This is a genomic window from Shewanella sp. MF08487, from assembly GCF_050848685.1.
In the GTDB taxonomy this organism is placed as follows: Bacteria; Pseudomonadota; Gammaproteobacteria; order Enterobacterales; family Shewanellaceae; genus Shewanella; species Shewanella glacialipiscicola.
The window spans coordinates 1-57,671 of sequence record NZ_JBOZPB010000003.1 but is presented as its reverse complement, the minus strand read 5'-3'; the positions used below and the strand labels follow the sequence as shown (position 1 = coordinate 57,671).

The window sequence follows — 57,671 nt, the reverse complement described above, 5'->3', positions numbered from 1 at the left end:
GCCATAGCACGGCTATCGGGTTTATCTCCTTGGTGATAGCCCATAGTACCCGCAGAATCTACCTCAATATTTAGCCTGCGCTCCGCAACCTTAACGCGGCACACCGCTTCCGCAGTGGGTGAGCGACAAATATTGCCCGTACACACCATTAATATGCGTTGCACTCTCGCCTCTTTCATTTCATTCAATCCTTCAACAGTCAAAGCTTATCCACCGCCATGATTAAGTGATTAAATATAGTTTGCGCCTTAATTGTCAAATTAAGGCGCTATAGGGGTGAAACCATTGCCAATTAATCAGTAAATATAGAAGGTTTGTTTTAATTTATACATTAACGTTCATCGTGATACGCCAGTATTCGCTAGGTTATCAACATCATGTTCGACTTGTCGCGCAGCCACTTATCACACCTTATGCTTTTACAATACACTCTATATGGCATGATTTATATATATGATAAAGGGCAACACATTGAACTCAAGTGGTATCACTCAGTATCTGCTTAACAATTCATGTGTGGTCTATTTAATAAATCTTCAGCCGTACTTGTAAATACTAGATAAATACCACAAAAACTAATAATTTCACTTGATATGGTTCTTTTATCGGCTAGGTTTATAACTGCATGTACGGTTTAAACGATTATGAACTTACAAACCGCTGCAAATTCACTGGAATAAAAAATAAGCAACAGAGTACAATAAGAGGAAATGTGAAATGGATTTTATTGAAAGGATTGATGTTCTCTCTAAACGTATCCCACAAATTGCTAGTAGCCTTCAAACCGAAGAAGCAACAAAGAATGCCTTAATCATGCCTTTCCTGCATACCGTTTTGGGATATGACGTATTCAATCCCAATGAAGTTGTTCCGGAATTTACTGCCGATACTGCCTGTAAGAAAGGTGAAAAAGTAGATTATGCTTTAATAAAAGATGGCGAAGTACAAATACTGATAGAGTGTAAAAAGTACAACGAAAAACTATCAATAAAACATGCTGCTCAGCTATTTCGTTATTTTTCAGTAACGAGCGCCCGTCTTGCCATTTTGACAAATGGCACTGAGTATCAGTTCTATACCGACCTAGATGCTCCAAATAAAATGGATGAAAAACCATTTCTTACACTGGATCTGGAAAATATTGACGAGCATTTAATTCCTGAAGTAAAGAAACTCACTAAAAGTTCATTCGATGTAGATTCCATCGTAAGTGCAGCAGGTGAACTTAAGTACTTAAGCCAAATAAAACGTATCATAAGCGAGCAGTTTAAAGAACCTGAGGACGAATTCATCCGCTTTTTTGCCTCAAGAGCCTACGATGGTGTTCTCACACCCAAAGTGAAACACCAATTCGCAGAGATTACGCATAAAGCACTAAGACAATTTCTAAGCGACAGTATCAATGAACGATTAAAGTCTGCTATTGGTGGAGATAAGCCAGTTGTTGAAAATAAAAACTCAAGCGAGTCTTTCATAATTTCCGATGACGAAAAAATTAAAGTCATTACAACATATGAAGAAATAGAAGGTTTCAATATTATTAAAGCCATCTTAAGACAAAAATTAGAAGTTAATAGAATTATTGCGAGAGATACACAAAGCTACTTTGGGGTGTTACTAGATGACAACAATCGTAAGCCTTTATGTCGATTGCACTTTAATGCTAAACAAAAATACCTTGGATTAATGGATGCTAATAAAAATGAAACTCGTCATCCCATTAGTTCAGTAGACGATATTTTTAGTTATAGTGAACAACTACTTACTACAGTCACTTTTTACGAGTAATTATTTAAATACTAGCGGAGCAGAATTGCCCCTCTAGTTTTCTTCTTGCGATGAAATGACTTTATTACTCTCCTCCACATCGGTATGTACACGCAGGAAACTGGCAAATCTGGGTAAGCCATTTACGGTAAGACCCAGATATTTATAGGTAATGATTGCGCCAACTTTCGGTGGGTGTTGGCGCTCTGCGAGATTAAAACCTGTGCCAATGTTGAAAATCCGGTCGTCTGGGGTTTGCACTCTTATTGCACCCATTTGCCCTGCAAATTGGCCTTTACCCGGAATGTGGGCAATGACTAAAGCTTCAGCATCATAATAGGGTTTTAACTTCATCAAATTAGGGTTACGGCCAATCATATACATTGCAGAACTGCGATGGAGCATTAATCCTTCAGCGCCTTTAGCGACTAAGGCATCGAGCTGTTGATACAGAGCTTCAAGACTATCCACTTGAAACTGCGCTATGACTTTAAGATAATGCGATTTTCCACTCAGTTCAGTTAACGCAAATTGATAGCGATGCTGAAAGTCGCCATCCGCCTTTGGCACATCAAACACCATAAACCGTACCTTGCGCCAATCTTCTTCTTTAGCAGCGCTTTGTCGAATTAAACTCGACATGGCTTCAAACTGGCCTCGCCCAAGCCATAATTCACCGTCTAAGGGATAATCGGGAAAATTCGCAGTAAACCAAGTGGGCGCAGCAATAACATAACCTTGTCGAGTGAATAATGCTTTTCCGTTCCAGTAGCCTCGGACCCCGTCGAGTTTCTCACTGATCAAAAAATCTTTTATATGAATGTCTTGCAGTGCTTTATCGCCATCAAACACACTTGCCAGTTGTATTGGCGGCGACACTTGTACAGCAGAAAAAACAGGCAAACACTGGAATAAGCTAAATAGCAGAGTAAAAACATACCATCTAAACGATGAGTAATATGTTAAATATTGTAACTTTATCATGTGAGTTATTCCTTTGCTCGCTTCTAGTAATGCTCCAACATCAAGCTTAGGTTGTACTACTAAAATTGCATTAAAATAACCACCAAAATCACTAACCCACTAAGTTAACAAAGAATGTTAACCATCAACTTGCTCAGTTAAGTGTTTATACGCTTGTGATCTCAGGCTATACTGCGGCGCAATTTATTAACTCGGTCAAATGTTACAAACGGATATTATTTGTTTGATTGTTCTTATTTGAACGAGCAAAATCTCAGCGCTTTGGCGCTAATGTTAATTGGAAACACTATGAAACCAGCCAACAATCACGGTATTAAACGCATTGTCAGAGCAACAGGCTTTTCGATGAAAGGCTTAAAAGCGGCTTGGATACATGAAGCCGCCTTTAGACAGGAATTAATCTTAGCAGTCATGATGTTACCTGTGGCGCTGTGGGTCGATATAAGCACGATTGAACGTTTGTTGCTGATTTTTACACTGTTTATCGTGTTGATTGTTGAGCTTTTAAACTCGGCGATTGAAGCTGTGGTCGATCGTGTCGGCAGTGAAATTCACCCACTAAGCGGCCAAGCCAAAGATATTGCCTCGGCAGCCGTTTTTATGAGTCTTGCGCTGTGCGGATTAACTTGGCTGGTCGTATTGGCGCCTCTGGTACTCTAACACCGACGTTTTAGATAGTCGCATGAGCAAATACTGAGCCATCGTCCTTTAAAAAGCCGATGGCTTGTTTTATTTGAGCTAAGCGATCATTTTCTGCCCAATAGGCAACATACACATTACGTGAAATCGCATTCGCGCCACTAACAAGATGTAATTCACCACAGCGCAAAGCATGCTGCACTAAATGTTCAGGCAAAAATGCGCAGCCGCCATTATTCAAGATAAAATCTAAAGCAATACTCGCTGAACTGGTGTGCAGGGTTGGTACTGGCAGTGAAGCATACTCCTGCGCATGGACGATATTAAACGCCGTCCCCCAATCTACTTTCACATATTGCCCCGGCACAACTGCATCGACGCTTTGATCGTTAATACTCGACACTAACAGCAGATTAATTTGCCCCAGTTGCAGTAATTCAAATTGTTCAAGTTTGGGGGGATCGAATGAAATCGCAATATCAAGAGTACGATCCATTAATTGACGCGTCATCGCATTAGTCGGTAATACTTCAGTGCGCAGTGCAACTCCGGGCAAACCCACGTGCAATCCTTGTAAATAACCCTGCAGATAGGCGTCCCAAATATTCGGCCCAGCGCCAATAGCAAGCTGAGTCGATTGTAACTGACTCAATGAAACATCTTGTTTAGCCCGCTCCCACGCCGTCAGTACCGCTTCAGCATGGCCGAGCATACGCTCGCCCGCGGGCGTGGGCTGAATATTGTTGCGTTGGCGTTCAAATAAGGCAACGCCCAAGATACTCTCAAGTTGCTTTACCCGAAAACTCACTGCACTGCGAGTCAGATAAAGGTTTTCTGCCGCTTTACCAAAATGGCGAGTACGGGAGACTTCAAGAAAGGTTTTTAGTAAATCGGTATCCATAAAAATTCTTGACCAACATAGGCAAATTTTTTTGATTTATAAATCAATAATACTAGCCAATACTCCAGTTGCAAATCTTTGTGTATCAAAAACCAGAAGGTAACTGCCATGTCTAAACAGACTTTTCTAAGCGCTAACAAGGGTTCTGAGACGTTTAACGGCTCAGCTACTGTAAGTTTTAACTCTCCAAAACGTTTTTACGATGACGCTAATTTCCCCAAAGGCTTCAAACGCAGCGGTGATTTCACCAATAAAGAAGCTGAACTTCTTGAATTGCATGGGTATGCGATGAAGAATTTAGCCGAAGGTAAAACCTTACCTTGTACCGCCGAAGAAGCCCAATTTGTCGAAGTAACGAAAGGAAATATCGCTCCCAGTAGCTTGTTAGAACAGATCTGGGTAAAGTATCGCAGGCTTGCCATGGGGAAGCCCTTTTATGCCGTGGTTGGTACAGTGCATTTGCCTGCAACCAAGCCCGAAATAGAACTCGAAGCCGAAGCTGTATTTGATATTGAAGATGATGTTCAGGATGAACCTGAACCTGAGGATAAAGAATGATAATTAAGGTTTGCTACTAAATGCGTGGTTGGATTTTATATAAAGAAACTGCGACTCAGCTAAAACCTGAATGGTATGAAATTGATCGTTTACTGGCGGCAGCCAAAGCTGACAACATCGAGTTGACAGTTTACGCACCAGATGAATTTGATTTAACTGTCACCAGAGAAGATAACAAGAGTATTTTATTGAATGGGCAAGCTGTCGAGCTGCCTGATTTTATTATTCCGCGCATGGGCTCAGGCACGACTTACTTTGCTTTAGCCATTATTCGCCACTTAGAGCGATTAGGCGTGTATTGCCTCAATCCCTCTAAAGCTATTGAAATTGTTAAAGACAAACTATTCTCCCAGCAGCTGTTGGCCGAGAAAAATTTACCTACGCCTAAAACAATGCTGGTTAAATTCCCTGTCGACATTAATCTGGTGGAACGTCATCTGGGTTTTCCTGTGGTGATTAAAACACTTTCTGGCTCACAGGGCAGCGGCGTATTTTTATCGCATAAAGCACGAGAATTCGATGATTTGATGCAATTAATTGAAGCGACCAACAAAAACGCTAATATTATTTTGCAAGAGTTTATTGCTAATAGCCATGGCCGCGATCTACGGGTATTTACTATTGGTGGTCGTGTTGCTGGTTGCTACGAAAGGCGCGGTCAAGAAGATAGCTTTAAAGCTAACGTGAGTGCAGGTGGCTCGGCGCGTCCATTTCAGATCACTCCTGAAATTGAATGGTTAGCCACCCAAACAGCTAATATTCTCGATCTTGATGTTGCGGGTATCGATTTATTATTCGATAACGGCCATTATAAAATCTGTGAAGCGAATTCATCCCCAGGATTTGAAGGTTTAGAGTCTTGTTTGAATGTGGACATAGCTGCGCAAATTCTACACTTTATTCGTATCCGCTTAGGTATGTTTAATAAAGATGAGCCAAGTAGTCCTAAAGTAGTGGCTGATGGTGTTGTAGCGCCGACAGTATAAAGTTCGTCGTTATCGACGTCAGCCGCGAAAGAAAAACACTAAAAATAGGATCGTATCTAGCGGGATCACACCGCTAGATATTATAAGTCCAATCACTGCCTGCACTTGTTCATCTTCTATTTCATATCCATAAATGTCACTGACTCAAAGATTGCCGCTATTATGGCAATTATTTTCCGCGGATATGATGCCCTGCCTTAAACCTCAATCAACAGATGCGACTTCTCACTCAATTTTCCTACAAATGAATAAAATTACCCTAGCCTTTGCTTTGAATCACAAATTAGCGCACTTTTTAAAACATTTTATTCACATATGAAAATTTGCTGTTAAACTGCTTTTGTCGATTTTTATCGTACGCTTAGTTGGTAGCACCAAAATCTAATTTTATCGTTAAACATAATAAAAATAATGCTGGAGTCACTTCTTAATATGTCGATCCGCTTGTTACCCCTCATCATAGCATCACTCGTGAGCACTCAAGTGCAAGCCGATGATTTTACTATTGAGTTTGGTGGTTTCTATTCGCAATCAGATACTAATATGGAAGTTACAAACGCTATTTCAGGTAATAATTTCATCTTAGATTATGAGTCTGACTTACAACTAGCCGAAAACGAGTTTTTACCCTTCATTGAGCTAAATTACCGCTTTAACGAACGTCACAATATTTATCTAGACTGGAAACAACTTCACCGCGATGCCGAAACTCAGGCATTATCTAACCCCTTTTTGATCGAAATTAATGACAATATTTACGATGTAAAAGCCGGAGGTAGACTGAGTTCGACCTTAAATATCGATGTGCTGCGATTAGGGTATGGCTATGATGTGTTTCAAAGTAGCAACTATGATGTAGGCCTTTCAGTTGGACTACATACCATGTTTATCAAAATGGGATTTGAAGGGGTCATCGGAGTTTGTGCCTCATCAGAATTAGTGAATAATGTCTGTGGTAGTCAAACAATTCCGCGCATCGTTGACGAAAGTGTCACAGCACCTCTGCCCGACGTAGGTATCTATGGAAATTATGAGTTTATACCCGGTTGGCAATTTACCAGCCATGCACAGTATTTTTATGTGAAACTCAATGATGTAAAAGGTGAACTCGTTGATATTAAACTCGGTGTTGATGCACAAATCACTTCTAATTGGCGTATGAGCGTCGCTTATAATTACTATAAAGTAGACGTGGATATCGCCCAAGACTCACCCACTAAAAATACTCAAATTGCTGATTACAATATCTATTACAGCTTTACTGGCCCTATGTTTTCGGTAAGCTACACCTTTTAGTTCATCAGTATTCTTCTTTGTAACCTTAAGCACATTAAACAACAAACAACATAAAATAATGGCGTCTACTCGACGCCATTATGCTTAAACGCGTTTCAATTATTTACGACCATCTAGCTCACGTTTGGCTTTAAAGTCTGAAGACTCTAGCCAGAGGGGCCAATCAGTGCTATTAGCTAACGTAGTGAGCATACTGGCGATTAAATCAAGATCTTGACTCACGCCTTCTAATGACCAATTAGCATCATAATCATCCGCGGCTTGGTGATATTTATGGGCGATATAATCGGGGTCGGTATCTCCAAGGCTCATAAATAACAATCCTGGTACACCTTGCTGGGCCAGCGCAAAATGGTCTGATCTAAACATCAATCCATTCTGTGGTCTTGGATCCGCTTTTACCGAACGGTCTTGGGCTTTGGCGGCTTTATCTAAGTATTGCTCCAACTCAGATACCCCTTCCCCGTAGCGCAAAATGTAATTCACGCCTTGATTCATATTCATGCCATCGATATTTAAAAAGGCGACAATATTTTTTGTTGGCACACTGGGATGCTGAGCAAAATGCTGCGCACCAATCAGGCCCGTTTCTTCTGCAGTAAAGGCACTGAAGAGCACCGAGCGATCCAGTGGCGCCGTGCTAGCCTGCTGTTTGAAGTAACGCGCTAACGCTAAAACCCCCGCCACACCGCTGGCATTATCGACCGCTCCGTTTAAAATCTCTGACTTACTGTCTTCAATCACAGTGCCAAGGTGATCCCAATGGGCATGCATCATCACCACTTCATTTGGGTGCGTTTTGCCGGGTAGTAAAGCCGCAACGTTATGGGACTCGGCGCGCTCAATCTTATTGTTTAACGTGAGCTGGGCGCTCAACTTAAGTGGGATCGCCTTAAAATTTGGCTTGACAGCTTGCAGTTTCAAGATATCGAAATCCAATCCCGCTTTGGCAAAGATTTTTTGTGCGGTTTCGTGCTGAACCCAGCCCATCACGCCCACTTGACCTTGATTATTATTGGCATCGACCAGAGTAAACTTAGTCCCTGTGTTGGAGTTTTGCACCACACCCCAGCCATAGGCTGCAGGGTCCGTTTCGTGAACAATAAATACAGCCTCTGCGCCTTGACGCGCCGCTTCCTCATATTTATAAGTCCAGCGGCCGTAATAGGTCATGGCATTGCCTTTAAATACCGCAGGATCTTGAGTCGCAAAGCCAGGGTCATTAACGAGTACAATAACGGTTTTGCCTTTTACATCTACCCCTTGGTAATCATTCCAGCCATATTCGGGTGCATTAATACCGTAGCCAACAAACACCATATCGCTATTATTTAAGCTGACTTTTTCGGAGATTCTTTGGGTTCTGGCAGTAAACTCGCTGCCATTGGTAAACTTCAGCCCACCGATATCAAGCTGCATGTTTTGATCAGCGCTAATTTGCGCCAACGGTACGGCCTGCAGATAACTGTCGCCAAATCCGGGTTTGAGACCCATATCTTTAAATGCTTTCACTAAATAGTCTAAAGTTAAGGTCTCACCTTCGGACAAAGGCGCACGTCCACCGAAGGCATCACTGGCTAAGGTTTTAACATCGGTTCGGTATTGCGCGAGATCGAGGCTTTGCACAAATGCGGTTTCAGCTAAGGCGGGTAATGAAATAGTGGCCATCAGACTTGTGGCTAAGATGATATTTTTCACAACTGTCTCCCAAGTTATTATCATTATTTGATTTTAAGGATAGACTTTACCATATCATCTTTAGTTTATGATGGCAGTCTTAACGTAACAGCGCTCACGCCCTCATCGAAGGGATATTCTTGTAGTGAGCCTTAAATAGATAGCAAAATAATAAAATAGCGAAATTACAATATCCGTGTATTTTCATTGAGTAAGGTAACAATATGTCGTTAGAGTTATTACAAATTGCGGCGCTAAATCTCAAAAAAGCAGTGCCTCTGATGCTCAAACATAAAATTCCGACCACACCGGTTAACTATGCACTTTGGTACACTTATGTTGGAGAGCAAAATCCCGAGTTAAATCAACAACTCGACACTGTGATTTCCCAGTACAATACCTGCCCTCCCGTCAGTAGTGAACTCTTATACCGCCAATATGTTGCTGATCCTGTCGAACTTGATGTAAGAGAAATGCGTCAGAGTCTAGATGCTATGGTGACTGAGTTATCCCAATCGCTCAAAGACACTAATCTGGATGCGAATGGCTTCCAATCGCGTATTAATAGTAATTTTGAGAAACTAAACCGTATTGAAGATGAAGGCTACAGTGTCGAACAAGTACTCGATTTAGTTCGCAGTTTAGTGAAAGAGTCTGACAATATTCGTTCGAGCACTGAGTTCTTTACCGGACAATTACAAAAAGCTCAAACCGAAATCGATGCCCTAAAGAAAAAACTCGAACAAACTGAAAAAGATGTACTCTACGATGCCTTAACGGGCTGCTTTAATCGCCGCGCTTTCGACATCGATTTTGCTGGTATGTTGGCCCAAGCTCCATTAGGTACTTGCGTGATTTTAGCCGATATTGACCATTTCAAAGTATTTAACGATACCTATGGCCACCAGCTTGGCGATCAAGTACTGCGGGCTGTGGCTAAACGTTTACAGGAATCCTGTCGCGATGGCGTGAAACTGTATCGCTTTGGCGGTGAAGAATTTGCGATTATCATTCCTAAAAGTCAGTTACGTGTCGCCAGACAACTGGCCGAAGGCATGCGCCGTGGACTTGAAAAGCTCAGTTTGAAAGACAGACGCAAAGATGAACGTATCAATAATATTAGCGCTTCATTTGGCGTTGCCCAATGGCAGGATAAACAAACGGGTATGCAGTTGATTGAAGCCGCGGATAAATTGCTCTATGACGCCAAGCGTTTAGGACGAAATCGAGTATTACCAATCAGTAACTGATTACTACCTTAGCCGAAATCGGGTTCAGATTTAGGCTAAGGTTTATGTTGTCTTTAATATTAATGTGTAAAGCGGGACATACTGACAACATGTTCTTGCAACCTATTGCCTATTGCTGCGGATACATCCGCATTGTGCGTTCGCATCAACTCATCATCGACCGGTATGGCTTGCACTACAAATCGCAAGTCTGCGCCGCCTTGAAGTGCATCAAAGGGGTAACAGGTGATCAAGGTTAAACGATTATCATCGGATGGTGCCATAAATTGGGTTTCAGTTTCATGCACAACTTGAGTGGCAACCACTTCATAAACAATGTTACTTCCCTTTAGCGTTTGTAACGATAAGCGGCGACCGACCGCCATACCATTGAGTATCGCAAAATGTGTATCCCTGTGGCCGGCAATCACAGTGTTACCCGTTTGTCCTGCTGGCGCACTGGATAACACTAGACTTGGGCCAAAGGCTAGATTTCGCCCAGAAGCCCCCGCTAGGACATATAAACTGTCATTCAACTCGGTCTCAATATCACTGTTAGCCGCCACTTGTTCGCGGTAAATCGACAGCTTTGCTACTGGGTAGGTATCCGCCCATGACCAAGGCTTATGAGATTGTCCATCGGCCAGCGTTTTAGTCCATGCCTGTTCAATCAAATACTGGGCAAAGTGTGCTTTAGTCTGCATATAGAGTCCCTTTACTAACAATGTTGCGCCAATTAAACATAATCCCACCACTAAAAATCGCTGTGTTCTCGCTTTGCTCATCACATGTGACTCATAATTCACAGGCCAGTGCCATTAAGGCCGCTTTATCTTCCCGTCGTTGCCGCTGGATTGACCTTGCAAGCATTAAGGCTAATAGCAAGGTAAGTGCACCAAGTAGTATATCCAAACGGCTTGAAGTAGCGGTTTGCGGTAATACACCAAACGGTTGCCACCCTAATGGCAAGTGTTGACGCACCACAGCATCACGGCTGGTCGCAGTTGCATCGATTGGCGTTAAATCCACTGCCACTAAACTTGTGTAGGCGCTGACTAAGTGATAGTTCATCGATAACGCTGTGACTTGCTGTTTGACCTTGTCATCATTGGCGCCATTTTTACTGAGCTCCAATGCAGCGATTTGTTTACGGGCCCAGAACAAATCTAACCCTGCGCTTTGATGGGTAATAAAGCCCGCGGCGTTATCCTGCAATGATAATGACTGTTGCCAATTTTTATGGCCTTGACGTCCTGAAATAACTAACTCCTGCGGCTCACGGGCACCGCGTTTAAGGCTAACGAGCACAGGCTCAACTCGGTACAAATCAGCAATCGGTGACGGCCAATAATCGGGAACACTGCCATCGTCAAACCGTACTTGAATATCGGTTAACACAGGGTATTGAATTTTGCTCAGCAAGGCGCTGATTTTCTCATCGACCTCATCCACGTTACCAATATAAGTAAAAGTGCCACGGCCAAGTTCCGCCGCCCTTTGCATAAAATGTGAATTGGGCGCTGAACCGATGCCAACAGTAAATAAGCGACTCTCACCAATTTGGTAACGAATTAAGTCAAACAAGGCTTGCTCATTACCCACCGAACCATCAGTCATAAAAATCACTTGGCGTAGAGGCTGCGATGATTCTGTCGCTTCATTAGCCATTGATTTGGGTAATGCAGCATCCAGTGCCAACGCCATTTCGGTGCCACCATCGGCTTGTAAACGGCTCACAAACTGACGGGCGCGGGACAAATTAGACGAGGTCGCAGCGAGTGGTGTTGCTGATAACTGAGATAATTCTGAGTTAAATTCAATAATGTTAAAGCGGTCTTCCGGTTTAAGTCCATTTAACGCGTACAACAGTGCATTTTTAGCTTGCACGATAGAATCTCCCGCCATCGAGCCCGAGGTATCAATCACTAGAATTAATTCACGGGGCAAACTCGGCTGAGTACTCTTTTCAACCTTAGGAGGCAACACCATCACTAGACTGTAATTATCATCATTTACGCCGCTGGTTTTACTTGTCTCAAGTGTATCCTGAGACAGATTTTCGCCATCGAGCTTATGGGTTTTACCTTGCTGATTAAACACCCAAGCCATTGGGCTCGTGCCCTGCTGTACTCGCCATTGCAGCACAAAATCACGATTAGCGGGCACACGTTGCGCCAGCGATACATCAACCGCGCCGCTGTTGTCTTGCTTGAGTTTGATGTCATGGTAAGGACTCTCAATGGACGCTTTATCAACGCCCTTTGCGAGTAAGACTTGAATGTCAGCCTTGAGCACAGGATCGCGCCCACTGGCCGCATCTCGCACTGGCACAACAATACGGTCGGCATCAAATACCTGCGAGCTGGTTACTCGGCCTGATTGGCTGCCCTGTGTTGTAGGATCATTTGAATCGCTAGCACTTGCGTCAGAGGTTAAACCCGGAATATAACGAGGCGCGACCACCAGCGGAAAACGTAGGCTAAACACACCATCCTCATATTTAATGGTCTCCTGATAGCTAATCTCCACTATCAGTTCCTCTTGAGGTGCTAGATTTGCCACTTCAGTGGTGAACATATTCGGCCGCTCTTGGCTGACTAAACTGGCTCGTTTACCCTCCGCTTTTGCCTGCTCAAAAATTTGCTTGGCCTCGGCCTTAGGATGAATTTGCCCTTCAATAACTCGTTGGCCTATATGTAATCGCAGCGAATCTACCGCGGCTTCATTCGGCAGCGGAAACAAATATTGTCCATTCAATACAAACTCAGTGTTATTACGAAAAACTTGTTTCACGCTGACGCGGTTACTTAATCCAGAGACTTGCATTACCACTTGGGTATCAAGTGGTAAGGATGGCGCCCAAGCACCGCTCTGATGACGGTAAAGCAACATACCTTGGGTAATATCATCAAAATTAATGGTTTGTGACTGTATAGTTATTTGTTCTAGCTGAGCCGAGGCCATGTTCTGTGGCTCAGGCAGCGTGCCAATACTATTGGATGAAGCCAATGCCACGAAGGGCAAACACCAACATATTGCAGCACTAATCAACAGTATCGCGATAGCTTCACTGACTTCTTTTACCCTTTTCCCTGTGGCCATCACAAAGACTTCCTTCTATTAACAAATATAAACTGACGTTGGCGGTTGTTTAACCTAAGCCATGTAAAATTAACGGCGTAATATGCGCCGCTATTGGGCTGTGCGCTGTGCCATCAAGGTCGTATCGGGCTGCAGCGTTAACGTTACGCGGCGATCGAACACATATGATTCTTGCTGCGCTTGCAATGGCGATAACGCCCCAAAGGCTTGGGTGGTCATACGCTGTGCAGCGACACCTTGCTGAATAAAGTAACCCTGTACTTCCAATAAACGCTGTTCAGAAAGCGCTTGGTTATCACTCACATCACCTCGGCGGTCGGCATAACCCTTAAGTTCCAAGTTAAGCTCAGGCGATAGATTCATTACCTCGGCCACATCTTCTAATTGGGGTAAAAAGTGCGCTTCGACCTCAGAGGATCCCGTACGAAACTGCACATTAAGCCCTAATGCTAATTCACTGAGTAATTGACGCTGCGCTGACAACAGTTCATTGAGCTCTTGCTGCGCCATGGCATATTCGTTTGCCTGTTTTTCAGTTTTCTGCTGCTTTGCACTCAACGCTGATAACTCGGCCTGTTGCAGGCTTATCTGTGTTTGCTGAATTTGCAACGTATCGGTATCGCCAATGGATTTACCAATCAAGGTACCGGCAAGAGCACCAATAATGGCGCCCACTGGCCCCCCAACGAATACACCGACTAATGCCCCACCACCTAGACCGATTAGGGTTTCAGCTTCGTCATCTTCATAGGTGTATTCATCGTCCACGGCCATGTCGTTAGCATTGACGTCGTGATCTAGAGTTTGATCTTGTCCAAGCGCTTGGTTTTTTAATGAGACGCCCGCCGAAACACTGGCCACGGGCGCGCTGAATAGACTTAACACCAATAAATTAACTAGCGTTTTTTTCATCATCCCATTCCCTTTTGATTATTCTCGATGCTGCACTCATCCCTGAAATATCAAATTCAAAACCGCATCAGGTCAAGACAGGTGCAAAACTAATAAGGCTATTAAACACAAGTGGAATGGCATGAGCAGGGATAGAAAATGGCAATACAACTATCAATTGTGGCAACAAAATGGCAATTGTATTTGTGGTCTTTTTTCTCGGGTAAAATCCTGTATAGTCACGAAAACTTAAGTCCCAAAGGCAATAGGAATAGGGCTCTATGAAGCGTATCGCTATAGTGGAAGATGAAGCGGCCATTCGTGAAAATTACAAGGACGTGCTGCAACAACACGGTTATAGCGTGCAAACCTATGCCGACAGACCCTCGGCCATGTTAGCCTTTAACACCCGTTTACCGGATTTAGCCATTATCGATATCGGTTTAGGTAATGAGATTGACGGCGGTTTTATGCTCTGTCAGTCACTACGTGCGATGTCGAGCACTGTGCCCATTATCTTTTTGACCGCCCGTGACAGTGACTTTGATACCGTGTGTGGTCTGCGTTTAGGCGCCGATGATTACTTGAGTAAAGAAGTGAGCTTTCCGCATTTGACCGCGCGTTTAGCGGCTTTATTTCGCAGGTCCGAACTTGCGGCAAGCCAAACACCACAGGAATATCTGCTTGAGCGTGGGTCACTGACGATTGATGCCAACCGCATGCAGGTCTACTGGAACCAATTGCCAATTGAACTCACTGTCACCGAGTTTTGGATGGTGCATGCGTTGGCTAAACATCCTGGCCATGTACGCAGCCGCCATGAATTAATGCAAGAAGCAAAAATCTTTGTCGATGACAGCACTATCACCTCCCATGTGAAACGCATTCGCAAAAAATTTATCGCCAATGCGCCCGAGTTTGATTGTATCGATACTGTCTATGGCATGGGTTATCGCTGGGACAGCTTAGCCTAGACTCGTTTGCCCTAGACTAAGCCATCGGGCATAACACCACATACTATTTAGACCATTGATATAATGGATAAAGATAGACAGATTACCTTTGATTCTATAAATGCTGATACCTAAATGATGATACGTTTCCCCTTTGGCCTTCGCACTAAAGTCATCGGCCTTAGTCTGTTCTTACTCTGCCTACCTTGGTTGGGGTATCAATATGTGTGGGAAATGGAGAAGTATCTACGCTACGGCCAAGAACGCACCTTAGAGGGCACAACTCAAGCGCTGGCTACTGCGCTGCATGAGCGGCCCAAATTATTTGATGGACAGGCGAGCTTTTTAAAACAAGTTGAGAAAAGCCGTGATTTGTATGCCTATCCATTAGCGGGGGCGATTCTACTCGATGGTAAACTTAACGAATGGCAGGAATATCAGCACCGATTTCTACAATACAGTGAGGCACATCAAATCATGCGTGCCAATCCAAACACACCGCTAACCTTAAGTTTTACCCATATGGTCGGCCAGTACGATGGCTATCTATATGCTTTTTTTCAAGTCATTGACCCAAGCGTCGTCTTTCGAGGAAAAAATGCCTTAAGTGTCGATAGAAACGATCACCTCTCGATTGCGACCCTGTCACCGGACAATAAATTCAAACGTTATATTATTGCCACCACGCAACCGGGTTGGATCAGTGCTTTTGAATTACCCGCTAACCCCAAACAAACGGTGCCCGTCACTCCTGAGGTGCGCATTCAAGGACAATGGGCAACTACCGATGTAGGTTATAATGTTGAGCTGCGTATCCCCTTAAGCATGGTCGGCAGTAAGCTCGGATTTGCCATTGCCGATGTGAACGACAGTAAATACCGCGATATGGTTGCGGTTGTCGGTACCTCTGCTTTAGATACGGTCGATAATCTCGGTACTGTATTAGTACCATCACCTGAAATTGAAAGTATAATCAAAGGCATGAGCCACAACAGCTCACGTATTTGGGTAGTCGATAAACACGGCCGCGTATTGGCTAAATCTGGCGACATTCGTGCTAATGACAGTGTGTGGACCCGCACTTTAGAAGATGAAAAAAGCACAACCTTGTGGGAAACCTTCAAACGCGATTACCTGCATCCACTGTATTATAAAATCCTCACAAAACCGCCCAAAGATTTTATCGATTCCTTGCAAGACTCCACCGAACTTGACGGTAGTCATATCCAAAAAGCGCTCGCGGGTCAGCAAGGTTCAACTTGGCGTTTAACCCCAGACAATAAAGCCGTCGTACTCACTGCCGCCAGTCCGATTTGGATTGATAACAATGTGATGGGCGCCGTTGTTGCCGAAGAAACCACCCACGGCATCCGCTCATTACGTAATCGTGCGCTAGAAAAACTGTTTAACGTGATTTTAACCATTATGAGCATGGGCACTTTAGCGCTATTTTTCTTCGCATCGAGTATTTCAAACCGTATCCGCAAACTGCGCGATGAAGCTGAAAATGCCATCGACAGCCAAGGTCGAGTGCGCAATCACCTCAAGCCGTCTAAGGCGCGGGATGAAATTGGCGATCTATCACGCAGCTTTTCCAGCATCGTTGGACGTCTGGGGCAATACACCCACTATTTAGAGAATATGTCATCACGCTTGTCACATGAGCTACGCACACCCGTAGCCGTTGTGCGCTCATCCCTTGAGCATTTAAACCTGCAGACCTTAGATAAAGACACGCAAAAATATGTCGACCGCGCCCAAGAAGGTGTGAGTCGTTTAAGCATGATTTTAAATAATATGAGCGAAGCTACGCGCTTAGAGCAGAGTTTAATTCAGGCTGACATTACTAAATTTCCGCTCTCCCAAGTCGTTAGTGGTTGTATGCAAGGTTATCAAATGACCTATCCAGAACAGCGCTTTAGTGTAAAAGTGCCCGAACAGCCGCTAATGATGCAAGGCGTGCCGGAATACATAGCACAGTTGATGGACAAGCTTATCGCCAACGCGATTGAATTTTGCGATAAGGACAGTGCCATCGAAGTCACTCTCACCCAAGTCGGCAAGCAAGCCACATTGCTGATTAGTAATTTAGGGCCAGAACTCCCACTTAATATGTCGGAGCAGATTTTTGATTCCATGGTTTCGGTACGGATAAATCAAGTCCAAGACAAACCCCATCTTGGTTTAGGGCTGTATATCGCCCGATTAGTTACTGAGTTTCACCAGGGACAAATCCTCGCCCGTAACCGAAGTGAACATAATGGCGTAGATATTCTTGTGACACTGCCTTTAAGCTAAAATGGCAGAGTATGGGGAAGGTTAATATTGGCGCAGATAAACAGCCGTTACGCTTACTCGGCAGCACGAGCGATTTTTATCTTAAAATCGCACATGCCGGAAGCAATCACATGAGTCAAACTCATCACTGCGCCTCCTGTCATTTTAGCGCGCAGATGCTAAGATGACCGCCATAACAACAGATTACACTCTCTGTTCGCTGTTCTTTGAACAGTCGTTTTTCTGTAAATGTAAGTATTTTCTAAGCGTAAGTGTTTTTCAAAACTTGCCTAACTGATTTGTTTAACCTATATGCCAAGGTAATTCTCTAATGACAGATAAACCTCATCAAGCCACCCAAATTGTCAGCTTAGGTCGAGATAAAAAATGGACCAAAGGCGTGATTAATCCGCCCGTCTTTCGCGCTTCGACTATCGTGTTTGAAACGATGGATGACATGCGCCACGCCGCTAAAAACAAAACAAATGGCGAGATGTTTTATGGCCGCCGCGGCACTCCAACCCATTTTTCGTTTCAAGCTGCGATTGCCGAATTAGAAGGCGGCGTAGGCACGGCGCTTTATCCTTCAGGCGCTGCGGCGATAAGTGCAGCGTTGCTATCATTTTTAAAAACGGGCGATCATCTATTAATGGTCGATAGCGTGTATGAGCCAACGCGAGATTTATGTACGCATATTCTCGGCGGTTTTGGTATTGAAACCACCTATTACAATCCGCTGATTGGCGTTGGCATTGGCGACCTTATTCGCCCCAATACTAAGGTGCTATTTTTAGAGTCTCCCGGTTCTATCACCATGGAAGTGCAAGATGTGCCTACCTTGTGCCGCATCGCCCACGAACATGGGCTGATTACTATGCTAGACAACACGTGGGCCTCACCCATCAATAGTAAGCCCTTTGAAATGGGCGTGGATATTTCGATTCAGGCGGCCACCAAATATATCGTCGGTCACTCGGATGTGATGATAGGCACAGCTACCGCCAATGAACAATACTGGCCACAATTACGTGAACACAGCTATTTAATGGGGCAAACCACCTCCCCTGATGATGTGTACCTTGCTGCACGCGGTCTGCGCACCTTAGGTGTGCGTATGGCGCAACATGAAAAAAATGCACTGCAAGTCGCCAACTGGTTGAAAAACCGCCCAGAAGTCGATCATCTGCGTCACCCCGCATTCGAGACATGCCCTGGGCACGAATTCTTTAAACGCGACTTTAGTGCCTCAAACGGCTTGTTCTCTTTTGTATTAAAACAAGGCGATGCCGATGCGGTTACCGCACTGGTTGAAAATATGCATCACTTTAAAATGGGTTTCTCTTGGGGCGGCTACGAGAGTTTAATCCTCGGTATTTTCGGCATTGAAAAAATCCGCTCAGTAACAAAGTGGGATGCAAGTAAACCATTAATCCGTGTGCATATTGGCTTAGAAGATCCAGCAGATTTAATTGCCGATCTCAGTACAGGCTTTGAACGCTTTAACGCGGTACTGGCGGCTAAAGCTAAGTAGCCATATCTCAACGTCGCTGTGATTACCTATTACCTTTTACCTAATAGGTGATTAGCTGAATAGCAAAGCGGTTTAGTGGCAAGTGCTCGCATATAAAAACAAAGGGGCGGAATCAATATTCCGCCCCCTTTGTTTATTTCTGTTTACTACAAATATTTAGGCTAATAAAAAAAGCTAACCTATTCAATGAGCCTCGATTAATTCGCTTTACCCACGTTTAACGCAGGATCGATCCACGCCGCTGAGCCATAGAGCGGTACGGTTGAGAGTGCATGTTTATGGCTGCCATTAGTCTCTTTAGTCGAATAGGACAAATACAACAACGTCTGATTTTGCGCATCGTAAATTCTACGCACTTTTAATGACTTAAATAAAATACTTAAGGATTCAGTAAAAATCACTTCGCCGTGTTTGCCCATGTCTATTTTAGCAAGATCAGTCGCGTTGATTGGCCCTGTTTGGCGGCAACTAATGCTCATGTCGGAGGGATCGGCAAAATCTAAATTAGCCTCAATACGACTAATATGACAAGTTACGCCTGGGATTTTAGGATCTTGTTTCGCATCAATAATTACATCTTTGGTGGTAAAAAGCCCTAGGCTCACCTTACCCACATCGTCACCGCAGCCAGCGAGTAATAAACCCACCGTTACCGCAAACGCACACTTAAGCCGTGTTCTCATACATACATCCTTTTACGTTAGTGCTGCTTATATGTTAGTGCTTAGCAAATAGCTTTTGTGCCCAGCGGGTTAGCCCTGCCGTCACTGAGCCAAAATGATCACCAACCACGACAGGTATATCAGGGTAAATACCGCTGATTTTAGCGTAAATAGCTGGGCTTCGCGCCGTGCCCCCTGTCACGTAAATGACATCGGGTTTACATTCTGGTTCAACATTTACAGTAGCCACATTTTCACTCGACACATTGTTAACAGCCAAGGTTTGTGCCGCTTGTGCAAGTGCTTGGTGCATCAGGGCTTCCACTTTCGTCAGCGAAGACTCAATGGCATTCTCAAACAAGTCACGGCTCACACCCGCATGCAGCGTTGCTTCAATAAAATCGAGATTAATATCAGTATGTTCAGCATCCGACAGCGCAATTTTGGCACGCTCTGCTTGGCGAACTAACTGATAGCTTAACTGCTGCTGTTGCACTTTTAACAGTCGGCTCAGCAGCTGCGGCTGCTCGGCTTCTTTAATCAATTCATCAATCAGTTTACGACTACTTAACGTGTTGAACTCTCGCTGGGCGCTAATATCGTTGACCGCCACAGCATTCCAAAATGCTTTACTGGGCATAGGTTTGCCATTAATCATTAACGAACCTAAACCAAAATGTGGCATAAAAGCATTCATTGCAAGGGCGATATCAAGATCGTTACCGCCGATTCGCTGGCCGCTGTGACCGAGAAAATCTTCACTGCGATCCGCTTTATGTTTGTGAGCTGGCCCCATTTTGACTACTGAGCAGTCGGTCGTACCGCCGCCCACGTCAACAACCAACACGGTTTTGTTGTCGGTCAAGGTCGCTTCATAATCCATTCCTGCCGCTAGCGGCTCGAACAAAAAATCAACGCCGATAAAACCCGCACGTTTCGCCGCTAAGGTGAGAATCGTTTCTGCCTGACGGTTACTCTCTTCGCCGCCTATACCTTGAAAGTTCACTGGGCGACCAATCACTGCATGGGTAATTATCGCCTCAGCGCCTAGTTGAACAAGACCCTTTTCGACCAATACCGATTCGGCGCGCACTTTAATATGCATCATCATCAGGGTAACAATATCTTCAAACAGAGCTACCTGTTCGGGTCTAAGCCCTGTCGCGCCTAAAAAGGATTTTGGCGAACGGACATAGAATCCCTCCTCCGGCATATCTAAATAAGCGCTCACCGCCTGCTCGCCAACAAATACAGCCTGAACATCGGCATCGAGATCTAACTCATGGCGCACCATACGGGCACGACTGATTTGAGCGGCACGTTTGTTGGCGTAATCGGCTTTCAACTCAGTAGGAAGACCGCGATAAACCGCTTCGGCGATGAGTTCTCTGTCCATCGCATATAAGGTCGAAGGTAAATAAGCAGATTGCTCTGATAAGGCCAATAACTGCACAACATCATTTTGCATAATCCCTATGGCGCAGTTAGCACTTCCATAATCAAATCCAACAAACATACCTTTACTCCCGCGATAAAAAAGCCGAGCACAATAGCATAGTTTGCAATAATGCCAAAGAAGTTAACATGGGCGGTTAGCCACTTAACAACATCAAGTTTCACCTAACAAAAAGCTAGGACGTGTTGACGTTTCAGGGTTATTTTGCAGCGAGTTGGCTGGCTTTTATGCAAGGCAAAGCCCGTGCAGTGTAGTTATTCTACATAAACGGGCGATAACGCAGCAGAAACGCCAGCCAAACGCTGCCCGAAGGGTTCGCCTGGCAAGCTCTTGCTCTTTGTCACTCGTCATTTGAGTAGGATAACTATACGTCACTTCTCGTTTCGTGCTCACGAGCTTGCCAGAGCGAACAAAATTCAATCTCGAAACGTCAACACGCCCTATGGACGGCGTTAATACCACAGCAAATTTAATCACCTAAAGCTGATTGCACAAACACGGATGAATGTTATTGTATATTGCGCCATGACGCTTGCTTAAAGGACCTGTGCAGTGCCCCCCAATACCGACAAACTTTCGATTGATAAAGAACTCTCTTGGCTATCTTTTAACGAGCGAGTGTTGCAAGAAGCCTGCGATCATAATGTGCCGTTAGTGGAACGAGTGCGCTTTTTAGGCATATTTTCCAACAATATGGATGAATTTTTCAGGGTGCGTGTGGCTTCGGTTAGGCGCTCAATGCTGCTTTCATCCCTACAGGAAGGTCGTAGTAATAGCCGCCATTTAATGGCTAAGATTCAATCTAAAGTGATGGCGCTGCAAGAAAGGTTTGACGGCATATACACGGACTTAATGCGCGAGCTTGTACGGCGTAATATTCTATTAATCAATGAAAAACAGCTCAGCGAGTTTCACAGCAACTGGCTAAAAAAGCATTTTAGAGACCATTTTAAACGTCATATTGCCCCGCTTATTGTCAATAATAACCGCGATTTAGTTAAACAAATCAACGATGATGCCACCTATCTGTGTGTCTGCTTATTTACTAAAGCGCGCCGCCAATACGCTCTAGTCGAAGTGCCTACTAAAAATGTGCCGCGCTTTATCGAGTTACCGACAGAAAAGAGTAAGACAAAAAAGTATTTAATCTTACTCGACAATATTATTCGCCATTGTGTAGATGAACTCTTCGGCCCCTTCTTTGAGTACGATGCCATTGAAGTGTATTCAATGAAATTAACGCGTGATGCGGATTTTGATATCACCGATGAGCTAGAGCAAACCCAGCTCGAAAAAATGACCCGAGGCCTTAAAAAACGTCTCACCGCCGAGCCTGTACGGTTAGTCTATGACAAAGAAATGCCCGAACATATGTTGGTGATGCTCAAAGACAATTTGAATATCAGCTCGACCGAATGTTTGATCCCCGGTGGGCGTTATCACAGCTTTAAAGACTTTATTGCCTTTCCAAACCCAAGCCGCGATTATCTCGAAAATGAAAAGCTACCCGCACTTAATAGTGCAGGTTTTTGCCGCTGTGCTAACAGTTTCGATGCCATTCGGATGGGCGATATTATGCTTAACTATCCGTATCATAAGTTTTCGCACTTTACCGAAATGGTACGCCAAGCGGCATACGATCCTGCGGTACGTTTTATTCGCATTAGCTTATACCGAGTGGCAAAAAAATCCCATGTGGTGCAATCGCTTGTCGATGCAGTGAGAAACGGTAAGCAGGTTACGGCGGTTATCGAGCTCAGGGCTAGGTTTGATGAGCAATCTAATATCGAGTGGACGCGCATCTTGGCCGAAGCGGGCGTAAAGGTTCACCACGGGATTACCAGTTTGAAGGTGCATTCTAAGTTGTGTTTAATTGGCCGCGAAGAACAAGGAGAAATTAAACTCTATTGTCACGTCGGCTCAGGCAACTTTAACGAAGGCACGGCGCGAGTATATACCGACTTGTCACTGTTCACCGCCAATCAAGAGATTGCCCGTGAAGTGGAGCAAGTGTTTGACTTGATTGAGCATCCGTATCGCCGCGATAACTTCCAGCATTTAATCGTGTCGCCCTACGATGCCAGACAAAAACTGAGTCACTTAATTGATAATGAAATCGTTAATGCTCAAAACCATATCAAAGCAGCGATTACCTTAAAACTAAATAACTTACTCGATGAGTCATTGGTCCAAAAACTCTATGAAGCCTCAGCGGCTGGAGTCAAAATTAAGTTACTCATTCGCGGTATGTGCTCACTTATTCCGCAAATCCCCGGGATTAGCGATAACATTGAAATTTACAGTATTGTAGACCGATTCCTTGAGCATTCCCGGGTGATGCTGTTCCACGCTGGCGGCGAAAATAAACTCTTTCTCTGCTCTGCAGACTGGATGAGCCGCAATATTGATAATCGTGTTGAAGTGAGTGTACCTATTTATGATCTGCATTTAAAACAGATGGTTATGGATATTTTATCACTACAATTCAATGACAACACTAAGGCTCGCATCATCAATAAGGAGCAAAGTAATCCTTATCGTAATCGCGGAAATAAGCGGAAAGTACGCTCTCAAGTTGCCATTTATCAGTATTTGATTAATTATGAAAAGCGCCAGCAACAAGAATTTAATGCCATACAACTGCAAGTCCATGAAGAGGATGATCAGCAAGATGACCCTGCTGCGCCCGATATAAATCAAGCGTTACAGGCCAACGTTGGCTAAATGCTGGCGTTATTTCACTGCCATTGCTTAAGGATAATCTGATTGGGCTCTACTCATTCGCAAACACAGTCACCAGCTAATATGTTGACACAATCAGCCTCGAACCATTTTGTCGCCATTGATATGGGGTCAAACAGTTTTCATCTCATTATTGCCCGCGAGCAAGATGGCAATTTGCAAATTTTGCACAAAGAAAAACAACAGGTTCAGCTCGCAACGGGGCTCGATGCACACAATGTGCTTGACGATGCAGCCATTGAACGTGGCCTTAATTGTCTGCGGGATTTTAACCAAAGATTTTCTAATCTCGACCAAGCCCAAGTACGCTTAGTCGCGACCCACACCCTGAGAATTGCCAAAAATCGCGAACAATTTATCCAAGCGGCGCTCGCTATTATGCCCTATCCGGTAGAAGTGATTTCAGGCCATGAAGAAGCGCGCTTAATTTATAATGGTATCTCCCAAAGCCAAGTGCTTGGAAAAAGCAATTTAGTCATAGACATAGGCGGCGGCTCTACCGAAGTGGTGATCGGCCATAAAAATACCCCAACACAATTGTCGAGCCTGCGCTGCGGCTGCGTGAGTTTTAATGAACGGTTTTTTACCGATGGCCGTATTACCTCAGCTTCGTTTCGTGATGCACAGAGCGCGGCCGATAAACAGTTTGCTTCACTCTCCAAGGAATATTTTACCGGCGGCTGGGAGCTCACCTTAGGCAGCTCAGGTACCGTCAAAGCTATCTGCGAAGCGATTCAAGAAGAACACGGCGATGAAACCATTACACTGTCACGGCTAAAACAACTCAAGGTCAAGTTGATAAAATGTGGCCATATTAACCAGATCAAATTTGCCCATGTTGATGATAAACGCACGCCTTTAGTGCCTGCGGGGCTGGCTATTTTAATCAGCTTTTTTAGACGCTTACCGATACATAAACTGGAATTTAGCACAGGTGCCCTACGTGAAGGCGTACTCTATGAACTGGCAAAGATTGGTCAATATCAGGATATTCGCCACCGCACCGTCGACAGTATTGCCCAGCTTTATCATATCGATATGGCCCACGCCGCTAAGGTACGTGATACCGCTATGGCCTTGTTTGAACAGGTCGCCGACGAATGGCAATTAAGGCCGCACGCGCGCCTACTCGCCTACAGCGCAACCTTACATGAAATTGGACTACACATTAATTCAAAGTCCTTGCACAAACACGGTGGTTATATCATCAGTAACAGTGACTTACCAGGGTTTAGTGAAGCATTACAATTAGATTTAGCACGGCTTATCAGCAACCATAGGAAAAAGCCCCGTGCATTGATGCTCGCTGAGCTTGAGCCCAGCCATAAACTCACATTAAATCGACTACTGTGTTTACTACGACTCGCAGTGTTGCTCAATCTTGGTCGTATCGCCAAAACGCTGACCTTAGATCATATTAAGGTCATCCCTGATGGACTCATGCTAGTGCTACCAAGCCATAAGCGAAAAATCAACTTATTTATGAAAGATTTACAGCGTGAACAAAAACAAATGCTCACCCTTGGAATGAACCTACGTTTAGTGTCGAGCTTAAGTTAGCCTTAGAGGAAATTCTAACTTGCATAACTGATTTAAGCGGCATAACCGCGTGCTAAAGTAATGCGCCACAACAGATTAAAGTTTAAAGGATTTTTAACCCTTCACTAAAGCACAAATTCCTGCTCGCGCGTTTGCCGCTGAGTGGGGATTTCTGCTATCATCCACGGCTGACTAATCATAATTCCACGAATTTAAAGATAATCAGAGTCCAACCCTTTTTATCTCGCGATATCAGCCCCATCGCCTGCAGGTACAAGTATGATTAACCACTTTAGTGTGCTTGGTATAAAACCCAGTGCCAAAGAAGACGACATTAAAAAAGCCTATCGACGGCTGTCAAACAAATATCATCCCGACAAGTTGTTAGGCGCCTCGGAAGAAGAAAAGCAGCAAGCTGCCATACAACTTGAACGCGTTAAAAATGCTTATGATGTGTTGTCCGATCCTAAGCGACGTAATGCGTTTATCAAAGATTTCAATAACGTCATAGTGACCGATCCCGCTAGCGCCATGCGCGAGCTGTGGGATCAATTTTATCCTTGAGCGTTTTCTAGAGTAAGTGCCAAATGGTCAAAAAACTGAATATCTCACGCATTAATGAGCTAAAAAATAATGCCTACGACAATATCGAGTCCTACGACGATCCCGATACACCTAAAGCGCTAGAGCAATTTACTAGCCAAATCAAAAAGGTGTTAGAAGCCGATCCTAAGATGCTCGATACTGTGCCTGAGTACCTGCCCGTCGCGCTTTACGGTCGAATTAAGTTTCCCGCCGAAGCCAAACTCAAGTGGGCACAGTGGATAAACACGGCAACTCAACCCGAGTGGGATGAGTTTAAAGTCTCGATTGGCTTTAACAATGCCGATTTACCTTTAGTGTTAGCCGTGCGTGGTTACTCGGAAACCTTACTGATTGAAAGCTGCGCCGTACTGTATTTACTTGAAAATCAAGGTAAAGCAACACCAGCAGCAAAACATCACGACGATGAAGATGATGACAACGATTATGTTGGCACCTCTGATAACGACGACGATGATGAAGGCGAAGAGGAAGATGGCTACTACGATCACTACGATGATGAGGACCGCTAATGAACACTAGTCTCATTGAGATTACCGTCGCCGAAATTAAAGAGTTGGCGGACGTAGAGCCAAAACAAGCGAGCAAACGCTTTGAAATCATTGCAAATACCATGAGCGACGCGCAATTAGTCGAAGTCATCGAACACATGGATATCGTCACGCTGACGCAAATCAACAGTCACCATGATATCTCTTGCCCTTCGATCATGTCTGAACTCATGACCCCAGAACAAATTCGCGACATCGTCTGTCAGCAACCTTTGTACTGGGAAGAAAAAATCAAAAACAATGCCGAAGAACTGATTCAGCATACCTTTGATTTTTTGACCTATTTAATTCGTATCCAAGATAGCGAAGAAAAGCAAACCGCGATTTTAGAATGCATCGCCGACGATCCTGCGGGCCTCTTCTACCTGTCGATCCCTTTCATCGAAATGATGTTAGGCGAAAAACATGAAGATGAAGACGGCTACACAGATCTCTATGATGACGAAGAAGACACAGAAACCATCGGCTACGACAGCCGCGTCGCCAGTGAAGATGCACACAGCCTCAGCATAGACGACCCACGCAGCCTAATGGCCTTGATCCACGAGCTCGCGCCCGATGTGGAAAAAGCCATTAAGAGTCTGCTACGTAACGAAAGCTCAGGTTGGGAAATGATCATCAGCAAGTTTGTCAACGAGCTGGTTATTCAAGCCAAAGAGAAAAACCAAGTGACGGATGAATACGCTGAAGTCGATGATATGTTTAGCTTTTTGGATTAAGGAATTATTTGATGCAACTGGTACTGCGTGATGTAGATCAAGGACCCTACCTGAGCAAGGTATTGATCCAAGGCCAAGCAGACGAAACGCTGAGCGGTGAACAGCTGTCACAAATCAAATCCAAAGCCATTTTGATGAGCCTCAAACTGGCCGATAAGTTTTACAACAAGTACAAAATGCACCTGCTTGAACAAGCGGCGCACGATGTCATTGGTGTGGTGAGTCTTGGTTTGATGGAATTGTCAAACCAAAACCCGCAGCAGGCGATACGCCTGTTGATCACCGCCGATGGCGTAGTCAAATGCTTTCAAAAAGGCTGGAGTATGCTCAGCACTGTCAGCAAGCATAAACTCGTCAACGGCAAGTCACTGTACGGCGATGTCGACAAGTTCTTACTCGAACAAGTGTCCAGCCCGCCAGATGCAGAAGAATGGTTAGGCTATGAAGCCTATCAAGATGCCCTGCTTGAGCATCAACGCCAACAGTCAATTGCGGCCTTATTGGCACAGTTTTACGCGCAATCGAGCTATGATCCGCTAGATTTTCTCAATCTAGAGAGTGTATTAGCCGAAGCGGTACTGTATCGATTGTTGTTTGATGGCGCCAAAGTCAGACAGGATTTAAAAAAGCGTATCGGTAAAATCACCTTAAAAGAGGAGTGGTTTACCCGTGAGCATATCGAATTGGAAACCCAGAAAGCGTTAGCAGAATTACCCGCAGAACTCGCTGAAACCATCAGTAAAGATCTCGGCAAAAACTTTGTCCCCGCCCTACTGCGTACCCTGCACTTTGCGAAAAGCTACCGCGAACTCTTACTCAGCGACGCTTCACCCGAACGCTTAGAAAGATTCGAACACAAGGAAGGTCTCGTCGGCCTCCTCGGCTGGCCACTCTACATCGTACTTTGATCGGTACTTTAATCAGCAGTCTGTTCAGTAGGTTAACGAGTGCTTGAGTCGCTTAAAATGAGTGCTTTATTGAAAAATAAAGCACTTTTTTATTGCCTTTTGTTTCTATATCCAATCCCAACAATCAATATTTAGGTCTCAGCTTTGAGTGGTTTTAGCGTAGAGCTTGATAACGCTTTGGGAACAGATAGGTGTTGGAAAAATCTTCTGAATGACCTATCACTTTGATGTTGTAAGCTTATCGTTTGCTGATATCCACTCATAAAGGCTTGCCATGTCATTCACTCATCGACACGGTGAATAGAAACCTAGGTTTTTTGAGCTTATGAACGAGAGCCATTGCTCACCTTTCGTGCATTCGCGTAATCTGTAGATTTAAAGACATACGCAACACACTTTGGGACAAAAGCGTGCTGCGTTTTTCGTGGAATCGTCTTCATTTCGGATAAATAAACATAATCCTCAGCGCTGAATCCTGAGCAGTGATGAGCCTATGGGTGTAACGCTTGGCTTGAGGCTTTTCCTTTACACCATTTACCACTGTTATGCTGCTTTTTAAACTCGCACATGCTATCCCATCGACCACTTATGCCACTGTATTGACGACGAAATTCTTTGGCTGACGTGAGCCACGCATCGGGCGCAATGCCTAATTCATTGAGCAGTTTGGGCCGCTGATTATCAATAAAGCCTTTTTTATCAAGGCGAATGGCGCGGCTCGTCCAATCAATCAGCTCGAGATAATCGGCAAAATGAAACGGAATGCTCGCTTGCGCATTCTGGTGTAGTGCACCATCAAACTGGACCAACGATTTGCGGAGAATATGAGCTTGATTGGTTGCTGAGTCAGTTTGTGGCGTTGAGATAGCTAATGGGCGATTGGGTGAATCTAGCGAGTTAATTCGCTCCTGAATCGATGTAAAATCAGAGGATTGCAAAGAATCGGCAATGCCTGCTCTGATTGGATTTAAATCCACATACATCATACAGGCCAGTAGTGCTTGCTCATCTAACAGCGCTTGCGACTTAAAACGCCCCTCCCAAAAGGCGCCCTTGCACTCATCTTCACGATTAGCCTTACGGGCAATTTCTTCGTTTAAACAGCGCATAAACCAGGAGATACTGCTTAATCGCTCATGCCATTCGGTAATTAAGCCATCGAGCAACATGCATTCAGCGTCGATTAATGCATCACCATTCATATACTTAGTAGCAATTGCATGACCTTTAGTAATTTGGCACCAACGACTGATAATGTCTTTTTGCGTTAGCGATTTAGCCTTGTCGACATCAATTTTAAGCACTAAATGATAGTGATTACTCATCACCGCATAGGCACAAATATCGATACAAAATATCGACGACAAGGCTTTGATTTTATCGACAATCCAGCCACGTCGATGCTCGTAACTGCGACCAGTGAGCTTATCTTCACCACATAAAAAAGCCCTTCTGACACAACGATTTATAACATGGTAGAAAGCTGTCGCATTAGCATCAATTAACAGTCTTCTGGCCGAAGTCATAGCAAACTCCACACAGACAAAATCAGGATAATTTAAAGCCTAGTCAAAGAAGCTAAAAAACACAAAAAGATATGGCTGTCCTAATATTTCTCAGGAAGGTCTCGTCGGCCTCCTTGGCTGGCCACTCTACATAGTACTTTGATCGGTACTTTAATCAGTAGTGTGTTCAGTAGGTTAACGAGTGTTTGAATCGCTTTAAAATGAGTGCTTTATTGAAAAATAAAGCACTTTTTTATTGTCTGTTATCCCCATGCCCAATTCAACCTTCAGCATCTCATTCTCAGTTTTGAGTGGTTTTAGCGTAAAGCTTGATAACGCTTTGGGAACAGATAGGTGTTGAAAAGTAGTGTTTGGGGAGCTGTAATTTCAGTTGTTAGCAGTTTAGCGTTTACGGATATCCACTCGCACAGGCTTGCCATGTCATTCACTCATCGACATGGTGAATAGAAACCTAGGGTTTCTGAGCTTATAAACGAGAGCCATGGACGGCGAACTGGCAGTTAAACAAGGATGTTGTTCAAGTCATTCCTTTGGATGCTCGACCGCCCCGCGGACGGTCGTCTCGCCAATCATCATGGCTCACCTTTCGTGCATTCGCGTAATCTGTAGATTTAAAAGACATACGCAACATACATTGGGACAGAAATGTGTTGAAAAGTAGCGTTTTGGGATCAGTAATTTCAGTTGTTAGCAGTTTAGCGTTTACGGGTATCCACTAGCACAGGCTTGCCATGGTATTCGCTCGTCGACTCGCAGCAAGTCCGTCCTTGGATGCTCGACCGCCCCGTCCATGGGGCGGACGGTCGTCTCGCCAATCACCATGGCACACCTTTCGAGCATTCGCGTAATCTGTAGATTTAAAAGCGTTACGCAGCATGCTTTGGGACAAAAGCATGATATAGCAAGTACGTTAATTGGCGTGTTTCGAATTAATATTTGTATGGGTTAAAGCTCCAAAATAAGTTGAACAATAGCAAAGTTCAGCCCACGTTACTTTGTGGGCGATTTTGATTCTCCTTATTTTATTTAAGGATAATCAACCCCACCATGGGGTTGCTTGCAGCCTACAATACGTTTGATTGAAAGAAACCACCCCTTTAGAAATCCATATTTTTTTAAAGCGATAATCGCGTACTCAGAGCATGTGGGCTCAAATAAGCATGATTCTCTTAGCCTTGTTGGCGCTATGACTCTATACATTAGAATCAACTTTATAGAGAGCCAAACCAAAATTATTTTTCCTTCCGGAACGTAATCACATAGTAACTACTATTTTCGGCTTTCTTACCCAAAAGCGAATCCATGCAGCCAGGTTGAACTTGAACCCCTATACTATCTACACGCTGAAATTCCCAGTCATCAGACGCATATTTATTTACAACATTTTCAAGATACGCAGCTGCCTCATTCCCTTTGTGAGCCTTCATCTGAACAGCTATATTTGGTGGGATTTGTACCATTTTGTACTCGAACATCCGTTTAACTCCTTTGTACAATGCTTACTAAGAAATATAACGCTCCGCTAAATTGCGAGCGTTAGCTAGTCAGGTGTAGGCCACGCTTTTAGTGGTTGGAATGAATTTAAGTGGCTTGTTAAATGTTATCAGCAATCGTAACGATCTTTTATATATTGGTGATAGTACTGGCCAACTGAACGTGCATTAGCAAACTCTTTAAATACTTGTTCGGGGACTCTGCAAAACGTATAGACCGGATCACTATCCTCAAAATCAATATACATACGCATTGAAGCTGAGTCATACCCAATACGACGAATTGCCGTAGATCTAACGTTTATCCAATCAGTCATTTTGAACTCCTATTTATTAAGCCAAGTTAGTGTTTTGGAGGGACCATAAATATGCCCATCATCAATCCAATATCCGGTATACATGATTACTCCCTGTACTTTTAACGCTCAACTAACAGGCGCTGCGGTTTTTACAGCATCCATGTTGAGCTGCTTATTAAGAGTTAGTTCGTTGTAGCTTACCAATTTAAAATCTTCAGACTTTGAAATACAGATACTATTATCCTTTGAAGATATGCTAAAAAGTCTACTTCCTAAAACACCGATGTAGCGAAATTTCTCTCCTTCAGTTGATGAGCAATACCCGCTGCTAACCACATAGTAACCTATCGCATTATGATCCATTGCACTTTCGCCATTGGTATACCCTTTTGCGAATGCCACTGTAGGTAAAAAACAAAATATGGAAACTACAAATACCCTTAAATTAACCGGTAAGTTAAGTAAATACTTATTGCTGAAGATTATGTATAAAAACAGGATTAGAGATACTAGTGGATAAAGACCTCTTAATCGCATGTACCCTGTTTCAGTTATCGCTGTATATACAGAGCTACCCAAGCTCAGCAGCATCATTGAAATACAGTAAAACTTAAGAACATAAGTGAACCCCTTAAATATACCGCCAGCTTCCATATACTCATCATGTTGTTTCTTAGACATTGAGTTGACTCCATCCATTGCAGAATAAGCAGCAAGGATACCTATAGCAGGAAGAGCTGGATAAACAGAGGCTTTTACTATCTCGGTTAGAGCAACGTAGGAAAGGATATTGATGTCAAACTTTATCCAAAAACCCCAAAGATAGGAAATGCCTGAGAATAAAACTAGTCCGTATACAACTAATGAGAGGTTAATTTTTGTGCTCATAGATTCCTATTAGTTTGGACTCTTAACGTCTTAGTATTTATGCGCTGCGCTGTTTGCAGGGCATAAATCGCTTGTTCACTAAATCTCAAATATGGCCGCTGCCACATCCGTGTAAATGGGTATAAATGATGCTATAGGAATTTGCTTTTTTGCGGTAGCGGTTTTTTATACAGTTTGATGGGTAATCACTTGATATCGTTTTAGCTTTCTCATTTTTATCGCTTATTTTTTGCTGATGAATCGCTATCTAACGACTCAAAACTCCAAGGAATACACCTCCCCTCGGAGTTGCCGCAGGGCGAATAGAGCTCTTGATTTAATAAAGAGTGCGTGAGTTCGGTCATGGATGACCGACTAGCTTTCGCAGGTGCAGGGACGCATCCTTCGGAAGCGATAGCAAATTTGGCAATGAGCACAAGGGGCTTTCAACTCCGTTGGGGGCGTCTTGGAGCATCCAAGGAGGATAGGACGAGCAGTCCTCCTTGGTCGGGTGTGGGGTGAAGCCCCACGACTTTGATTTTGATTAAAGCATTCAAACTACGAAACACACTTTGGGGCAATATCTTTTTAGCTAAACGAACAGCAGAAGTGTTAGTTAAGATTGGCATTGTTGCAACTGTGACCGTTGGCGGCATGGATGCCGTCGTCGAGCCCTCAGGGACGAGTTTATGGCGAGTCACAGGGGAAACAATGACAATGAATACAGCACAACTGACGACAAAGTTATCTTGCTTTAGGCATTAGCTTTTCAGCTAATCGAACAGCGATAGGGTTAGTGAGGATTGGCATTGTTCCACCAGTGACCTTCTAAAACAGGGATATTTTATTAGAGCCCTGAGGGATGCTTCTTGTTAAATAAAGAGGTGAAGAGTCACTGGGTATACAATGAAATTGATGCGTCAAAACAACTGACGACAACTTTATCTTGCTTTTGGGCAAAAAGAAAAGCCCGCGGCAGCGGGCTTGGCGTCACTTAAAATCAACGGAATATAAAGACTGACTTAACGATAAGTCAGCGTCGTAGTATCCGTTAACTTGTCGTTATCTTTAACGGTCAGTTCAACTGTGTGTTGTCCACGGCGGGCAAGGCGTAATACCAGTTGACCGTTAGCGCGGGTGCCATTGTCGAACGTCCATTTATGTTGCTTGATCACGCCATCGGTATCGTAGCTAGTCGAGATAAACATATCGACGAACAGTAAATTGATACGTTGAATTTGCGCAACAGGTGGTTGTTTTACCTCTCCAACAACCACAGATACCGTTTGCGACGTACTATGGGTTAGGCCGTCGTTATCTGTCACAGTTAGCGTGACCAGATACTCACCGCTTTGACTGTAACTGTGAGTCACTACCTCACCCACTGCCACAGTATTATCACCAAAGCTCCACTCGGCAGACACGATTTGTCCGTCGCTGTCGGTTGAAGTTGATGTCAGTTGCACCGCGGCGCCATTCACTACTTGAGTGAAACTGGCCACTGGCGCGACATTTTCCGCTTCGAGCAAGAGTGAAATCACCACAGGATCGTGATCCGATGAGCGGTAAGCATCACTTGCGAATAAGTCTTGGATTTGAGCAGGCGTCTTAAACTCTTCGTTGTAATCCAATACACGTGGTTCGTCAGTATTGATATGCCACTGCGTCACATCCACCACTTTATCTAACAAGGCAGCGTTTGCTAAAGCATGGTCCAACTGACCCGATTCTGCCGAGAACACATAGGAATAAGGGTTCGGCTTTTCAAGTTTGGCAAACAGCTCACTAAAGCCCGCGTTACCTAACGCCGTTAATGGATCTTCCTTCGCATAGGCGTTCAAATCACCAATCAGCAATACGCCTTGATCTGGATATTGCTCGCTGATCCATTGACCTGCAGCCGTCGCCGCACGGGTACGAGTGATATTACAGTTGCCTTGACCGTCGTTAAGATCAGGTTCGCCCGCACATTCACTGCCCTTAGATTTAAGGTGATTAACCGCAACAACCACGCCCTCTTCACTGCCGTTCACACTAAAGGCTTGCGTCAGCATTGGACGGTTTTTACTGTCGTCAAACAGGGGCTTTTGATCGCTATCCAATGGCGAATTTGCACTGGATAAAATACGCGCAGCGCCCTGCGGCGTAACTTTATCACTGCGATAAATCAAGCCGACTGTGATGGCATCGGTGCCAATCGCATTCATGCCTGTTGGCGCGATATAAGCGTAACGCGCCTCACCCACAGCGGCATTCAAACCTGCGACTAAATCGGCAATGGCTGAATTAGCGCCAAAGCCATCGTTTTCAATTTCCATCAAACCAAATACATCGGCACTAATGCCCACCATGGCACTGACAATCTTCGCCTTTTGACGCTCAAATTCGCTTAACGTATTGGCACCACGCGCGGTTGGGAAACCTGCGCCTTGGCCATCACCGTTGAAGTAGTTAAGCACGTTAAAGCTAGCGACTTTTAGATTACCACCCTCATTCAATGTTGGTGCGATTGGACGTGGGTTTTCCGCTATAAAATTCACCGTCTCGATTGGCATAATGCGATACAGATTAAAGCCATAGTGCATTACACCCGTAAGCGATGTGGCTTTATCGCCTACACGCACTGTGTTTGATGCGCTCAAACCAGGAGCTGGGAACTGCACAGGATCAGGATTCTGCGTCGTTAAACCGTCATCCAATAAAATACTGTCCTGTTGGTTAGCCGCGCTCACCGCCAGCGCATCAGCGCCAGGTAAAGCCACTTGCGTGCCAATAAAGTGGCGCTGACTGCCTAATGAAATCTCGCCATAACGGCCTAGGCTGTAGACTTCATTCACCACTAAATCTTGGCTGAAACGAACCCGCATGCCCTCAAATGGCTCAAAATCATCACTGCTGTTAACCGGTAAGGTCAGCACCGCCGCCGTTGGTAATGCTTGTGCAGTGGCACACAACTTATGATCTGATACAGTCGTTAGTTCAGTTAAGCCTTGATATTCAGTGACTTTGGCTTTTAAACGAATACGATCGCCCGCTACATACGCGGTGGGCGCAGCGCCGGTATACACAAACACCCCTTCCGAGGTTTGTGGATCGTTATCGGCTTCGTTATCAGCCATTTGTACAAAAATGCCCTTAAGACCGGCTTCTTGATTACTGACCACAACCGCTTCAACCACTAAGGTTTGACCATTAACAGGACTGGCAGCGCCTGCGCCTTGAAGCGCATGAATTGTTGTGGCTTCTTCGCCGCACACTAAAGAACTCGGAGGAGGGTCGACGGGATCGGTTGGTGTGCCGGCGCTGAACTTACCAAGATCAGAAATATCATCCTTCGCAAAACCTAGCCAAGTGCTAAAGCTGACCGCATCGTCGCTGATTGGATCGGCAATCAGCTGTGCAGGATTACGGCGCAGGGTATTGTCTTGCGTGGAGAGATCACCACTACCCCACTCGGCACCGGGATCGACACCGACTTGGCCTAAACTATCAATCACTTGATTTTGATAGGTCAGTTCAATCGCATCGTCGCCGTTAAAGAAACTGGCGGTACTTTGTTGATTGGTCAGTGCAAGAATATCGGCCGACGCATCGTTATCGGCAACCACATACGTCGCCCCCGCGGCTAATGAGCCAGTAAGCGCAATGGTCGTACCGACGTTGGTACTGCCATTGAAATAGAAACGCAATTGGTATTGGCTTAAATCAATAACGCCCGCAGTTGGGTTATACAGTTCGATGGCTTTATTGTTGCTGCTGCCTTCGACATATTCTGAAATGATCACATTATCCGCGCCATGGGCAAGCCCACAAACGCTGCTGATGGCTAACGCCAGCACAGTTTTAGTGTTAAACATTGAGACCCCTAAATGTATTGTTTTAATATTTGGTATTTAATTGATGCGCTTAGATGCTTCAAGGTGATGTCACCTCGAAGACTGACGATACTATAGGCGACCAAGGTTACAAATTAGTTGCGCCAAAGTTGCAACTTAAGGTTGATATTATTGGTGCGATTTAGCGATCAGAGCTAGGAAGAAAGCAGTACGGGGAATGCTGGCCGCCCATTAACAATGCGGCCAGAAATAATCAATGTGATGGGGATAAATCGCTCTTAACAGATATAAGTAGAGCCAATGGATGAAAGCCCCGACGCAGGGCTATAAGGGCTCAAGTTTTTCATCGAGTAAACTGACCAGCAGTAACTCACCTTGGGCGTTCACCCTAAACTCGCCGTATTTAGCCGCACTGAAATGATCGGCTTGCCCTTCTTCAAAGAAAAAGCTGTTCGATGCGAGCTTGATTTGATTACCACGAACACGAAATTGCACCCGCAGCTGATCTTTACCGAGTGCTTGGTCGGTATAAAAGTCTACAAAACGCGCCACTTTTTGCTCATCTAGTGCCAGTAACAACTGACCCTGCATTTGTTGCGGCGCTAAGGCGCTGCGCACATCGCGAGCAATGGCATATTCCAGCGCCATGTAATCCCCCTGCATTAACGATCGCGGATCGACTGGCGCTAATGCAAAGCGCACGACTTGGCCGTGATTAAGCAGTTGTTCGAATTTGAAAATGCGCCAATTCACGCCTGCGAGAATCGCAACAGTCGTAAAAAGTACTATGCCCAGCGCCCATTTATGTGAAGCCGACAGTTTTGCCATCACATAGTCTCCTTGGCATTTTCATTGGCAGGAAATAACCGCCACATTAGCACTCTGGCGACCAGTAATAGCCCACCTAAGCCCATCATATAAGCGGATTTGAGCAATAGAGTCGTCTCTAGGGAATAATAGTATCCACTGACAAAGAGTAATGCAGAGATAATCCCCATGCCCTTTAACCAAGATTCATTGCAATAGTGACCGAGCAAGATCAAGAGGATGGCCGTAGATAACCCCTGCATAGGTAAAGATAAGCCACTCATTAATACTAAACCGATAACACAGCTGAGTGCCGACAGGGAGTACAACGATTGCTGACGTTCACGGTAAATATTTAACAGTAAAAAACTGCCTATTAAGAAAATGGTCAATAATTGGAGCACGTTAAACCACAACGTTTGTTGTAAAGGATTGAATAACTCGTCAAAGAGATAATCCATACTAAAAGCCTGCATCAGTTGAACATTTAATAACATCAATACAAAACCATAAAGCAACATGCGACCGCGTTGGTAATGGCGCCCTAAACGATTGAGGTTGAATAACAACAAACTGACGATTAACACCAACACACTCGGGCAGAGATAGAGTAAATGACTCTTTGCCGCTATGCCGACAAGGCAAGCACTGGCAAAAAAGGCAAACACAAACTGAGCTAAACTATGGCTAATCAAGCACCAAAGCAGCAAAAGAATGCTCGCCATACACAGATACCAAGCCAGGCTAAAATCGTACCCCAAAATATTATATAATCCCCAAGCAATGCCTAAGATGCCACTCAAACAGGCCGCAAAAGCAAACTGCTGCACAAAGATTTGCTGCTTGGCCAACAAGTAAAGCCCAAGCCCGATAGCTAAATAAGCAACACCAATAACTAAAGCAATATCCTCTTCATTTTGCTCAAACATCATGTTTAACAGTGAGGCCATAAATCCCAGTAGAAACAAAGCGGCTATCCAAGCAGCAAAGGCTTGCATAACGGCAACGTACCAAGGCATATCTTGCGTGTCAGGTAATTGAGGTGAATTAACTTTGCCTTGGGCATATAAGGTTTGCCACAATGCAGCGAGTTCAGGCTCACTCGAACTATGATTGGGCGCCGCGCGATTATTTAATACGCTATCCAAGCCATTACTATCAAATTGATCATGATTCAATACACTATTGAGCGGCTTGGCTACTGATAGGTCTTTATTTTCGTCCATGGAGCTCTCCAACAGTTCCTTTCTTCGTGCTTAATATCGCTGGCGACGATTTAAAAAGTCGGTTCAATTTTCTTAAGCCCATGCTCAATCCGCTACTCGCTAAAATAATATAAAGACCAATAAATAAAAAACCACCGATAGGATCGTTGTTCTCAAACATGACGTTAATCAGTAATGCCGCGCCTACGGCAATAAAACTAAAACCACCTAAGGCTAAGGGGTATATTCGTGGTAATACATAACGAAACACCAAGAAGCCGAGGCCAAGGTGAGCAATATAGCCGCAGAAAATCCAAGAATTAAACTCGCCACGATTAAGGGCATCATCAAAAATTAACCAACAGATTAATAACGTAAAGCAGCCCATGGCAAACATCGAACTGGCATACTCCACAAGCGGAGCATGCCAACGCCCCACCACTTTTCGGTCTAAAAAGACGAAAGCATAATAAATGGCTAAATTTAAGCAGATAAATATCAGTAAAAGTCTTTGTTCATCCCAGAAATCACCCCAAAAATGAGCAAAGGTATCAAAAAGTAATCCTAAGCTAAGGTTAAATAATGCCACCACGAGTAACCATAAAGCATCAAACCCCGCCACCCATGCAAAAGGTAAAATGAGCAGCGCCCACAGGGCAAATAGCTGCCAAGGATCGGCTCCCGTTTGATAGGTTTGCCCAACCAATGCCAACAAACCGCCTACTAACACGCTGGCTGCGAGTAATACAGCATTGGCCGTCGTGGCACCAAATTCTGTAGGTTGAGTATTCGCTTGGTTCCCAGTATTAGCCTCAGTTTGAGCCTGATGGACTGAGCTACACTGATGTGCGGCGCGATAATAGAGCCTAGCGAATACCGCTATGGTGAGCAATATCGTAACTTCGATGAGACCAAATTTGGCAAAACGTCCGAGGGATTGCCAATTGTAGGCAAAGAAAAAAATCAAACCACAGGCAACACTCAGCGCACCAAACCACAGTAATAAGTGAGCAATTAGACCGCGCCAGCTCGATACATTAGGCCGAGAAGCTAGCTGTCCATAAAGCGTATTTGCCTGCTCGGCAGTGATATGTCCCTGTTCCACCCAGTGACAGACTTGAGATGCTATTTTACTCAATGTGATCTCCCTAATCCATTTTGCGTGAGCTTACTCTATTAAGGTTAATATTCGCATGCTATCTGAACTATATAAGCAAAAATAATGCTGAACCGAGCGAACTTGCCGCTGAGTATGATATTACATTAAAAATAACTTATTCCATCTATTGAGAAAGTGAGTGTTACGTCATCGATATCAATGATCCAAGCACTGCAAACATTGCAGTAAGCAAAAAAAACAATGCTTTTATTATAATTATGCTCCCACTATTAGGTGGGCTTAATATGGCAATATAAAGCAGCCAAATTGCAAAGACACCGTAATTCATCCCAATAAATAACAATAAGTTAAAGGCGTACATCCCAGGGATAATCTTTAGTGCACAGGCCAAAAATACGAATGTAGATGTCACAAAAAAAACCGATAAGCAATGGAATAAGCACCGTAACATTTGCTTACTTTGAAGTGATATATGCGCATTTAACAGTGGTGTTAATAAAATACGTTTAGCATAAATTAAATGGTATACACAGATACCAGCACTCAATACCGTCGCCGCCATTAATATCACTACCATAATGTTCTCATTTTATTGTGATTAACCATCAAACTTAACTTTAAATAAAGGCGATAAAATTAACGCATAAATAAAAACTTAAGCATAAACATAACAATAAGACCTTGAAACCCAGATTTGTATTTCAATTTATAAAAAATAAGCAATTCGGTCATTATTGAATTAACCCTATCTAAATTAAGACTAACAGCACACAGCTAAGAGTTACCTTTAACAATCCCCTTTAATATGCAAAAAGGAGCCTGTTAGCTCCTTTAATTTACCATATTGATAAATATCCTAAAATCGGGATAAGGTAATAAGATTAATCAGTTACCACAGCCACGATCCCGAGTTCAGGTTAAATACACTGGCTACATCGTTGCCATAGTCCAATAATCTAAGCGCTTTTGTGGCTCGGCTAATAGGGTTTTGCATTGTTCTTTATATTGTCCCATTAACGCCCCTAAGCTACTTGAACCGCCTAGACTTTTGATTTGACGCGCTTTAGCATCAGCAACTGCTTGAGTGACTTCAGCCTCTGAATTATATTTTTTAGCGAGGTTTTCAGCTTCAACTTTAGAACTTTTTAAACGTTCACCCACAGCCTGCATTTGTGGGGCATTCATTGCGCCTATCGCTTCGGAGCTAATTTGGTAGTAAGCGGCGCATTCAATCAATTCTTTGCTAAATGCTTTTTCTGCTTCACCGGCCCAAGCGGCTGTACTGGCACCTAATACTAAACCGCCTAATACTAACGTTTTTACTTGAGTTAACATGTTACTTTTCCTTTTGAATCGTTATAAATAAACCTAATCAAGTCCTTGGTGGATCTCAAACTCGTAGGTATAAAAATGTTGATTACGCACAAAGCCTAGACCTTCATACAAGCCCTGCGCACGCTGGTTTTTCTGTTGTGTTTCTAACATCAAATAACTCATATTATGTGCTTTGGCATAACAAACAGCTTGTTGTACTAATGCCCGCCCAATGCCGACACAGCGAGCGTGTTGTGTCACATAAACATCATTAAGAATTAATATCGGCGCCAAACGTAGCGATGAGAAACTGGGATACATTTGAATAAAACCTAATCCTAGCCCTTGATTATCTTTGGCGATAAATATCACCGACGACTCATCTACCAATCTTGAACAAATAAACTGCTCTGCGGCCGCCAAATCATCTCTGCGCTCGTAAAACTGTCGGTACTCATTGAATAACACAGCAACATCATGGGCATGAGTCACATCTGCTCGAGTTATAATGCTTGCCATGGATCTTTCCTTTTTATCGTTAGAGTATTGGCGGTCGTTGTCGCAATCGAAATTGCAGACTGTTTTTCACCGCTGGCCACTCAGCATCAATAATGGAATACACCACAGTATCGCGGATTGTGCCGTCTTTAAGAATTTTGTGATTACGCAATACCCCGTCTTGCTTAGCACCGAGTCTGGCAATAGCTTGTCTGGAGGCTTGGTTATGCCAGTGAGTGCGAAACTCAACGGCAATCGCGTCTAAGGTTTCAAAGGCAAAGGTCAGCAATAGCAATTTAGATTCCGTATTAATACCAGTACGCTGGGCACCTTTGGCATACCAAGTGTAACCAATTTCAAGACGACGATTGTCAGGTTCCCAATGGCAAATTCGCGTGCATCCGACAATTTCACCAGACACTCTATCGCGCACCGCAAACGGAAAACTCTGACCCAGTGCTTTTTCCTCGATGGCTTTAGTTACATAGAGCTTCATCTGTGCAGGCTCTGGCACGCTGGTAAACCATAAACGCCAAAGTTGACCATCTGTAACGGCTAAACTCAATCCCGCCACATGGGACAAAGATAAGGGCTCCAGCACGATATGCTCACCCGTTAAACAACCTAAGTTATCGTCACAGCCCACAGTCTCGCCTCCATTAGATGATAAAAAGTGTGTTATAGCGCACGTTTTTATCTAGCCTAACATTAAACGAGAATAAAAAAACACTCTATTTTCAGCATGATTGGATAAATTTATTCGATTGTCAGTGACATGGATAACCTAAACCTAGCCACAGCATTTAGGTATTCGATTTCTACAGATTAAAAGCCATGCACACTATTACTGACCCGAAACCAACCGGCAATGCTATTACGCTGAGCTAAGGTTTGGGTCACTTCATGGGGGAAACGCTCGCTAAGAAATATCACAAAATGGCCCATTTTAGGCGCGATGCGTTCAATCTCAATGTCAGCTTCATCATAGATAATCAACTCACCGCAATCCGCCATTTTCCAGTCAGGATTTAAGAAAAAAACAGTGGTTAAGATACGATTTTGACTGCCTTTTAGCGCATCGACATGTTTCTTATAAAATGCGCCAGGCTGATACACCGCATAATGACTTTCATAATCGAATAAGCCCATAAACAAGCGACGATTTAGGCCATTTTTGAGTTGCATCATTACATCCAAATACTGGTTATCGGGTTCATTTGACTCCTCTAACCATTGGATCCTATCACGACGAATATCAGGGTTTAATTGTTGCTCTATGCCACGACCAATAGAGGCAGCTTTAAGTTCATGTGCTTGCGTAGATTGGATTTTTTCCAATAACATTTGGCTAATATGGGTGGGTACTAAGTCAGATAAAAAGATATAACCTTTATCGACTAAGGCATCAGCGATCACGTCCAGCATTGCTTCACTTAATTGCGAAACCATTATGCTACATCCAAAAATTGAGGCTACGCTTTTGCTGTACTCAAGGGCTCAAGGAAGGATTAAGTGAGCCTGATTTTCGAGGGGCGTCGAAAGAGATATGATTGCCATATCCCAATAGATAAATTCTGCAAGATTTTAGAGTAAAGGACGCTCGAATACAATAAAATAAAAATACATTAAAACAATAGCTTACCACTAACTAAACAGTTCAGCTGGGGCGTCGTCAGGGCTAAGCTGTAAACACTGTTCAAAGTGTAATCCCAGTTTATTCAACAAGGCTTTTGAAGCACTATTTTGGCTGTTAACAATCGCGACAATACGCTTTATACCTAAGCGTTTTCCTAAATCTAAAGACGCTTTCGCGGCTTCAAATGTATAACCTTGGCCCCAGTATTGCGGTAATAAAGCATAACCGATATCAACATCATTCAGTTGTGGACGTTTAATTAAGCCACACACCCCGATGCAAAAGCCATTATTCGCCAGTACTACAGCATATAAACCAAAACCACATTCGGCATAACTTTTCATCGGTCCATCGGTGATATAGCTTCTGGCTTGTGCAAGTGTGCGTACGCCTTTATCGCCGATGTTCTCAATAAAACCTTGGCTATTAAGTAGGACTAATATAAAAGATGCATCCGCAGCAGTCAGCTGTCGAAGGATCAATCGAGGTGTACGCGCAACTTGCATAGGATTTCTCCATTTTTTTGCTATAGAAATAACATTTATAAATAACGAGCGTATTGACTGCCATCCTTTTGCGATTTTGTAGGCGCTATCACCGCAGGCGAGCCAAGATATAAAAATCCAACGATTTGATCTTGTGGTGTAAGGCCCAATGCCTGATTTACATTAGCATCAAAGGCAAAATCCCCCGTGCGCCACACCGCGCCTAACCCTAAGGCAAATGCCGCTTGTTGCATGGCCATCGTCGCACAACCCGCTGCTATTTGTTGTTCGAGTAAGGGCACTTTGGTATGTGCTTGCGTTTTTGCCACAACAGTAATCACCATAGGCGCACGCATTGGCATACCTTTCGCTTTATTGACAAAATCGTCATCAGCGCCATTCTCTTTTGCCGCCGCAACAAAAATGTCAGCTAATCGCTCTAACCCTTTATCTGTCGCAATAATAAATTCCCATGGTGTTAAAGCACCATGATCGGGCACCCGAATAGCCGCATCCAAAATGATTTTTAATTGTTTTGCATCTGGGGCGGGAGTCGTTAATCTGGGGGTCGATTGACGGGTAAGCAAGAGTTCAATAGCGTCCACGTTATTATCCTAATTCGATATAAATTGCGCCCAAGCATAGCAAATTACAGACAAAGAGGCATAAAAATCCTACTAATTCAGTGGGACTGATGTCATGCGTAATGATAAAAAGCACACCCGATTATTGGATATCCTCAGCTTACCCAAGCTCATCAGCCAAGTAAGTATCCTATTGTGGTAATAACCTTTTGCTTTACTCGTTAGGTTTCTTTTTCAATCGCCTCTTGATTTAGCTCGGTGAGGTCTTGAATAATCTTGTCTAATTTTTTATAGAAATGTGTAGATTGCTTTTCCGATAAGCTCGCGTTTATCGCAAGTAATAAAGTGCCAAAGGCTTCAGTATTTTTACGTAACAACACTTTATGTTGCTCTGACTTAAGTTCATCAGGTTGTGTCATCAACAAAGTTAACCGTTCGGTTAATAGCGCTTTATCGGCACGCTGCCACAGTGCGACCTCAAATTGACGCAACCATTCGTGGCGATACTCAAGCCACATATCCAAAGTGGATAAACGCTGCTGATTATACTGATGGATAAGCTCTTTTTGTGTTTCGCTTACACTACCAAGCCAATCATTAAACTGTTCTTGTAGGTTGTTATCAGCATCTTTTTGCAGCTGTTCGGCGGTCTTGCCAGCAAATTTTTTGACAAGCGCCCTCTCATCCTCCCGTAATTTTGCGAGGATTTGCCTCACCTGATCATCATTTAAAGACATAACGATAGGTAGCAGTTCCGGCAAGGCAAATTCAAATAATCGAAACCAATGTCGCTTAGCGATATCAACCTGTTCAACCCACAACTCAGGCGTTAATGTATTGTTTTTAAGTAAATTTTCGACTTGAGTTAATTGCGCCGTATATTGGGATAATTCCGTGGATTGATGCCACTGGACCAGTTTTTCGATGAGGGTATCAAATACCTTTTGTTGGGATTTATCTAACGTTACATAGTCCTCTTGCTCCCAACCGATAGCCCAGTCGAGAAAACGATAACTAAATTTTGTCGAACAGGCACTTAAACCTAAAACAAACACCAATAGCATCACGCCTTTTTTCATTAGAATCTTCCATCCTAGAATTGTTTTTTATTGAAATAAGACATTTAAACCGATGTCACCTTGCTTAGGTTATAGCATTATTTGATTAAAATCGGCTATTGAGGATAAATAATACCGCTAGATTCAGGTAGCCAATGCGTTAGCTATTGGGCGTTATCAGCGGCCAAAAACGATCAAACCAAGCAAGATAATCAATACTGTGAGTAGATTGCGGTTGCGCCGCCATCAACAACGCCCAGTAACAAGCAAATACCCAATACATGTCAATGGCGGCAGGCACGGCTTGCACGGCATCCGCCGTCACATAAGGGTGCTGCTTTAGATATCCGTCAACCAATAATGTCTGTTGTGCTGGCGTTAATCTATGGGTAGCCAACACCACCGCTAACTCACACAATGGGTGCGACGCACTGGCATACTCAAAATCAATACAATACAAATGATTGTTTTTAAAAAGGAGATTATGCGGGTTTAAATCTCGATGGCAAAATTGTGGTTTGATTAAACAGGCAGCTAAACGATTAGACCAGTGTTTGATATCCATTTGAATACCCAGTAATTTAACCACTCGTTCATTCCACTCACAAGTATGGGTAGGTTTATCAGTCACCTCATCATGCTGACGTAGTATCGCGCGATTCTTTAATGCAGCAGATGCCTGATAGGCGAGCATTTGTTGGTGATATTCCTGCCACTGCTCAGTGACACTAATATGATAAGGCCCTGTGGGCAATGAGCGTAATTGCAGCAACAATTCCAGCAATAAATCATGGACTTGATTAGGATGATTGTTATTTTTTGTAGGAGTAAGTAAAGCCTGTGAGTCTGCATTGCTATGATGTAAGTCACTATGATTTAAGCCGCTATCATGTGAGCTGTGAGAGGACACGCTGGGGAATAAAGAGTCTAGCTTAGATTGCCTCACCCCAGCCTGACCCAGCACAAACTGCCCCTGCACAAAATCAGCGGCACGGGTTTGGCACTCTAACGCTGGCCAATAGATAACATTGTCACTTTCAATAAACTCACTGAGGTAATAACGATTATCTTCACTCACCCACAGCAATGGTGGCGCAAGTTTAATGTCTGCTATTTGTTGCCAATAAAAACACTCCTGCTCACGATTGCAAAAGCGGTTTGCTGCACCGGCATTGACCCGTAGTACATAACTCGCCGTAGGTGTAACAATTTTATAGTTGTGATTACTCAAACCGCCTGAAAGCTCGCGGATACTTAACACTTGCATAAGCCCCGCGCGCTTGAGTATCGGGTAAAGTGCGTTAAATGGGAAGTTTGATGAACGCTGTATCACTGTATTGATTTCATTCATTAATTGAGTAATTTTAAAGCATTCTTTTTATAAGAACTTTTATCACAGGCATGAGTATTACAGGCGTTGTCATCATAGGCATTGCGAGCGTCGGCTAACGCGCTGCGCCACAGGAAATAACCAACAACGGCAAGGGCCACATAAAATACGAATAACAATGAGGTGAGCATCAATCCTTTACTGAGACAAAGATAAATAGACACTAAATCAATCACGACCCAGTACAGCCAATTTTCCAGTACTTTTTTTGCCACTAAATAGGTAGTCATCACCGCAAAACAGGTGGTCGCGGCATCTAAATAGGGAAACGCCGCTTGGGTATAAGTTGCCATGCCATGACCAACCAATAGCGATATCACGCCCGTTGCTGCAATCAGCTTTAAATGGGTTTTGAGTGGCCAAGTGGTGACTTTTACCCCTTGTTCTTTATCACCACCTTGAGTCCAGAGCCAATAGCCGTAAAGTGCCATCGCCATGTAATAGATATTTAATACTGATTCCATTAACAAGGACACTTTCCAAAACAACACAGTATAAATGGCGGTACTGGCAAACGCTGCCGCCCAGCACCAAACATTCGCTTTCATTGCCAACAGTAAATATGCCATCGCCAACAGCACCGCTAAGGCTTCCCATGCGGTCATCACATGGGCCTCACCAAACGCTGAATTAATGCTCTCGACTAAGGTTAGCCATAAATCTGTCATTGTATTGTGCTCACTTTCTGTTTAACGCAAAGACTGTAAAGCCTATTCGCTGTGGGCTAAATCCAACTCACCGCCGATAAATTTACACACAAATACCGCCTTGCCCCACTTTTCATTGGCGGCTTGCATCTCGGTTGCGAGCATCGTCATCACATCTAAATATTCGCCACACACTTGGGTTGCCATCGCATTAGTTACACGTTCAATATTGGGGTAGCTATCCACGCGGCCAATAAACCATTTAATTGGGTCGATATAGTTTTCATTTAATGGATACATGCTAATTTCTGCGGTGAGTTTCATTTTGACTCCTTAAAACGTCAGTAGATTAAGAAGACTGTAACCTAAACGGTGATACAGCCTTAGCGATTAAATAATTAATCTAGTCGTTATACTTGTGATTACATGAACTTAACGTTAACCGTTACACCAAGCTGGCGCGGATCGCCGTAACGAATATATTGTTTTTCTGCCCAGCCGTTGTCGGGCTCGTTACCGAAATAAAAGCCACGCACACCGTACTCTTCATCAAATAGATTGCGGCCCCACAAATAAGCAGACCATGCACTCGCCTCATATCCGACTCGAGCATTAACAATCGTATATGGCTCAGAACGGGAATCGTTACTGTCAGAATAGTAAAAATCGCTCTTACCACTCAGATTGAGGTTAGTAAACCAGCCTGAATTAGCCCGATAAGTGCCGCCCAGACTGTAAGTAAAATGTGGAGAATGGGCTAAATCACGGCCGGTTAAATCCACATCGGTGCCGTATTTATCCTGATATTGATAATTACCATAGGCTGTTTCTAACCAACCTAAGCTTGAGTAAAGTTGTAAATTATCAGTGGCATACCAAGTTGCGTCGAGTTCTGCACCATAGTTGTTCGAACTACCGGCATTTTCAGTAAATAAAATAAAACGCTGAGGCTTATTCGGATCTTGCAGTGATGCAGCCACCTGTTGATCTTGCCTGTCCATATAAAATAATGCCAGATTCGTATCAACAAGCCCTGCTAACCAGTGGGATTTAAGACCGATTTCATAGTTGTACAATGTCTCAGTATCAAACTCTTTTTTATCATTCAACTCGACCGGTAAAGTCATGTTAAAACCACCCGCTTTATAACCCCGCGCCACACGCAGATAAGTATTATGCGAGTCGTTAAGCATTTTACTCAAGGCAATATGTCCGCCCCACATAGTTTCGCTTGGGTCGAAATTATCCTTGTTTGTATCGGAATAATGGCTGTTGCGCTGCTCTAAACGTAAGCCCACAGACAAGGCATATTGGGATCCTAAATCCGTATCGAGCTGACCAAATAGTGCATAGTTAGTTGCTTCATATTCAGAGTCTAAAACTTCATCGGCGAAAGTATTGTACTCAGAATACAATTGGTTATCTTCTTGTAGATTCATCGCATATACGCCGAGTAACCAGTCGGTACTCTCAGCAAAAATACGACTTCGCTCGGTAGAACTTAAGCGAAACTCTTGCGATAGCGTTTTACGCTGACCCGTTTTATCCCAAAAATAATCGTACTGGCATGGCGAGAACTGAATACCATCATCAGTACATTGTTTTGCCGACCAATAAGCTGAATTAGACCAATCGCCATCATAAGCATAATGATGATCGGTATTAGCAAAGGAGGTTAACGAGGTCAGCTCAAATAACTCAGCACCCGAATACGTGGCCTTAAAGCCCGCGCCAGTGGTGCGTTGGTTATCGACACCGGGCTCATCCGAGGTGGTCTGTTTAGGGGAATTGGTTAGGCTCCACACATCGTAGCCATTATCAAAATCAGCATGCAGCACAGTTAAATCTAATTGCAGATCGTCAGTGGCGTACCAACGCAGCTTAACGCGGCCACTAAATTCATCACGACCATTGGTGTCATCGCGGCCCAAAAACAGGTTATCTCGGTAACCATTTTGCTCATGTTGCTGCAATGAAACTCGGTACAGTAATTTGCCTGAGTCAGTTACAGGCCCTGAACTAAAACCACTAAAAGTACGTAAATCATCATCACCAAGGGACACTTCAGCGCCATGCTCAAACACATCCGTTGGGTCATTACTCTTTAAATAAATCAACCCTGCTAACGCATTAGCACCATAACGTGTGCCCTGAGGCCCACGCAGCACTTCAACCTGTTGTAAATCATACATGCTCGACACCATGCCGATACCGGATAAATCGATATCGTCAATGATGTAACCAACAGAAGAATTGGGCGCGCCTTGGTATTGCTCTTGTTCACCTACACCGCGTATTTGGAAGTATTTCGGCCGCGAACTGCCACCTGACCAGTTAACGTTAGCAATAGAGTTAAGTAAGTCTTCAAAATGTTGTGCGCTTTCATCTTGAATTTTTTGCGCATCGATAACTGTAATACTAGAAGGCATTTTCTCTAAACTTGCGCCGCGAAAATCTGCCGTTACCACCATGATTTCCATATCCTTATCGGGATCTGGTTTATCAAGCGCATCGATTTGTGCAACAACAGGTGTGCTCAACGCAACAGCAATAGCTAAAGCCAATGGTGCTCGCGTTAAAGATAGCGTGGGTGACGCGGTAAAAAATGATGGTTTACTGTTAAACATAGGACCTCAAATATCTAGTTTGAGATCCGGCAACGAATAAGCGATTCAGAAGTGTGCTGTTGATTGGCCCATTCCTACGCCGGTATGAGCCGGATCAGGTTCTAAGGGTTTGTCGAAAGACATCTCAGTTTGTAGTCACTTATATTAATATTAATTATTAACATTAATTGACGACAAACACCCCTTGGCAAACTTGAGTATACTGAGTAATGCTAGAGGATGACAGACATATCTATGTTAAAAAAATCAACCATGTGGCTCAAGTTCACACATCAAATGCGATCTTTTATCAAAAAGACCGCTCACACTAAAGATCATATACAGTGAATTGAGCCGCCTTAAAGCATAATGCTGTAAACTCGCGCTACCGCGACAACAGAGAGATTGTTTATGCAGCTAAAACCACTGGATAAAGGACGTTTTAATCAACGATGGGAGCAAGATTACCCTCTAATTGAACGGGTAATAATGGAATGCGTCACCGAAACTAAAGCATTGAAAAAAGGTGCACACCTGATGACACAAGGGCAAGCTTTTTCATCGCTCGTATTTGTAAAACAAGGTCGCGTCTCCCTAGGCCATACCGCCAGAAATGGACGTTGCTTTCAATTAGGCACAATGAATTGTGACTCACAATTATTTGGCGAAATGGAGTTTTTTACCCAGTATCGTTGTCAGCTTGACATCATAGCGAATGAGCCTTTAGAAATCGCTGTCATTAGTGGTGACAAACTGCAGCTTTCGCTCACACAACATCCACAACTGGCGCTGTTTTTTGCCAGTGCAATGGCTATCGATTACCAAGATACTGTCGATATTTTTACTCGACGTATGCTGTATCCAATTAGCTATAACATCGCCTTTGATCTTTATCATCAGCACTTAAATGACTTACCCGTAGATGGGTTTACGAAACGTTATTTGGAGGCAGAGCGTTTTGCTACCACGGATAGAGTTTACCGACGGGCAATAAAAAATCTCGAGGAACTGGGGTTAATTGAGCGGGAAAAAGACAGTATTCGTATTTTTAATCTTAATGCATTAAAAGCCTTTGTTGAACAAGGAGAATAAGGTGATTGTAAACTGTTATCAATTTAACAATCACCTCAGTTAGCCTTTTAGATAAGCCGTTTACTCACTTAAACGAGGTTTCATCCGGCTAGACACAATCAATAAACTTAAAATAACAGCATACAATAATGGAATAACATACATGACTGTCTGCAATCCAATTATCTGTTCAAACAAAGAGCTTATTGCCGGACTAAACATCGCCCCCGCACTACCGCTGATTAAGATATAAGACACATTCTTACCGCTGGCTTTTTTAACAAACGACACACCATAAGCAATAAATGCGTTATATAAGGCCGCACAGACAAAACCATAGCCGTAGGTTAAATAACCGACCCATTCAATATTATCGGTGGTAACAATCGCCGCGGTAATCACCATAGCCAAAGTAATAATCGCTAATAAGAAGTGATTGATTTTAACGCGAGTCACTATAAGCGTTGAAATTAAGGCACCAATTAATGCCGCAGACCAATACTGGGTAATGATATTACCCGCATCCTCAAAGGGAATATTAAACTTCTGTTTTACGAATAAAGGCGCCCAGGTTAAAAATGTATACAGTGCCAACATGCCTAAAAATAAGCCCACTCCACCGCTAATAATTCCCAGGTTCCATTCAGATTTTTGTTTATCTTCTGCCTGAGTACCCTGCTCGCATAGTGCGAAATTAGTAAATAACGTAAGCATAACTGTGCCTAGTGCAACTAAACCTACCGCTAAATAACTGTAACTCCATGATAGTGAGTGAGTCAGTGCATAAGTGGTCATTAAAGGAAAGATAACACCAGCGATATTAAACGTAGCATCTTGCACCACTAACATCGTACTTTGCAGTTTTTCTTGCCAGACAGACACAACAATCGTGCCGGCAATACATAATCCTATTCCCCCACAAAAGCCGATTAGCGTCATTGCGAGCATCACCCATTGGAGTGAAGTGGTAAAATGCAGTACCGCTGCACTGAGCCCAACTAAGGTATAGCTGATGAGGGTAATTCTTTTAATACCTATTTTTTCAATGAAGAAAAAAGCTGCAATTGTTCCTGCTAAAGCCCCGCCATTGAGCAGTGAAAATATAGAAGCGACTTCGTTCACATTGGCGGAAAACTTCTCCGCAATGGGTTCAATCAACATGCCAAACTGAGTTGCAAAGCCTGCCATAATAAAGTTGGCAAGAAAACTAATGGCCGTTAATGTTATTTTATTATTCATTTTGTCACTCCATGAGTGAAATTAGGGTACAACAATTAAGCGTCAGAAAGCACCTAACTATTTAGTTAAGCGCCGTTGCTAATGCGAGTTCAATCATATTGTTAAAGGATAATTGACGTTCTTCAGCGGTCGTTTCCTCACCGGTCAAACAGTGGTCGGATACCGTTAAAATAGCTAGAGATTCGATGCCATATTGATGTGATAAGCCGTAAAGCCCTGCCACTTCCATATCAACACCTAGCACTCCAAAACGCTCTAAAGCAGGGATCATATCTTCATCGGGATCGTAATAAAGATCACCACTAAAAATATTACCGACCTTAACACTAATGCCCTTTTCATTCGCTTTAGTATACGCTTTGTGTAACAAAGAGAACGTCGCCGAAGTGGCCATTTGATAACCGCTACTACGCTTAGTATTCGTTGGAGAGTCGGTGCCTGCGGCCTGCGCTAAAATAACATCTCGCATATGAACATGTTTTTGCGTCGCACCTAAGCTGCCAATGCGAATAATACGTTTAACGCCAAAATAATTAATTAACTCATGTCCATAAAGCACCATCGATGAAATGCCCATACCATGGCCCATCACCGAAATACGTTGTCCCTGATAAAACCCCGTATAACCTAGCATATTACGCACATTGGTCACTTCAACAGCGTCATCAAGATAAGTTTCTGCAATATATTTCGCCCGCAGAGGGTCGCCGGGCATAATTATTGTTTCTGCAAAATCATTGGGTTGAGCATTAATATGGGCTGTCATGTTTATATCCTCATGTTGAATACTCTGATAGTAGTATCCAATTAAAGAATGTTTTTAGGACTAATGTCCGGATTTAATACTCACATGCGTATTTAATGCCACGTTGATGATTAATTTTTACCCAATAAAAATGGCTTGCCTCTACTAAGAGCCAAGCCAAGAAAATATTATATTGGAAATGGGGCATTAATCGCAGGCTAAAACAACCGCCCTTCGTGATGCGGCATTGAAGTAATATAGCTAACACTCAAATAATTAATTTGAAAAGGTTTCGCGCACATACACATCAAATCGAACAGCTTGACTGTTTGGTGCCACTGCTGTGACTTGCAATTGTTGTTTACCGTGCAACTTAACTGATTTCCAACTGGTTGCTTCATCTTCAATGGTAAAACCACTGGCGTCGTACCAAGTAAACTTATACTGCACGCGCATATCGGTAGATGATTTACTCACTACCAGCGCCGATGCTTGTATTACATCGGCAATACGGCGAGCATCGACGTTTTCAACGGCAATATTACGAGCAAAGCTACTGTTATCTACGCGTGTTTCGCCCTGCGAACTCACCGAAATACCCGCAGTATGTGAGGCGCAGGCGCTTAAGGTCAGTGCGGCGGCCAATATTAATCCACTATAAATTTGCTTCATTTTTATCTCCTTGTCACGCCACAAAATACGCAGCCAATGCGCATCATTCTACAGTAAACCTATCGCTAATCGTACTCAACTAAAGCCATGCTTTAGCATTACGTTAAGGCTTAAGCACTCACAGCTCATTGCTCAGACTTACCTTGTTAAGGCGCAATAATCATCAGCAATTGATTGAAGGTTAATCTATCAAAAAGTGCGCTCGCGCGGTAGCAATTAACTGTTTACGGTTTGTCTGCCAGCAACTAATGTTTACGTTGGCAACACGTCGCCCCTGACGGGTTATCCGACATTCTACAAAGCTATCTTTAAGTAAACCGGCACGCAAATAATCAATCGAAAAATCGACGACTTTAGGTACCTTTGCCGTTTGCATAAAGACCATTAATTGAACAATCGCTGACATTTCCATAAACCCAGCAATCACGCCACCATGGATAGCGGGTAACACCGGATTGCCAATATTGTCATCTTTAGCCGGCAGTTTAAAAATCAGTTCATCACCAAAACGCTCGACCTTCATGCCAATAAATTTGGCATAGGGCACATGCTCAAGTAAATGCCCAAAGTCATTAAGCTCAGTGGCGCGCTTCACAATGCCTTGCACATCAATCGGTGCTGTAATCGGCGTACTTTGCGATTGAGCCCCAGCGCCCAGTGGTAAACTTGCACTCACAGCGCCAATCGTTGTATCAGCTTCACCCATCAGTGCTTGCCTAAAGGCATCGCCCACCATTTCTGGGCTTATGCGCATAAAAGACCCTACCGCATGGGCAATAGGCTGATCAATACTGTCTTGATAAGCGATAGCGCGGGTAAAGGCAATATTAGATGACAACCGATAGCACTCAGCAAAGCCATATACGGGTTTATGAGGCTGGGCAGGCTTCATATAATCCACCCGTAAATCTAACGTGGGTGAAATTTCTAATGATTGATATTTTTGATAAATGGCACTGACCACCGCACTACCACAAGCGGTATCCATCAAAGTGGTAATCACCCCACCGTGAATAACCCCAGTATCAGGATAACCAATTAATTCAGTGCTGTAGGGCAGCTCAATTAGCACATGGTGCTCACTTGCCTCAAGCACACTTAAACCAAGCCTGCGACACTGCGCGAGTTGATCCACAAATCGCTGCGCCATTTGTGTTAATGGAAAAAAGTCGCTATTTAATTTCATTAACCTTGGCTCAGCATAGGGCCTAAAGGTTCACCACCAACAAGGTGGATATGAATATGGTATACCTCTTGTCCACCATGTTGATTGCAGTTCATGATTAACCGGTAGCCATTTTCAGCGATCCCCGCCTCTGCCGCCAATTTAGCCGCCACTGTCATCATACGACCCAGCGCTAACTCATCTGAGGCTTTCATGTCGTTCGCCGTTGGGATTAAATGATTAGGTACAATCAAAATATGGGTCGGCGCCTTAGGCGAAATATCCCTAAACGCGGTGACTAATTCATCTTGATATAAAATATCTGCGGGAATTTCACGACGAATTATTTTGCTGAAAATCGTTTCTTCGGCCATGGGGCGTCCTCCTAGGGTTAATTACCTGTATCATATACTGAAGTCATCGCGAAATGCGAGTTTAGCACTCACGATAATGCCGACATTTGGCGTATGCGACTCCCCTTTTGTATGCACATAATAAAAAATGCAGTATACAAAACATATACAGATTGAGGGGCTAGCCGGAGTCATTAAACACTTTGTATTGATAGATATTTACGCTTTTATTTGCCTGTTACGGGCATTTTTGGCAGCATGGCCACTATTAAAACACTTAGGTTTTGCAGGATAACTATGATCCACTATCAGATAATTCCACTCGATCCGAAAGCCCACTTATTTGCCGTGACGATGACACTGCGCCAACCAAAATCAGTACAGATTTTTAGCCTTCCCGCGTGGCTACCCGGCAGTTATATGGTGCGTGATTTTGCAAAAAACATTATCGAACTCAAAGCTCAAGATAAACAGGGACAACCCCTTAAGCTCACACAGTTAGATAAGCAAACTTGGTCGGTTGACAATAGTAGCCTTGAAATAACGCTAAGTTATCAAGTGTATGCATGGGATCTATCTGTGCGTACCGCGCATTTAGATATGACCCACGGTTTCTTTAATGGCAGTAGCGTATTTTTAGCCGCCCACGGTGTTGAAGATAGTCCGCACACTGTCACTATATTGCCGCCAACGGAGTCAATATTAAGTGATTGGCGCCTGGCCACTAGCATGACCAGACTCAACGGCGATGATTTTGCTTTTGGCCAATTTTCGGCCGAGAGTTATGACGAACTTATTGATCATCCTGTTGAAATGGGCTTATTTACTCTTGCCAGTTTTGACGCCTGTGGTGTGCAACACGATATAGTGCTAAATGGTCGCCACCGCGCCTGCATGCCAAGACTTTGCCAAGACTTAAAAGCCATTTGCGAGTATCAAATTAACCTGTTTGGTACCCCTGCGCCTTTTAAGCGTTATCTATTTATGACCACAGTACTAGACAACGGTTTTGGTGGCCTAGAACATAGGGCATCGACGGCATTAATGTGTTCACGTAAAGACTTACCGCTCTCCTTAGATGCGCCTATAAATAATGATTATCGCACCTATTTGTCTTTATGTAGTCACGAGTACTTTCACAGCTGGAATGTGAAACGCATTAAGCCAGAATGCTTTTTGCCCTATAAGCTCGATGCAGAAACTTATACACCGCAGCTGTGGGCCTATGAGGGGATCACGTCCTATTACGATGACTTTCTAACCTACCGTGCTGGACGTGTAAGTCAGCAAGCATATCTGGATATGCTCAGCGAAACCTTTACTCGCGTGTATCGCAGTCAAGGTCGCTTTAAACAAACCGTTAAAGACGCCAGTTTTAATGCCTGGACCAAGTTTTATAAACAAGATGAAAATGCCCAAAACGCCATTATTAGCTATTACACTAAGGGTGCGCTGTTCGCACTGTATTTAGATTTAATCCTGCGCAGTGAAACCCAAGGCCAATACAGCCTCGATGATGTAATGCGAATATTGTGGCAAGAATACGCACTACAAAATAAGGGCACGACAGATCAATGCCACCAAGCGATTGTTGAGCGACTGCTTAATCGTGATTGCCACGCTATCTTTGCTTATTTAGATAATACTGATGATATTCCTCTTGCGCCGCTACTAGCTGAATTTGGCGTCGACTTTACCCTTCGCGCAAATCAGGGCTCGCAAGATGTGGGTGGTACACAACATAACGGTTATGAGATTGCTTTTGGCGCAAAAACTCAAGCTGCGCCAATGGGATTAAAAATCATCAGCGTAACCCAAGGTAGCCCAGCTCACTTTGCAGGTTTGAGCGCTGGAGATAACTTAATCGCCGCGGATAACTTACAAGTCAACGCGCAATTTGAGGCGCAGCTACAGCACTATTCTCTTGGAGAAGCTGTAAATTTACATTGGTTTAGACGAGATGAGTTAATGACGGGTGAATTAGTGATTACCGCCGCACCAAAAGATACCGTCGCTCTGTTGGTACGTGATAACAGCAAAATAGTGGCTTGGCTTGGACGTTAATATTGCTCTTGGTTAATCCTATTGCAAAAATAAGAAAGGGTCATTGACCCTTTTCTTTACCTTACATAGAGCACACTAAAGCCCCACAGTGTCAGAGTATATTGATTTAAACCAGCACATCATGTAAATGAGTCTGTGCCCAAGCAATGGCTTGGCCACGGCTCGACACGCCAATCTTACGAAAGACGCGATATAAATGCGTTTTTATTGTACTCTCACTCACAAACAATTGATTCGCAATATCTAAGTTAGTACTACCCGTCAATAGAGCTTGCAACACCTCACGTTCACGTATTGTCAGTGGCTCAGTATCTTCAAATAGACCAAAATCGTCATTCACCCCATTAACCAGCTGAATGGGAAAGACTCTATGACCTCGTAAAATATTCGACAGTCCGAGGCTGATCTCAGCTAATCCCGCTTCGAGGTAGAATACCCCCGCGGTTGTCGTGGCTCGCATTAAAAAACGAGCATCCACCTGTTTTGGAAAGTGTAAATAGACCACCCGCACACTGGGATGTTCGCGAGCAAGTAAACGCTGAAATTGATAGGCTTTTTGAAGTTCGACAGTGGCTAAATCAATCACGACCATAGAGGCGTGGTTATCCTTAACGTGCTCACATATTGCATCTGGGTTGACTTGAGTCAACTTAACAAGAAATTCCTGCGGCCAGTGTCCTGCTAATAGTTCGATTAATACTTGCGATCGTGACACTACAATCCAATGTAATATTTTGAACATCCTGCTCACTCCCTGTCTGACTAACGATTATTCATTCCGAGAACAGAAGCCCTCAATGTCATTTCACATCTGCCCAATAGACCTCCAAGTCTACATAAATAGAATAGTATCATTAGATAAAACAGATTAAAAAGACCTACAGAATAAATATTGTACTGGTCAACCCAAACTGGACACTTTTACTTGAGAATTTTCAAACTCTACCGGTGACAGATTGTCATTAGCAGAATGAAGTCGCTCCAAGTTGTAATATTTCATGTAAGCCGTCACATCTTGCT

54 protein-coding genes and 1 riboswitch (1 of these 55 running past the window's edge) are annotated in these 57,671 nt (G+C 43.7%); of the genes, 18 read left to right on the top strand and 36 right to left on the bottom strand.

Annotated elements, in window-relative coordinates; all coding sequences use genetic code 11:
- Positions 1-179: the 5' end (the start) of a low molecular weight protein-tyrosine-phosphatase gene (locus tag ACRN9H_RS02895; protein WP_432312390.1), read on the bottom strand. 310 nt of this gene lie to the left of the window's left edge; only the first 179 of its 489 coding nucleotides appear in the window; its start codon is at positions 177-179; the stop codon falls past the left edge of the window.
- A gap of 538 nt (positions 180-717) precedes the next feature.
- On the opposite strand from ACRN9H_RS02895, the gene ACRN9H_RS02890 reads away from it, so the two are divergent.
- A complete protein-coding gene (locus tag ACRN9H_RS02890; RefSeq protein WP_432312389.1) occupies positions 718-1,788 on the top strand; it encodes a type I restriction endonuclease in 1,071 nt (356 codons plus the stop codon).
- Between the two features lie 33 nt (positions 1,789-1,821).
- On the opposite strand, the gene ACRN9H_RS02885 is transcribed toward ACRN9H_RS02890, so the two are convergent.
- Positions 1,822-2,760 carry a DNA ligase gene (locus ACRN9H_RS02885; RefSeq protein ID WP_432312525.1) on the bottom strand — a complete coding sequence of 313 codons (939 nt, stop codon included), beginning with the start codon at positions 2,758-2,760 and terminating at the stop codon, positions 1,822-1,824.
- Positions 2,761-3,039: 279 nt separating this feature from the next.
- Between ACRN9H_RS02885 and ACRN9H_RS02880 the strand changes: the two genes are divergently transcribed.
- The gene (locus tag ACRN9H_RS02880) at positions 3,040-3,411 is read left to right on the top strand and encodes a diacylglycerol kinase (RefSeq protein ID WP_432312388.1); all 372 of its coding nucleotides are present in this window, start codon (positions 3,040-3,042) and stop codon (positions 3,409-3,411) included.
- A 10-nt stretch (positions 3,412-3,421) separates the two neighbouring features.
- Here ACRN9H_RS02880 and hdfR read toward each other — a convergent pair whose 3' ends face one another.
- The gene (gene hdfR, locus ACRN9H_RS02875; RefSeq protein WP_432312387.1) at positions 3,422-4,291 is read right to left on the bottom strand and encodes an HTH-type transcriptional regulator HdfR; all 870 of its coding nucleotides are present in this window, start codon (positions 4,289-4,291) and stop codon (positions 3,422-3,424) included.
- Positions 4,292-4,399: 108 nt separating this feature from the next.
- Between hdfR and ACRN9H_RS02870 the strand changes: the two genes are divergently transcribed.
- The 3 genes from ACRN9H_RS02870 to ACRN9H_RS02860 all read left to right on the top strand — a co-directional run bounded on the left by ACRN9H_RS02870 (position 4,400) and on the right by ACRN9H_RS02860 (position 7,131).
- Entirely contained in the window at positions 4,400-4,849 is a 450-nt protein-coding gene (locus ACRN9H_RS02870; RefSeq protein WP_432312386.1) for a DUF413 domain-containing protein, read from the top strand.
- 20 nt (positions 4,850-4,869) lie between these two features.
- A complete protein-coding gene (locus ACRN9H_RS02865) occupies positions 4,870-5,835 on the top strand; it encodes an ATP-grasp domain-containing protein (RefSeq protein WP_432312385.1) in 966 nt (321 codons plus the stop codon).
- Positions 5,836-6,267: 432 nt separating this feature from the next.
- The gene (locus ACRN9H_RS02860; protein ID WP_432312384.1) at positions 6,268-7,131 is read left to right on the top strand and encodes a hypothetical protein; all 864 of its coding nucleotides are present in this window, start codon (positions 6,268-6,270) and stop codon (positions 7,129-7,131) included.
- 99 nt (positions 7,132-7,230) lie between these two features.
- On the opposite strand, the gene ACRN9H_RS02855 is transcribed toward ACRN9H_RS02860, so the two are convergent.
- Positions 7,231-8,853: a M28 family metallopeptidase gene (locus ACRN9H_RS02855; protein WP_432312383.1), complete on the bottom strand. Its 1,623-nt coding sequence runs from the start codon at positions 8,851-8,853 to the stop codon at positions 7,231-7,233.
- A gap of 179 nt (positions 8,854-9,032) precedes the next feature.
- Between ACRN9H_RS02855 and ACRN9H_RS02850 the strand changes: the two genes are divergently transcribed.
- On the top strand, positions 9,033-10,058 hold the full coding sequence (locus ACRN9H_RS02850) for a GGDEF domain-containing protein (RefSeq protein WP_432312382.1): 1,026 nt from the start codon (positions 9,033-9,035) through the stop codon (positions 10,056-10,058).
- 59 nt (positions 10,059-10,117) lie between these two features.
- On the opposite strand, the gene ACRN9H_RS02845 is transcribed toward ACRN9H_RS02850, so the two are convergent.
- From ACRN9H_RS02845 to pdsO, 3 genes are all read right to left on the bottom strand, one after another.
- The gene (locus tag ACRN9H_RS02845) at positions 10,118-10,822 is read right to left on the bottom strand and encodes a class GN sortase (protein ID WP_432312381.1); all 705 of its coding nucleotides are present in this window, start codon (positions 10,820-10,822) and stop codon (positions 10,118-10,120) included.
- Positions 10,823-10,832: 10 nt separating this feature from the next.
- Positions 10,833-13,139, bottom strand: a complete 2,307-nt coding sequence (locus ACRN9H_RS02840; RefSeq protein ID WP_432312380.1) for a marine proteobacterial sortase target protein — start codon at positions 13,137-13,139, stop codon at positions 10,833-10,835.
- A gap of 90 nt (positions 13,140-13,229) precedes the next feature.
- A complete protein-coding gene (gene pdsO / locus ACRN9H_RS02835) occupies positions 13,230-14,054 on the bottom strand; it encodes a sortase-associated OmpA-like protein PdsO (protein ID WP_432312379.1) in 825 nt (274 codons plus the stop codon).
- A gap of 257 nt (positions 14,055-14,311) precedes the next feature.
- Here pdsO and pdsR point away from each other — a divergent pair, with 257 nt between their 5' ends.
- The 3 genes from pdsR to ACRN9H_RS02820 all read left to right on the top strand — a co-directional run bounded on the left by pdsR (position 14,312) and on the right by ACRN9H_RS02820 (position 18,791).
- Complete coding sequence (gene pdsR / locus ACRN9H_RS02830) at positions 14,312-15,004, top strand: proteobacterial dedicated sortase system response regulator (protein WP_432312378.1); 693 nt, start codon at positions 14,312-14,314, stop codon at positions 15,002-15,004.
- A 117-nt stretch (positions 15,005-15,121) separates the two neighbouring features.
- Positions 15,122-17,281: a proteobacterial dedicated sortase system histidine kinase gene (pdsS, locus tag ACRN9H_RS02825; RefSeq protein ID WP_432312524.1), complete on the top strand. Its 2,160-nt coding sequence runs from the start codon at positions 15,122-15,124 to the stop codon at positions 17,279-17,281.
- A 310-nt stretch (positions 17,282-17,591) separates the two neighbouring features.
- The gene (locus ACRN9H_RS02820; RefSeq protein WP_432312377.1) at positions 17,592-18,791 is read left to right on the top strand and encodes a cystathionine beta-lyase; all 1,200 of its coding nucleotides are present in this window, start codon (positions 17,592-17,594) and stop codon (positions 18,789-18,791) included.
- A 197-nt stretch (positions 18,792-18,988) separates the two neighbouring features.
- Here the strand turns inward: ACRN9H_RS02820 and ACRN9H_RS02815 are convergent, their stop codons facing one another.
- Together ACRN9H_RS02815 and yegD are read right to left on the bottom strand one after the other, a co-directional pair.
- Complete coding sequence (locus tag ACRN9H_RS02815) at positions 18,989-19,474, bottom strand: CreA family protein (RefSeq protein WP_432312376.1); 486 nt, start codon at positions 19,472-19,474, stop codon at positions 18,989-18,991.
- Positions 19,475-19,508: 34 nt separating this feature from the next.
- Complete coding sequence (gene yegD, locus ACRN9H_RS02810; RefSeq protein WP_432312375.1) at positions 19,509-20,969, bottom strand: molecular chaperone; 1,461 nt, start codon at positions 20,967-20,969, stop codon at positions 19,509-19,511.
- A 492-nt stretch (positions 20,970-21,461) separates the two neighbouring features.
- On the opposite strand from yegD, the gene ppk1 reads away from it, so the two are divergent.
- The 6 genes from ppk1 to atcC all read left to right on the top strand — a co-directional run bounded on the left by ppk1 (position 21,462) and on the right by atcC (position 27,971).
- A complete protein-coding gene (gene ppk1 / locus ACRN9H_RS02805) occupies positions 21,462-23,633 on the top strand; it encodes a polyphosphate kinase 1 (RefSeq protein ID WP_432312374.1) in 2,172 nt (723 codons plus the stop codon).
- Between the two features lie 81 nt (positions 23,634-23,714).
- Complete coding sequence (gene ppx, locus ACRN9H_RS02800) at positions 23,715-25,211, top strand: exopolyphosphatase (protein WP_432312373.1); 1,497 nt, start codon at positions 23,715-23,717, stop codon at positions 25,209-25,211.
- A gap of 258 nt (positions 25,212-25,469) precedes the next feature.
- Positions 25,470-25,754 (top strand): cold adaptation protein ActJcold adaptation protein ActJ, encoded by a 285-nt coding sequence (atcJ, locus tag ACRN9H_RS02795; RefSeq protein WP_076500256.1) that lies wholly within the window; start codon positions 25,470-25,472, stop codon positions 25,752-25,754.
- Between the two features lie 23 nt (positions 25,755-25,777).
- Positions 25,778-26,305 carry a cold adaptation protein AtcA gene (gene atcA / locus ACRN9H_RS02790; protein ID WP_432312372.1) on the top strand — a complete coding sequence of 176 codons (528 nt, stop codon included), beginning with the start codon at positions 25,778-25,780 and terminating at the stop codon, positions 26,303-26,305.
- The gene (gene atcB, locus ACRN9H_RS02785) at positions 26,305-27,063 is read left to right on the top strand and encodes a cold adaptation protein AtcB (RefSeq protein WP_432312371.1); all 759 of its coding nucleotides are present in this window, start codon (positions 26,305-26,307) and stop codon (positions 27,061-27,063) included. Before atcA ends, atcB begins: the two co-directional genes overlap by 1 nt.
- A gap of 11 nt (positions 27,064-27,074) precedes the next feature.
- Complete coding sequence (atcC, locus tag ACRN9H_RS02780; RefSeq protein WP_006081327.1) at positions 27,075-27,971, top strand: cold adaptation protein AtcC; 897 nt, start codon at positions 27,075-27,077, stop codon at positions 27,969-27,971.
- 491 nt (positions 27,972-28,462) lie between these two features.
- Here atcC and ACRN9H_RS02775 read toward each other — a convergent pair whose 3' ends face one another.
- The 5 genes from ACRN9H_RS02775 to ACRN9H_RS02755 form a co-directional block, all read right to left on the bottom strand.
- A complete protein-coding gene (locus ACRN9H_RS02775) occupies positions 28,463-29,497 on the bottom strand; it encodes a transposase (RefSeq protein WP_432312370.1) in 1,035 nt (344 codons plus the stop codon).
- A 1,026-nt stretch (positions 29,498-30,523) separates the two neighbouring features.
- On the bottom strand, positions 30,524-30,727 hold the full coding sequence (gene yidD, locus ACRN9H_RS02770; protein ID WP_076500261.1) for a membrane protein insertion efficiency factor YidD: 204 nt from the start codon (positions 30,725-30,727) through the stop codon (positions 30,524-30,526).
- A 2-nt stretch (positions 30,728-30,729) separates the two neighbouring features.
- The gene (locus ACRN9H_RS02765) at positions 30,730-30,972 is read right to left on the bottom strand and encodes a hypothetical protein (RefSeq protein WP_259567672.1); all 243 of its coding nucleotides are present in this window, start codon (positions 30,970-30,972) and stop codon (positions 30,730-30,732) included.
- A 128-nt stretch (positions 30,973-31,100) separates the two neighbouring features.
- Complete coding sequence (locus tag ACRN9H_RS02760) at positions 31,101-31,307, bottom strand: KTSC domain-containing protein (protein ID WP_432312369.1); 207 nt, start codon at positions 31,305-31,307, stop codon at positions 31,101-31,103.
- Positions 31,308-31,415: 108 nt separating this feature from the next.
- Complete coding sequence (locus tag ACRN9H_RS02755; RefSeq protein ID WP_076501889.1) at positions 31,416-32,177, bottom strand: hypothetical protein; 762 nt, start codon at positions 32,175-32,177, stop codon at positions 31,416-31,418.
- Between the two features lie 588 nt (positions 32,178-32,765).
- Here ACRN9H_RS02755 and ACRN9H_RS02750 point away from each other — a divergent pair.
- A complete protein-coding gene (locus tag ACRN9H_RS02750; RefSeq protein WP_432312368.1) occupies positions 32,766-32,921 on the top strand; it encodes a hypothetical protein in 156 nt (51 codons plus the stop codon).
- A 257-nt stretch (positions 32,922-33,178) separates the two neighbouring features.
- Here ACRN9H_RS02750 and ACRN9H_RS02745 read toward each other — a convergent pair whose 3' ends face one another.
- From ACRN9H_RS02745 to ACRN9H_RS02675, 15 genes are all read right to left on the bottom strand, one after another.
- A complete protein-coding gene (locus ACRN9H_RS02745; RefSeq protein WP_432312367.1) occupies positions 33,179-36,013 on the bottom strand; it encodes an ExeM/NucH family extracellular endonuclease in 2,835 nt (944 codons plus the stop codon).
- A 303-nt stretch (positions 36,014-36,316) separates the two neighbouring features.
- Positions 36,317-36,820, bottom strand: a complete 504-nt coding sequence (locus ACRN9H_RS02740; RefSeq protein ID WP_432312366.1) for a GDYXXLXY domain-containing protein — start codon at positions 36,818-36,820, stop codon at positions 36,317-36,319.
- Entirely contained in the window at positions 36,820-38,025 is a 1,206-nt protein-coding gene (locus ACRN9H_RS02735) for a DUF4401 domain-containing protein (protein ID WP_432312365.1), read from the bottom strand. Before ACRN9H_RS02735 ends, ACRN9H_RS02740 begins: the two co-directional genes overlap by 1 nt.
- The gene (locus tag ACRN9H_RS02730) at positions 38,012-39,142 is read right to left on the bottom strand and encodes a DUF2157 domain-containing protein (RefSeq protein ID WP_432312364.1); all 1,131 of its coding nucleotides are present in this window, start codon (positions 39,140-39,142) and stop codon (positions 38,012-38,014) included. Before ACRN9H_RS02730 ends, ACRN9H_RS02735 begins: the two co-directional genes overlap by 14 nt.
- A gap of 912 nt (positions 39,143-40,054) precedes the next feature.
- Entirely contained in the window at positions 40,055-40,459 is a 405-nt protein-coding gene (locus tag ACRN9H_RS02725; protein WP_220774854.1) for a hypothetical protein, read from the bottom strand.
- Between the two features lie 33 nt (positions 40,460-40,492).
- Entirely contained in the window at positions 40,493-40,957 is a 465-nt protein-coding gene (locus ACRN9H_RS02720; RefSeq protein ID WP_432312363.1) for a GNAT family N-acetyltransferase, read from the bottom strand.
- Between the two features lie 19 nt (positions 40,958-40,976).
- A complete protein-coding gene (locus ACRN9H_RS02715; protein ID WP_432312362.1) occupies positions 40,977-41,582 on the bottom strand; it encodes a GNAT family N-acetyltransferase in 606 nt (201 codons plus the stop codon).
- Between the two features lie 179 nt (positions 41,583-41,761).
- Positions 41,762-42,385, bottom strand: a complete 624-nt coding sequence (locus ACRN9H_RS02710) for a 2OG-Fe(II) oxygenase (RefSeq protein ID WP_220774851.1) — start codon at positions 42,383-42,385, stop codon at positions 41,762-41,764.
- Positions 42,386-42,580: 195 nt separating this feature from the next.
- Positions 42,581-43,078: a GNAT family N-acetyltransferase gene (locus ACRN9H_RS02705; RefSeq protein WP_432312361.1), complete on the bottom strand. Its 498-nt coding sequence runs from the start codon at positions 43,076-43,078 to the stop codon at positions 42,581-42,583.
- Between the two features lie 35 nt (positions 43,079-43,113).
- Positions 43,114-43,662, bottom strand: a complete 549-nt coding sequence (locus ACRN9H_RS02700; protein ID WP_432312360.1) for an NAD(P)H nitroreductase — start codon at positions 43,660-43,662, stop codon at positions 43,114-43,116.
- A gap of 200 nt (positions 43,663-43,862) precedes the next feature.
- Positions 43,863-44,720 carry a DUF6279 family lipoprotein gene (locus tag ACRN9H_RS02695; protein WP_432312359.1) on the bottom strand — a complete coding sequence of 286 codons (858 nt, stop codon included), beginning with the start codon at positions 44,718-44,720 and terminating at the stop codon, positions 43,863-43,865.
- Positions 44,721-44,859: 139 nt separating this feature from the next.
- Complete coding sequence (locus ACRN9H_RS02690) at positions 44,860-46,050, bottom strand: phosphotransferase (protein WP_432312358.1); 1,191 nt, start codon at positions 46,048-46,050, stop codon at positions 44,860-44,862.
- The gene (gene pnuC / locus ACRN9H_RS02685) at positions 46,050-46,757 is read right to left on the bottom strand and encodes a nicotinamide riboside transporter PnuC (protein WP_432312357.1); all 708 of its coding nucleotides are present in this window, start codon (positions 46,755-46,757) and stop codon (positions 46,050-46,052) included. Before pnuC ends, ACRN9H_RS02690 begins: the two co-directional genes overlap by 1 nt.
- A 42-nt stretch (positions 46,758-46,799) precedes the next feature.
- Positions 46,800-47,060, bottom strand: coding sequence for a hypothetical protein (locus ACRN9H_RS02680; protein ID WP_432312356.1), 261 nt, complete (start codon positions 47,058-47,060; stop codon positions 46,800-46,802).
- Between the two features lie 98 nt (positions 47,061-47,158).
- Positions 47,159-49,363, bottom strand: coding sequence for a TonB-dependent receptor (locus tag ACRN9H_RS02675; protein WP_432312355.1), 2,205 nt, complete (start codon positions 49,361-49,363; stop codon positions 47,159-47,161).
- A 54-nt stretch (positions 49,364-49,417) separates the two neighbouring features.
- Positions 49,418-49,558, bottom strand: a riboswitch (TPP riboswitch).
- A gap of 195 nt (positions 49,559-49,753) precedes the next feature.
- On the opposite strand from ACRN9H_RS02675, the gene ACRN9H_RS02670 reads away from it, so the two are divergent.
- Positions 49,754-50,434: a Crp/Fnr family transcriptional regulator gene (locus tag ACRN9H_RS02670; RefSeq protein ID WP_432312354.1), complete on the top strand. Its 681-nt coding sequence runs from the start codon at positions 49,754-49,756 to the stop codon at positions 50,432-50,434.
- Between the two features lie 60 nt (positions 50,435-50,494).
- Here ACRN9H_RS02670 and tsgA read toward each other — a convergent pair whose 3' ends face one another.
- The 5 genes from tsgA to hinT form a co-directional block, all read right to left on the bottom strand.
- Positions 50,495-51,652, bottom strand: coding sequence for an MFS transporter TsgA (gene tsgA, locus ACRN9H_RS02665; RefSeq protein ID WP_432312353.1), 1,158 nt, complete (start codon positions 51,650-51,652; stop codon positions 50,495-50,497).
- A gap of 61 nt (positions 51,653-51,713) precedes the next feature.
- Positions 51,714-52,418: a purine-nucleoside phosphorylase gene (gene deoD / locus ACRN9H_RS02660; RefSeq protein WP_432306094.1), complete on the bottom strand. Its 705-nt coding sequence runs from the start codon at positions 52,416-52,418 to the stop codon at positions 51,714-51,716.
- A gap of 255 nt (positions 52,419-52,673) precedes the next feature.
- The gene (locus ACRN9H_RS02655; RefSeq protein WP_263187521.1) at positions 52,674-53,069 is read right to left on the bottom strand and encodes a YcfL family protein; all 396 of its coding nucleotides are present in this window, start codon (positions 53,067-53,069) and stop codon (positions 52,674-52,676) included.
- A gap of 181 nt (positions 53,070-53,250) precedes the next feature.
- Positions 53,251-54,255 carry a PaaI family thioesterase gene (locus tag ACRN9H_RS02650; protein ID WP_220773995.1) on the bottom strand — a complete coding sequence of 335 codons (1,005 nt, stop codon included), beginning with the start codon at positions 54,253-54,255 and terminating at the stop codon, positions 53,251-53,253.
- Positions 54,255-54,608: a purine nucleoside phosphoramidase gene (gene hinT / locus ACRN9H_RS02645; protein ID WP_076501849.1), complete on the bottom strand. Its 354-nt coding sequence runs from the start codon at positions 54,606-54,608 to the stop codon at positions 54,255-54,257. Before hinT ends, ACRN9H_RS02650 begins: the two co-directional genes overlap by 1 nt.
- Before the next feature lie 276 nt (positions 54,609-54,884).
- Here hinT and ACRN9H_RS02640 point away from each other — a divergent pair, with 276 nt between their 5' ends.
- Entirely contained in the window at positions 54,885-56,651 is a 1,767-nt protein-coding gene (locus ACRN9H_RS02640) for a M61 family metallopeptidase (protein ID WP_432312352.1), read from the top strand.
- Between the two features lie 106 nt (positions 56,652-56,757).
- Here ACRN9H_RS02640 and ACRN9H_RS02635 read toward each other — a convergent pair whose 3' ends face one another.
- Both ACRN9H_RS02635 and ACRN9H_RS02630 read right to left on the bottom strand, forming a co-directional pair.
- Complete coding sequence (locus ACRN9H_RS02635; RefSeq protein ID WP_432312351.1) at positions 56,758-57,393, bottom strand: LuxR C-terminal-related transcriptional regulator; 636 nt, start codon at positions 57,391-57,393, stop codon at positions 56,758-56,760.
- A 159-nt stretch (positions 57,394-57,552) separates the two neighbouring features.
- Positions 57,553-57,671, bottom strand: a 119-nt coding sequence (locus ACRN9H_RS02630) for an IS3 family transposase (RefSeq protein WP_220733647.1), incomplete at its 5' end; no start/stop codon positions are given.

Coding starts and splice junctions, on each gene's coding strand:
- ACRN9H_RS02745 (WP_432312367.1), bottom strand. CDS start 36,013: ATGTTTAACACTAAAACTGTGCTGGCGTTAGCCATCAGCAGCGTTTGT.
- pdsS (WP_432312524.1), top strand. CDS start 15,122: ATGATACGTTTCCCCTTTGGCCTTCGCACTAAAGTCATCGGCCTTAGT.
- ACRN9H_RS02775 (WP_432312370.1), bottom strand. CDS start 29,497: ATGACTTCGGCCAGAAGACTGTTAATTGATGCTAATGCGACAGCTTTC.
- atcB (WP_432312371.1), top strand. CDS start 26,305: ATGAACACTAGTCTCATTGAGATTACCGTCGCCGAAATTAAAGAGTTG.
- hinT (WP_076501849.1), bottom strand. CDS start 54,608: ATGGCCGAAGAAACGATTTTCAGCAAAATAATTCGTCGTGAAATTCCC.
- ACRN9H_RS02705 (WP_432312361.1), bottom strand. CDS start 43,078: ATGCAAGTTGCGCGTACACCTCGATTGATCCTTCGACAGCTGACTGCT.
- ACRN9H_RS02880 (WP_432312388.1), top strand. CDS start 3,040: ATGAAACCAGCCAACAATCACGGTATTAAACGCATTGTCAGAGCAACA.
- atcC (WP_006081327.1), top strand. CDS start 27,075: ATGCAACTGGTACTGCGTGATGTAGATCAAGGACCCTACCTGAGCAAG.
- ACRN9H_RS02670 (WP_432312354.1), top strand. CDS start 49,754: ATGCAGCTAAAACCACTGGATAAAGGACGTTTTAATCAACGATGGGAG.
- ACRN9H_RS02765 (WP_259567672.1), bottom strand. CDS start 30,972: ATGTTCGAGTACAAAATGGTACAAATCCCACCAAATATAGCTGTTCAG.
- tsgA (WP_432312353.1), bottom strand. CDS start 51,652: ATGAATAATAAAATAACATTAACGGCCATTAGTTTTCTTGCCAACTTT.
- ACRN9H_RS02815 (WP_432312376.1), bottom strand. CDS start 19,474: ATGAGAACACGGCTTAAGTGTGCGTTTGCGGTAACGGTGGGTTTATTA.
- pdsR (WP_432312378.1), top strand. CDS start 14,312: ATGAAGCGTATCGCTATAGTGGAAGATGAAGCGGCCATTCGTGAAAAT.
- ACRN9H_RS02850 (WP_432312382.1), top strand. CDS start 9,033: ATGTCGTTAGAGTTATTACAAATTGCGGCGCTAAATCTCAAAAAAGCA.
- yegD (WP_432312375.1), bottom strand. CDS start 20,969: ATGTTTGTTGGATTTGATTATGGAAGTGCTAACTGCGCCATAGGGATT.
- ACRN9H_RS02720 (WP_432312363.1), bottom strand. CDS start 40,957: ATGGCAAGCATTATAACTCGAGCAGATGTGACTCATGCCCATGATGTT.
- ACRN9H_RS02840 (WP_432312380.1), bottom strand. CDS start 13,139: ATGGCCACAGGGAAAAGGGTAAAAGAAGTCAGTGAAGCTATCGCGATA.
- ACRN9H_RS02760 (WP_432312369.1), bottom strand. CDS start 31,307: ATGACTGATTGGATAAACGTTAGATCTACGGCAATTCGTCGTATTGGG.
- ACRN9H_RS02855 (WP_432312383.1), bottom strand. CDS start 8,853: ATGATAATAACTTGGGAGACAGTTGTGAAAAATATCATCTTAGCCACA.
- ACRN9H_RS02680 (WP_432312356.1), bottom strand. CDS start 47,060: ATGAAACTCACCGCAGAAATTAGCATGTATCCATTAAATGAAAACTAT.
- hdfR (WP_432312387.1), bottom strand. CDS start 4,291: ATGGATACCGATTTACTAAAAACCTTTCTTGAAGTCTCCCGTACTCGC.
- ACRN9H_RS02710 (WP_220774851.1), bottom strand. CDS start 42,385: ATGGTTTCGCAATTAAGTGAAGCAATGCTGGACGTGATCGCTGATGCC.
- ACRN9H_RS02675 (WP_432312355.1), bottom strand. CDS start 49,363: ATGTTTAACAGTAAACCATCATTTTTTACCGCGTCACCCACGCTATCT.
- ACRN9H_RS02725 (WP_220774854.1), bottom strand. CDS start 40,459: ATGTTAACTCAAGTAAAAACGTTAGTATTAGGCGGTTTAGTATTAGGT.
- ACRN9H_RS02690 (WP_432312358.1), bottom strand. CDS start 46,050: ATGAATGAAATCAATACAGTGATACAGCGTTCATCAAACTTCCCATTT.
- deoD (WP_432306094.1), bottom strand. CDS start 52,418: ATGACAGCCCATATTAATGCTCAACCCAATGATTTTGCAGAAACAATA.
- ACRN9H_RS02695 (WP_432312359.1), bottom strand. CDS start 44,720: ATGAAAAAAGGCGTGATGCTATTGGTGTTTGTTTTAGGTTTAAGTGCC.
- ACRN9H_RS02890 (WP_432312389.1), top strand. CDS start 718: ATGGATTTTATTGAAAGGATTGATGTTCTCTCTAAACGTATCCCACAA.
- ACRN9H_RS02655 (WP_263187521.1), bottom strand. CDS start 53,069: ATGAAGCAAATTTATAGTGGATTAATATTGGCCGCCGCACTGACCTTA.
- ACRN9H_RS02755 (WP_076501889.1), bottom strand. CDS start 32,177: ATGAGCACAAAAATTAACCTCTCATTAGTTGTATACGGACTAGTTTTA.
- ACRN9H_RS02865 (WP_432312385.1), top strand. CDS start 4,870: ATGCGTGGTTGGATTTTATATAAAGAAACTGCGACTCAGCTAAAACCT.
- ACRN9H_RS02735 (WP_432312365.1), bottom strand. CDS start 38,025: ATGGACGAAAATAAAGACCTATCAGTAGCCAAGCCGCTCAATAGTGTA.
- pnuC (WP_432312357.1), bottom strand. CDS start 46,757: ATGACAGATTTATGGCTAACCTTAGTCGAGAGCATTAATTCAGCGTTT.
- ACRN9H_RS02740 (WP_432312366.1), bottom strand. CDS start 36,820: ATGGCAAAACTGTCGGCTTCACATAAATGGGCGCTGGGCATAGTACTT.
- pdsO (WP_432312379.1), bottom strand. CDS start 14,054: ATGATGAAAAAAACGCTAGTTAATTTATTGGTGTTAAGTCTATTCAGC.
- ppx (WP_432312373.1), top strand. CDS start 23,715: ATGTTGACACAATCAGCCTCGAACCATTTTGTCGCCATTGATATGGGG.
- atcA (WP_432312372.1), top strand. CDS start 25,778: ATGGTCAAAAAACTGAATATCTCACGCATTAATGAGCTAAAAAATAAT.
- ACRN9H_RS02845 (WP_432312381.1), bottom strand. CDS start 10,822: ATGAGCAAAGCGAGAACACAGCGATTTTTAGTGGTGGGATTATGTTTA.
- ACRN9H_RS02820 (WP_432312377.1), top strand. CDS start 17,592: ATGACAGATAAACCTCATCAAGCCACCCAAATTGTCAGCTTAGGTCGA.
- ACRN9H_RS02870 (WP_432312386.1), top strand. CDS start 4,400: ATGTCTAAACAGACTTTTCTAAGCGCTAACAAGGGTTCTGAGACGTTT.
- atcJ (WP_076500256.1), top strand. CDS start 25,470: ATGATTAACCACTTTAGTGTGCTTGGTATAAAACCCAGTGCCAAAGAA.
- ACRN9H_RS02640 (WP_432312352.1), top strand. CDS start 54,885: ATGATCCACTATCAGATAATTCCACTCGATCCGAAAGCCCACTTATTT.
- ACRN9H_RS02650 (WP_220773995.1), bottom strand. CDS start 54,255: ATGAAATTAAATAGCGACTTTTTTCCATTAACACAAATGGCGCAGCGA.
- ACRN9H_RS02860 (WP_432312384.1), top strand. CDS start 6,268: ATGTCGATCCGCTTGTTACCCCTCATCATAGCATCACTCGTGAGCACT.
- ACRN9H_RS02635 (WP_432312351.1), bottom strand. CDS start 57,393: ATGTTCAAAATATTACATTGGATTGTAGTGTCACGATCGCAAGTATTA.